Source organism: Pseudomonas boreofloridensis (assembly GCF_030580795.1).
GTDB classification, from domain to species: Bacteria; Pseudomonadota; Gammaproteobacteria; order Pseudomonadales; family Pseudomonadaceae; genus Aquipseudomonas; species Aquipseudomonas boreofloridensis.
Genome location: NZ_JAUQOQ010000023.1, coordinates 1 through 54,299 on the forward strand (window position 1 = coordinate 1; position 54,299 = coordinate 54,299).

Annotated in this window: 47 protein-coding genes and 1 pseudogene; 24 read left to right on the forward strand and 24 right to left on the reverse strand. The window is 62.5% G+C overall.

What is annotated here, in order from left to right:
• The 4 genes and pseudogenes from Q6A47_RS20610 to Q6A47_RS20625 form a co-directional block, all read left to right on the forward strand.
• Positions 1 to 550, forward strand: a 550-nt coding sequence (locus tag Q6A47_RS20610; protein ID WP_304485238.1) for a hypothetical protein, incomplete at its 5' end; no start/stop codon positions are given.
• 485 nt (positions 551 to 1,035) lie between these two features.
• Positions 1,036 to 1,509, forward strand: coding sequence for a hypothetical protein (locus Q6A47_RS20615; RefSeq protein WP_304485239.1), 474 nt, complete (start codon positions 1,036 to 1,038; stop codon positions 1,507 to 1,509).
• Between the two features lie 10 nt (positions 1,510 to 1,519).
• Positions 1,520 to 1,828 (forward strand): Imm45 family immunity protein, encoded by a 309-nt coding sequence (imm45, locus tag Q6A47_RS20620; protein ID WP_116887891.1) that lies wholly within the window; start codon positions 1,520 to 1,522, stop codon positions 1,826 to 1,828.
• Positions 1,829 to 1,859: 31 nt separating this feature from the next.
• A pseudogene (locus tag Q6A47_RS20625) lies at positions 1,860 to 2,384 on the forward strand (IS5 family transposase); the annotation flags it as partial.
• 867 nt (positions 2,385 to 3,251) lie between these two features.
• Here Q6A47_RS20625 and Q6A47_RS23220 read toward each other — a convergent pair.
• The 5 genes from Q6A47_RS23220 to Q6A47_RS20650 form a co-directional block, all read right to left on the reverse strand.
• Positions 3,252 to 3,389, reverse strand: coding sequence for a PA0050 family protein (locus tag Q6A47_RS23220; protein WP_240326970.1), 138 nt, complete (start codon positions 3,387 to 3,389; stop codon positions 3,252 to 3,254).
• A 218-nt stretch (positions 3,390 to 3,607) separates the two neighbouring features.
• The gene (locus Q6A47_RS20635) at positions 3,608 to 4,936 is read right to left on the reverse strand and encodes an MFS transporter (RefSeq protein WP_304485240.1); all 1,329 of its coding nucleotides are present in this window, start codon (positions 4,934 to 4,936) and stop codon (positions 3,608 to 3,610) included.
• Positions 4,937 to 4,979: 43 nt separating this feature from the next.
• Entirely contained in the window at positions 4,980 to 6,173 is a 1,194-nt protein-coding gene (gene lhgD / locus Q6A47_RS20640) for an L-2-hydroxyglutarate dehydrogenase (RefSeq protein WP_304485241.1), read from the reverse strand.
• A 101-nt stretch (positions 6,174 to 6,274) separates the two neighbouring features.
• Positions 6,275 to 6,985: a FadR/GntR family transcriptional regulator gene (locus tag Q6A47_RS20645; protein ID WP_304485242.1), complete on the reverse strand. Its 711-nt coding sequence runs from the start codon at positions 6,983 to 6,985 to the stop codon at positions 6,275 to 6,277.
• A 74-nt stretch (positions 6,986 to 7,059) separates the two neighbouring features.
• Entirely contained in the window at positions 7,060 to 7,413 is a 354-nt protein-coding gene (locus tag Q6A47_RS20650) for a hypothetical protein (RefSeq protein ID WP_029613994.1), read from the reverse strand.
• Positions 7,414 to 7,759: 346 nt separating this feature from the next.
• Here Q6A47_RS20650 and Q6A47_RS20655 point away from each other — a divergent pair, with 346 nt between their 5' ends.
• Positions 7,760 to 12,625, forward strand: a complete 4,866-nt coding sequence (locus Q6A47_RS20655; protein WP_304485243.1) for an NAD-glutamate dehydrogenase — start codon at positions 7,760 to 7,762, stop codon at positions 12,623 to 12,625.
• A gap of 86 nt (positions 12,626 to 12,711) precedes the next feature.
• On the opposite strand, the gene ppsR is transcribed toward Q6A47_RS20655, so the two are convergent.
• Positions 12,712 to 13,530 carry a posphoenolpyruvate synthetase regulatory kinase/phosphorylase PpsR gene (ppsR, locus tag Q6A47_RS20660; protein ID WP_029613993.1) on the reverse strand — a complete coding sequence of 273 codons (819 nt, stop codon included), beginning with the start codon at positions 13,528 to 13,530 and terminating at the stop codon, positions 12,712 to 12,714.
• Between the two features lie 181 nt (positions 13,531 to 13,711).
• Here ppsR and ppsA point away from each other — a divergent pair, with 181 nt between their 5' ends.
• The 9 genes from ppsA (at position 13,712) to Q6A47_RS20705 (ending at position 23,037) form a co-directional block, all read left to right on the forward strand.
• The gene (ppsA, locus tag Q6A47_RS20665; protein WP_304485244.1) at positions 13,712 to 16,087 is read left to right on the forward strand and encodes a phosphoenolpyruvate synthase; all 2,376 of its coding nucleotides are present in this window, start codon (positions 13,712 to 13,714) and stop codon (positions 16,085 to 16,087) included.
• A gap of 197 nt (positions 16,088 to 16,284) precedes the next feature.
• A complete protein-coding gene (locus Q6A47_RS20670) occupies positions 16,285 to 17,325 on the forward strand; it encodes an alpha/beta fold hydrolase (RefSeq protein WP_304485245.1) in 1,041 nt (346 codons plus the stop codon).
• A 12-nt stretch (positions 17,326 to 17,337) separates the two neighbouring features.
• Positions 17,338 to 17,829, forward strand: coding sequence for a ribonuclease E activity regulator RraA (gene rraA / locus Q6A47_RS20675; RefSeq protein WP_029613991.1), 492 nt, complete (start codon positions 17,338 to 17,340; stop codon positions 17,827 to 17,829).
• A gap of 27 nt (positions 17,830 to 17,856) precedes the next feature.
• Positions 17,857 to 18,852: a divalent cation transporter CmaX gene (gene cmaX, locus Q6A47_RS20680; protein ID WP_304485246.1), complete on the forward strand. Its 996-nt coding sequence runs from the start codon at positions 17,857 to 17,859 to the stop codon at positions 18,850 to 18,852.
• A 105-nt stretch (positions 18,853 to 18,957) separates the two neighbouring features.
• Entirely contained in the window at positions 18,958 to 19,212 is a 255-nt protein-coding gene (locus tag Q6A47_RS20685; RefSeq protein WP_029613989.1) for a hypothetical protein, read from the forward strand.
• Positions 19,213 to 19,214: 2 nt separating this feature from the next.
• Positions 19,215 to 20,039, forward strand: a complete 825-nt coding sequence (locus tag Q6A47_RS20690) for a mechanosensitive ion channel family protein (RefSeq protein WP_029613988.1) — start codon at positions 19,215 to 19,217, stop codon at positions 20,037 to 20,039.
• Positions 20,040 to 20,151: 112 nt separating this feature from the next.
• Positions 20,152 to 20,718: an RNA polymerase sigma factor SigX gene (gene sigX / locus Q6A47_RS20695; protein WP_037028127.1), complete on the forward strand. Its 567-nt coding sequence runs from the start codon at positions 20,152 to 20,154 to the stop codon at positions 20,716 to 20,718.
• A gap of 110 nt (positions 20,719 to 20,828) precedes the next feature.
• The gene (locus tag Q6A47_RS20700; RefSeq protein WP_039576502.1) at positions 20,829 to 21,866 is read left to right on the forward strand and encodes an OmpA family protein; all 1,038 of its coding nucleotides are present in this window, start codon (positions 20,829 to 20,831) and stop codon (positions 21,864 to 21,866) included.
• 148 nt (positions 21,867 to 22,014) lie between these two features.
• On the forward strand, positions 22,015 to 23,037 hold the full coding sequence (locus Q6A47_RS20705) for a quinone-dependent dihydroorotate dehydrogenase (RefSeq protein ID WP_116887895.1): 1,023 nt from the start codon (positions 22,015 to 22,017) through the stop codon (positions 23,035 to 23,037).
• A 99-nt stretch (positions 23,038 to 23,136) separates the two neighbouring features.
• On the opposite strand, the gene rmf is transcribed toward Q6A47_RS20705, so the two are convergent.
• Positions 23,137 to 23,352, reverse strand: coding sequence for a ribosome modulation factor (rmf, locus tag Q6A47_RS20710; RefSeq protein WP_080754714.1), 216 nt, complete (start codon positions 23,350 to 23,352; stop codon positions 23,137 to 23,139).
• Positions 23,353 to 23,897: 545 nt separating this feature from the next.
• Between rmf and rlmKL the strand changes: the two genes are divergently transcribed.
• On the forward strand, positions 23,898 to 26,090 hold the full coding sequence (rlmKL, locus tag Q6A47_RS20715) for a bifunctional 23S rRNA (guanine(2069)-N(7))-methyltransferase RlmK/23S rRNA (guanine(2445)-N(2))-methyltransferase RlmL (RefSeq protein ID WP_304485247.1): 2,193 nt from the start codon (positions 23,898 to 23,900) through the stop codon (positions 26,088 to 26,090).
• A gap of 75 nt (positions 26,091 to 26,165) precedes the next feature.
• Here rlmKL and dacB read toward each other — a convergent pair whose 3' ends face one another.
• Positions 26,166 to 27,596, reverse strand: coding sequence for a D-alanyl-D-alanine carboxypeptidase/D-alanyl-D-alanine endopeptidase (gene dacB, locus Q6A47_RS20720; RefSeq protein ID WP_037028091.1), 1,431 nt, complete (start codon positions 27,594 to 27,596; stop codon positions 26,166 to 26,168).
• Between the two features lie 180 nt (positions 27,597 to 27,776).
• Between dacB and Q6A47_RS20725 the strand changes: the two genes are divergently transcribed.
• A complete protein-coding gene (locus Q6A47_RS20725) occupies positions 27,777 to 28,121 on the forward strand; it encodes a YggL family protein (protein ID WP_029613883.1) in 345 nt (114 codons plus the stop codon).
• A gap of 12 nt (positions 28,122 to 28,133) precedes the next feature.
• Here the strand turns inward: Q6A47_RS20725 and Q6A47_RS20730 are convergent, their stop codons facing one another.
• The 6 genes from Q6A47_RS20730 to Q6A47_RS20755 all read right to left on the reverse strand — a co-directional run bounded on the left by Q6A47_RS20730 (position 28,134) and on the right by Q6A47_RS20755 (position 35,064).
• A complete protein-coding gene (locus Q6A47_RS20730; RefSeq protein ID WP_304485248.1) occupies positions 28,134 to 31,730 on the reverse strand; it encodes an ATP-binding protein in 3,597 nt (1,198 codons plus the stop codon).
• A 13-nt stretch (positions 31,731 to 31,743) separates the two neighbouring features.
• Positions 31,744 to 32,364 carry a response regulator transcription factor gene (locus Q6A47_RS20735; protein ID WP_304485249.1) on the reverse strand — a complete coding sequence of 207 codons (621 nt, stop codon included), beginning with the start codon at positions 32,362 to 32,364 and terminating at the stop codon, positions 31,744 to 31,746.
• A gap of 269 nt (positions 32,365 to 32,633) precedes the next feature.
• Positions 32,634 to 33,965, reverse strand: a complete 1,332-nt coding sequence (locus Q6A47_RS20740; protein WP_029613885.1) for a deoxyguanosinetriphosphate triphosphohydrolase — start codon at positions 33,963 to 33,965, stop codon at positions 32,634 to 32,636.
• A 74-nt stretch (positions 33,966 to 34,039) separates the two neighbouring features.
• A complete protein-coding gene (locus tag Q6A47_RS20745) occupies positions 34,040 to 34,369 on the reverse strand; it encodes a hypothetical protein (RefSeq protein WP_029613886.1) in 330 nt (109 codons plus the stop codon).
• Positions 34,366 to 34,740, reverse strand: a complete 375-nt coding sequence (locus Q6A47_RS20750; RefSeq protein WP_029613887.1) for a phage holin family protein — start codon at positions 34,738 to 34,740, stop codon at positions 34,366 to 34,368. Before Q6A47_RS20750 ends, Q6A47_RS20745 begins: the two co-directional genes overlap by 4 nt.
• A 9-nt stretch (positions 34,741 to 34,749) precedes the next feature.
• Complete coding sequence (locus Q6A47_RS20755) at positions 34,750 to 35,064, reverse strand: ElaB/YgaM/YqjD family protein (RefSeq protein ID WP_029613888.1); 315 nt, start codon at positions 35,062 to 35,064, stop codon at positions 34,750 to 34,752.
• A 196-nt stretch (positions 35,065 to 35,260) separates the two neighbouring features.
• Here Q6A47_RS20755 and Q6A47_RS20760 point away from each other — a divergent pair, with 196 nt between their 5' ends.
• The 3 genes from Q6A47_RS20760 (at position 35,261) to Q6A47_RS20770 (ending at position 36,861) form a co-directional block, all read left to right on the forward strand.
• Complete coding sequence (locus Q6A47_RS20760; protein ID WP_029613889.1) at positions 35,261 to 35,497, forward strand: glutaredoxin family protein; 237 nt, start codon at positions 35,261 to 35,263, stop codon at positions 35,495 to 35,497.
• Between the two features lie 121 nt (positions 35,498 to 35,618).
• A complete protein-coding gene (locus Q6A47_RS20765; RefSeq protein WP_029613890.1) occupies positions 35,619 to 35,927 on the forward strand; it encodes a hypothetical protein in 309 nt (102 codons plus the stop codon).
• Between the two features lie 49 nt (positions 35,928 to 35,976).
• Positions 35,977 to 36,861 (forward strand): pseudouridine synthase, encoded by an 885-nt coding sequence (locus Q6A47_RS20770; protein WP_304485250.1) that lies wholly within the window; start codon positions 35,977 to 35,979, stop codon positions 36,859 to 36,861.
• A gap of 46 nt (positions 36,862 to 36,907) precedes the next feature.
• Here Q6A47_RS20770 and Q6A47_RS20775 read toward each other — a convergent pair whose 3' ends face one another.
• Both Q6A47_RS20775 and acnA read right to left on the reverse strand, forming a co-directional pair.
• On the reverse strand, positions 36,908 to 38,473 hold the full coding sequence (locus Q6A47_RS20775; protein ID WP_295488080.1) for a methyl-accepting chemotaxis protein: 1,566 nt from the start codon (positions 38,471 to 38,473) through the stop codon (positions 36,908 to 36,910).
• Between the two features lie 273 nt (positions 38,474 to 38,746).
• A complete protein-coding gene (gene acnA / locus Q6A47_RS20780) occupies positions 38,747 to 41,488 on the reverse strand; it encodes an aconitate hydratase AcnA (RefSeq protein WP_304485251.1) in 2,742 nt (913 codons plus the stop codon).
• A gap of 214 nt (positions 41,489 to 41,702) precedes the next feature.
• On the opposite strand from acnA, the gene rlmM reads away from it, so the two are divergent.
• Genes rlmM through pdxB form a run of 3 tightly spaced genes read left to right on the forward strand, consistent with a single transcriptional unit; the run spans position 41,703 to position 44,254 of the window.
• Positions 41,703 to 42,767 carry a 23S rRNA (cytidine(2498)-2'-O)-methyltransferase RlmM gene (gene rlmM / locus Q6A47_RS20785; RefSeq protein WP_304485252.1) on the forward strand — a complete coding sequence of 355 codons (1,065 nt, stop codon included), beginning with the start codon at positions 41,703 to 41,705 and terminating at the stop codon, positions 42,765 to 42,767.
• 41 nt (positions 42,768 to 42,808) lie between these two features.
• The gene (tusA, locus tag Q6A47_RS20790) at positions 42,809 to 43,051 is read left to right on the forward strand and encodes a sulfurtransferase TusA (RefSeq protein WP_116887901.1); all 243 of its coding nucleotides are present in this window, start codon (positions 42,809 to 42,811) and stop codon (positions 43,049 to 43,051) included.
• Positions 43,052 to 43,111: 60 nt separating this feature from the next.
• A complete protein-coding gene (pdxB, locus tag Q6A47_RS20795) occupies positions 43,112 to 44,254 on the forward strand; it encodes a 4-phosphoerythronate dehydrogenase PdxB (RefSeq protein ID WP_304485253.1) in 1,143 nt (380 codons plus the stop codon).
• Positions 44,255 to 44,263: 9 nt separating this feature from the next.
• On the opposite strand, the gene ptaA is transcribed toward pdxB, so the two are convergent.
• Entirely contained in the window at positions 44,264 to 45,343 is a 1,080-nt protein-coding gene (gene ptaA / locus Q6A47_RS20800) for a pyoverdine biosynthesis transaminase PtaA (protein ID WP_304485254.1), read from the reverse strand.
• Positions 45,344 to 45,413: 70 nt separating this feature from the next.
• On the reverse strand, positions 45,414 to 46,034 hold the full coding sequence (locus Q6A47_RS20805) for a biliverdin-producing heme oxygenase (protein ID WP_304485255.1): 621 nt from the start codon (positions 46,032 to 46,034) through the stop codon (positions 45,414 to 45,416).
• 94 nt (positions 46,035 to 46,128) lie between these two features.
• On the opposite strand from Q6A47_RS20805, the gene Q6A47_RS20810 reads away from it, so the two are divergent.
• Entirely contained in the window at positions 46,129 to 46,674 is a 546-nt protein-coding gene (locus Q6A47_RS20810; RefSeq protein WP_304485256.1) for a histidine phosphatase family protein, read from the forward strand.
• Between the two features lie 8 nt (positions 46,675 to 46,682).
• Here the strand turns inward: Q6A47_RS20810 and Q6A47_RS20815 are convergent, their stop codons facing one another.
• From Q6A47_RS20815 to Q6A47_RS20825, 3 genes are all read right to left on the reverse strand, one after another.
• Complete coding sequence (locus tag Q6A47_RS20815) at positions 46,683 to 47,468, reverse strand: sulfite exporter TauE/SafE family protein (protein ID WP_116887906.1); 786 nt, start codon at positions 47,466 to 47,468, stop codon at positions 46,683 to 46,685.
• 154 nt (positions 47,469 to 47,622) lie between these two features.
• Positions 47,623 to 49,509 (reverse strand): methyl-accepting chemotaxis protein, encoded by a 1,887-nt coding sequence (locus Q6A47_RS23225; RefSeq protein ID WP_295488063.1) that lies wholly within the window; start codon positions 49,507 to 49,509, stop codon positions 47,623 to 47,625.
• Positions 49,510 to 49,646: 137 nt separating this feature from the next.
• Positions 49,647 to 50,525, reverse strand: coding sequence for a LysR family transcriptional regulator (locus tag Q6A47_RS20825; RefSeq protein ID WP_039576527.1), 879 nt, complete (start codon positions 50,523 to 50,525; stop codon positions 49,647 to 49,649).
• 101 nt (positions 50,526 to 50,626) lie between these two features.
• Between Q6A47_RS20825 and Q6A47_RS20830 the strand changes: the two genes are divergently transcribed.
• Positions 50,627 to 51,055 (forward strand): PACE efflux transporter, encoded by a 429-nt coding sequence (locus Q6A47_RS20830; protein WP_039576528.1) that lies wholly within the window; start codon positions 50,627 to 50,629, stop codon positions 51,053 to 51,055.
• 7 nt (positions 51,056 to 51,062) lie between these two features.
• Here Q6A47_RS20830 and Q6A47_RS20835 read toward each other — a convergent pair whose 3' ends face one another.
• The 3 genes from Q6A47_RS20835 to Q6A47_RS20845 form a co-directional block, all read right to left on the reverse strand.
• The gene (locus Q6A47_RS20835) at positions 51,063 to 51,749 is read right to left on the reverse strand and encodes a GntR family transcriptional regulator (protein ID WP_295488059.1); all 687 of its coding nucleotides are present in this window, start codon (positions 51,747 to 51,749) and stop codon (positions 51,063 to 51,065) included.
• A gap of 15 nt (positions 51,750 to 51,764) precedes the next feature.
• The gene (locus Q6A47_RS20840) at positions 51,765 to 52,472 is read right to left on the reverse strand and encodes a FadR/GntR family transcriptional regulator (RefSeq protein WP_039576530.1); all 708 of its coding nucleotides are present in this window, start codon (positions 52,470 to 52,472) and stop codon (positions 51,765 to 51,767) included.
• Between the two features lie 70 nt (positions 52,473 to 52,542).
• The gene (locus tag Q6A47_RS20845; RefSeq protein ID WP_029614702.1) at positions 52,543 to 53,853 is read right to left on the reverse strand and encodes a C4-dicarboxylate transporter DctA; all 1,311 of its coding nucleotides are present in this window, start codon (positions 53,851 to 53,853) and stop codon (positions 52,543 to 52,545) included.
• Positions 53,854 to 54,299 lie beyond the last annotated feature (446 nt).

Sequence of the window (54,299 nt, forward strand, 5' to 3'; positions counted from 1 at the left end):
CAAGGCGGTGACCGATGCAGCCCAAGAGGCTGCGGGACAGGTAGGCGTTGGGGTTGACGCAGAGGATGTCGGTAAGTTTGGGATGTGGTTGCGAACTGTCGTCAAGGCAGTCACGAATCGCAAGGGCTCAGTAGGTGGTGCTGTTGGACAGGCTGGAGGTAAGCCGGAGGCTTCTACCAGTGGCGGCACGTCACAAAATCCTAACTCGACAAGTTCGCAGACAGACGCTGAAGCCGGTACGCTGGTTCAGCGAAATGTCTTGGGAAGATCTCCGAATTCGACCTCGGGCGGCATGCGAATTGATTTCGATGGCGAGTTCTATTCTGTCGATGGATTGAAGTTCAGTAAATCCTACTATGAGCGGTTGTGGCGTCAGGGTCATCCTGCGGCGTTTCTCCAAGCGAGGGAAGTGCTAAATAGCAATCCAAAAATCATTCCTGATCCTCGCGGTGCCGCAGGTTACTTCAAGTACGAAGGAGCTGGGTTGGAAATGATATACAATCCATCGACTGGTCAAGTCGGACTTATTCAACCAATTAGAGTTAAATGATGCATATGAATGTTTGGGAAGATCTTGAAATGGAACTGGAGCGCTATCGTTCCACGGTGTGTATGATTCGTCAGCTTTTGGGTGTGTATGAAGAGCCCGACCGCCGAGAAGTTGCTGGATGAGTTGAAGGGCTGCAAAGCCAGCGGGGCGTGCGGCAGAGCACAAGTGGAAGGCATTGTCGGTCGCTATGAAAAGCTTTCTGCGGACCGGTCCCAGGCGATCCAAGGCTGCGAGTCCAGGGCCTGTGTAGAGGCTATCCAGGCCAATACTATCGCTATGAACGACCCCGTTGCGCAGGAACTGTTGGGTATGTTCAGGCGGACGGTGGCGTATGACGTCCCGGGCTTACTACAAGGTGATCCCAGCAACGTCGCAATGCCTTCTCTGGGGTCGATAAGTGGGGAGGCTTATTCGTTTCTGACAAAGATCTAATCCAAGCGAAATATATATCGGAGGGCTGGCTGACGCCTGCTGAGCAGGCTGGCTTGGAAAAGTGGGATAGGGAAACTGATTGGCTGAATCGATTGGCAGGCAAGCAATTGTCGGTCGAGGAGAAGGCGAGTAGGCTTTTTGAGCTTACGTCTATGGCTGGCATGGGTATCATTGCGGGCCGGGGAGGCGTAGGTGTACAAGGTACACTTCCAGCTGCGCAAACCGTCGCTCAATTTGAGAAGAGTCTATCGGGCCTGTCCGCCGGCGAACGAGTAGCGAGAATCAAGAGTGTCGTCGCGAGCGTTATTGCAGCTAATGGAATGGTAAAAGACACGAGACTAACTAAACTAGATGGCAGAGATGTTTATAGAGGTCAAGACGGTAACTTATATGCACTCGATACCTTGCATGGACGTTTCAAAGTTCTGAATCCCAAAAATGGTAAGCATATGGGTGAAGTTGATTTCGAGTTCAATCAAACAAAGCCTGCTGACACAACAGGTAGACACAATTTAAAAATAAAATAAGGAGTTCATCTTGAGACTTGTCGATTTTGAGGGCAGTGCTTTTTTTCGTGGAAATGTGTTTAGGGTTCGCGGAAGTTATCCCTACGAAGATAGGGTGGATTTTATGATATTCGAAACTCAGGTTGAATTGAGCCGCTATGGGTTAATCGTGACTTCAGGATATAAGGCAGGTTTGGTTGTGGTTCACTTGCCTGATGAATGCTTGTGTCTAAACGGTGGGGTGGACAAAGAGTGGTTGGTTTCTAATTGGGCGAATTGGGTTTATCCTGATTGTGATGTCTCGGAGGTTTTTTTTCTTGAGGGGTATGTTGCTGTTTGAATACGATCATGCTGTGGTTTTTCGCTTTTAGAACAAGGGCGGCAAGCGCGATCCTGAAATGCATCAGACGAAGAAAGGTAGTCAGTATTTATTCGGCATGAAAGCGCCTATCGGTGCCGATGCTGGGTCGGGCCTGGTGCACAACGGCCACGGTACAGCGGCGAATGCGGCCGATGTAACGGAGGTCGCCCACCTGCTGCATGGCGACGAAAATGTTATCTGTGCCGACGCGGGCTATACCGGCGTGGAGAAGCGGCTGGAGCATGAAGGAAGGCCGGTGATCTGGCAGATTGCGGCTCGTCGGAGCACCTGTAAACACTTGAGCAAACGAAGCGTGCTCTAAAAGGCCAGACGCAAGATCGAGAAGGTCAAAGCGCAGGTGCGAGCGAAAGTCGAATATCCATTCCGTGTGATCAAGCGTCAATTCGGCTATGTGAAAACCCGCTTCCGTGGTTTAGCCAGGAACACGGCGCAACTGACCACGCTGTTTGCCCTGTCGGATCTGTGGATGGTGCGCCGGCAGTTATTCCCGGCTGTGGGAGAGGTGCGCCCGTGAGGGCAAATAACCAAAGCTTAGCCTTTATCCACTAATCAGCGGCTGAAAATCGGGCTTTTCGGCATCCTCATGCCGTCAATTTTCGGCTGATGGAAACTTGTTCGGACTTTCCTTAAAGATGTTCCGTGGTGAATATCTGTTTTAACTGGCGATAATTTTCATGAGTATATTGCTAGTGCTGGCGCAGAAATTAAAGAGCTGTCCATGACGCAAGGTTTTTTCTTGGGGAACTCTCTGCGGAAAATGCGCGAGTATTTTATGGTGAGGTGGAAAAATTCTTGTCGCATGGCGGGGATATCGGCAAGTATAAGTGGAGTTTTTGCGAATGAAGTTGCCAAGCTTTTATGTGAACTTTGATCGTGGGATTTATCGTCATACTGACTACGGCGGGTGCATGAAGATCTAGCGTTGCCGAAAGATAAGTGGAACGCATCTTTTAGTGTTGATTTTGCCCTGTTGGTGCCGGATGATTTGCAGTATTGGATTGTCGATGGTAAGAATTTTTGGAAGCTTTATGGTTTCTGATTTTAATTTTTGAGTATTGCTTTTTAGGCACTAACGGCATGTAAAAATTAATTTTCTGTTCATTTCTTTGATTGCGAGAAGTGTCGGGTTTTTTGTGCTCTAGATCGCCAATCTCCAAGAGCTCTGATTCCGGCTGTCCTACATCAGGGCACCTATCGAACGAGTTCTTAGTAGAGTTTAAGAACCTCCGCTACCGTACGACTTCATTCCCCAAGTGCATTGCCGATACGCCGCCGCACCCTCAAATAAGTAATACTTAAACATCACCCGAGAAAACCCCATCCAATAACCACTCCCCCCATAGCGGGCCCAATCCCCCGAGCCCGCCACACCGCTCCTACCTCAAGGACACTGACACGTCGAAGGCCCAAACACCGGCCCGCTGCAAGGGTCTTTCGACGGGCCGAACACCGGGCACGCCGCTTGGGCAGTCAGGGAGAAACCGCAGAGCAGAAACACCGCCAACAGTACGTTCTTCATTCGCAAGCTCCTGAGTGGGTAAACCCACGCGTTCTATCCATAGTGAGGGTACGGTCGGTCATCCCGGACACTGGCGGGTACACCACACTCGCCCGGAAGGTCCGTTCGCCCGGTCGCGGCACATCGCCAGACAGGCCAGCGAGGGCCGGACCCGGAGCAGTAAAGATCAGCCCCGTCGAACGCGCCAGTGTGGCGTATCGTCGCAAATCCCCGCCGCCTCAGTTCTTGGCGCTGGAATACTTGCGTCCTTGGTCGAGCAGGGCGAACACCACCACCAACACCCCAGCCACCGCCAGGATGAGCGCGACGCCATCGGTGGAGTGCGTCGCCGAGCCTGCCACCAATGCCAGCCCGCCCAGCGGTGCCAGGCCGCCTGCCACCGCCGTGCCGATTTCGCGGCCGGTGCCGAAGCCCGAGGCGCGGGTCTGGGTGGGGAACTGTCGGCTCAGGAACGAGCCCTGTGGGGCGAACATCATGGGCGCCAGGATGCCGGTGCCGAGGGCGATCGCCACATAGATCAGCGTTGGCTCGCCGGTGCTCAGCAGGCGCAGGAAGGGGTAGGCGAACAGCACCGACAGCAGGCCGCCGAGCACCAGTACGGTCTTGCTGCTCCAGCGGTCGCACAGCCAGCCGAAGAAGGGCACAGCGAAGATCGCCACCAGGCTGGCGATGGTCACCGACAGGGAGGTGACATGGGCCTCGACGCCTTTGAACTGGGTCAGGTAGGCCAGAGAGAAGGTCTTGAAGATGTAGCTCAGGGCGTTGTAGCCGACCGCCACGAAGAACACCACGGCCAGGCCTTTGCGGTCATTGCGCAGCAGCAGCTTGAGTGGCGAGACCTTGGGGGTGTCCTCGGCCGTGTCCAGGGCTTTGAAGTCCGGGGTTTCCGGGATGCTCTTGCGCACCCACAGGCCCACCGCCACCAGTGCGATGCTGGCGATGAAGGGGATGCGCCAGCCACCGGCCAGCAGGAAGTCGTTGCCGTTCATGGTCAGCAGGTACACGGTCAGCGACGACAGCAGCAGGCCCAGGTTCAGGCCCAGCGCTGGCCAGGCGCCTTGACTGCCGCGCTTGCCTTCGCTGGCGTGCTCGTAAGAGGTGACCGCTGCGCCGGACAGTTCGGCGCCGGCGCCCAGGCCTTGGATGATACGGATCACCACCAGCAGGATCGGCGCCCAGATGCCGAGGGTGGCGTAGCCGGGGATCAGGCCGATCAACGTGGTGCACACGCCCATTAGGCAGAAGGTGATCACCAGCACGTGCTTGCGGCCGAAGCGGTCGCCCAGGTAGCCGAACAGGATGCCGCCGAACGGGCGGGCGATGAAGCCGATGGCGAAGGTGGAGAAGGCCAGCAGGGAGGCCACCGCCGGGTTGCTGGCGTCGAAGAAGATCTTCGAGAAAACGATCGCGGCCATGGTCGCGTAGAGGTAGAAGTCATACCACTCCAGCATCGAACCGAAGATGGTCGCCGCCGCGACCTTGCGCAGGCGCTTGCGTTGCTGGTCGGGGGTTTCCGTCGCGGACGGGGCCGTTTCATGTGCCGACATGGGTTATTCCTTATTGTCTTTGTAGTGGAAGGTGCAGCAGAAATCAGCGGGCCTTGAGGATGCGCTGGGCGATCATCTGGCCGATGGGAATGGCCGAGGTGGCGGCCGGCGAGGGGGCGTTGCAGACATGCACCATGCGCGGCGTCTCGGCGAACAGGAAGTCATGCACCAGGGTGCCGTCGCGCATCACCGCCTGGGCGCGGATGCCGGCTTCATACGGCAGCAGGTCGTCGATTTCCAGCGACGGGCAGTACTTGCGGCATTGCTCCAGGTAGCCGCGCTTGAACAGCGAGTTCTTCATTTCCGTGGTGCCGGAACCCAGGTTGTTCCAGAGGGTTTTCCAGAACCCGGGAAAGCGGGCGTACTCGGCTACGTCGCGCCAGTTCACCGAACCTTTGCGGTAGTTTTCGCGGCCCAGGCCGAGCACGGCATTCGGGCCGACGGTCACGCTGCCGTCGATCATCCGCGTCAGGTGCACGCCGAGAAAGGGCAGGTCGGGGTCGGGGATGGGGTAGATCAGGTGGTTGACGATGCCGTTCTTGCTCGGCGGCAGGCGGTAGTACTCGCCGCGGAATGGGATGATCTGGTGATCGATGCTGACCCCGGCCAAGCGCGCCAGGCGGTCGGATTGCAGGCCGGCGCACGCCACCAGTTGCCGTGCACGCCAGGTGTTGGCGTCGCTGGTGATGGTGACGTGGTCGGTGTGCTCCTGGATCGCGCGCACTGTGGTACACAGGCGCACCTCGCCGCCGGCGCGCTCGATCACCCGGGCCATGGCCTTGCACACTTCCTTGTAGTCGACGATGCCGGTGGCATCGAGGAACAGCGCGCCCTGGCCGACGATGTTCGGCTCGCGATGGCGCAGGGCGTCCGCGTCCAGTCGCTCGACCTTGAGGCCGTTCTGCTGCGAGCGCTGGTACAGCGCCTGCATGCGCTGCATCTCCAGGTCGTTGGAGGCCACCAGCAGCTTGCCGCACACCTCGAAGGCGATGCCGTGCTCGTGGCAGAAGTCCTTGGTGGCCTGGGCGCCGCGTTTGCACAGTTCGGCCTTGAGGCTGCCGGGTGCGTAATAGATGCCGGCGTGGATCACGCCGCTGTTGTGGCCGGTCTGGTGGCGACCCAATTGGTCTTCCTTGTCCAGGAGCAACAGCGAGGCGCCGGGGCGCTGTTCCAGCAGGGCCATCGCGGTGGCAAGGCCGACGATGCCGCCGCCGATGATGCAATAGTCGTGGGTCATGCGGGTTACCTTGAGTGCGTGTCTTTGAATCTGATTATCAGGTTGTCAGACAAAGTAGTGCGTTAAAAATCCGGGGCTTCAGCCCCGGAGCGTCATGGGCTTCAGTCGAGTGCGGGCAGGTCGATCTTCAGGCGTTTGGCCGAGGCGCGCAGGTGCGCTTCAGCGCACCCGGCGGCGGCGTGGCGGTCGCCGTCGGCAATGGCTTGGTACAGCGCCTGGTGCTCGCGGCTGGCGTCGGCCGAGCCGCCGATCGCTCGGCGGGCGGAGTTTTCCCAGGCGGTACGGCGGGCGCTGGCCAGTTGGCCGCCGAGGAAATCGTGGAAGGCGACGAAGTAATCGTTCTTGCTGGCTTCGGCGATGGCGCGGTGAAAGGCCACGTCGGCGGCTGCGGCGCGAGTCAGGTCGCTGCCGGGGTCGAGCATGATCTGCAGGGCATCGGCCATGCGCGTCAGGTCGGCGGCATCACGCCTGCGCGCAGCGATGGCGGCGGCCTGGGTTTCGATCCACAGGCGCATTTCGAACATCTGCACCAGGTCGGGCGCGCGTCCGCTGCTGCCGGGGAAGCGGAACACGGTGCCGCCGGGGGTCTGGGAAATGTAGGAGCCCAGCCCGCGTCGGGCTATAAGCACGCCATCGGCCTTGAGCTGCGCCACCGCCTCGCGCACCACGGAGCGGCTGACGTTGAGCTGCTCGGCCAGTTGCTGTTCAGTGGGCAGGCGCGATTCGGCGGCCAGTCGGCCGGCGTCGATCTCGGCGCGGATGGCGCTGACCACTCGGTCGACGAGGGTGTCGGGGCGCTGAAGCTCAAGCATGGAGGGATTGCCTAGTGGTCAGGTTGTCAGACAATGCCTAGGGCCTGGCGATCTGTCAATCGTGCCTGCGGCCGTCAGAGCTCGGAGACGAAGGTGCCGGTGCCGTCGAGAATATTGCGCAAGGTCAGCGCCACTTCGTCCAGGTCGCTACCGGCCGAGGTCAGGAGGATTTCCAGGTGCGCGTCGCCCTTGAGGGCATCGCGATCACCGGGGGCCACCTCGATCAGCAGGCGCTCGGCGCTCAACGTCACGGTCAGCCCATCCAGCGTCGAAGGCTCGTCGTCCAGGGTCAGGTCGACGGTGTCTTCGTCGGGGTAGCGGGTGAGCAGGAACATCTGGCCCTTGTCGCTGTGGCAGCACAGGGTCGCCATGTCGTCTTCTTCGTCGTCGCACGGGGTGGCGAAGAGCAGGGCGGTTTTCAGTTGCATGGGCGGCTCGGTTCAAGGAAGTGAAACGCGATTGTGCCAGCCTTGGCACCGCGCATAAATGCACAGTTACCGCCGCTTGACCGAATATGTCGCAGCGCTGCAAGCCGCGGTGACCGCTCAGTCGTTAAGCTGCCCAGTCGATGGGCAGCCGTAAGGCCACCGCCCCGGCAGTCGTCTTTGCAGGTGCTCATCCTTGGCGGGTGGCCCGGAACGCCGACGCGCGGGACCTGTCCGACGCCTTGATTCCATCGTTCTGTCGCCATGGGTTGGCTATGGTTGATCCTGAACGGCGGACGTACACGTACACGACGCTTCACCAAAAAAAAGCCCAAGCGGAGTACCACAGATGGCGTTTTTCACCGCAGCCAGCAAGGCCGACTTCCAGCATCAACTGCAAGCGGCCCTGGCGCAGCACATCAGCGAACAGTCCCTGCCACAAGTGGCGCTGTTCGCTGAGCAGTTCTTCGGCATCATCTCTCTGGACGAACTCACCCAGCGTCGGCTGTCCGACCTGGCCGGCTGCACCCTTTCTGCCTGGCGCACCATCGAGCGCTTCGACTCGGCCACCCCGCTGGTGCGGGTCTACAACCCGGACTACGAGCGCCATGGCTGGCAGTCCACGCACACCGTGGTCGAAGTCCTGCATGACGACCTGCCATTTCTGGTCGACTCGGTGCGTACCGAACTGAACCGCCGCGGCTACAGCATCCACACCCTGCAGACCACCGTGCTCAGCACCCGGCGTGGGGCCAAGGGCGAACTGCTCGAACTGCTGCCCAAGGGTACCCAGGGTGAAGGCGTCAATCACGAATCGCTGATGTACCTGGAAATCGACCGCTGCGCCAACGCTGCCGAGCTGACCAGCCTGACCCGCGAGCTGGAGCTGGTGCTGGCCGATGTGCGCGTGGTGGTGGCTGACTTCGAGCCGATGAAGGCCAAGGTCCGCGACCTGCTGGCGCTGGTGGGCGAGAACGCCTTCGGGCCGGCGCAGCATGACAAGGCCGAGGTGCAGAGCTTCCTCACCTGGCTGCTGGACAACCACTTCACCTTCCTCGGCTATGAGGAATTCGTAGTCGAGACCGACGCCGCCGGCGGCAGCCTGGCGTATGACGAATCCTCGTTCCTCGGCCTGCCGCGCGTGCTGCGCACTGGCCTGAGCAGCGACGACCTGCGCATCGAGGACTACGCCGTCAGCTACCTGCGCGAGCCGCGCCTGCTGTCGTTCGCCAAGGCCTCGCAGCCGAGCCGCGTACACCGCCCGGCCTACCCGGACTATGTGTCGATCCGTCAGATCGATGCCGACGGCAAGGTCCTCAAGGAATGCCGCTTCATGGGCCTGTACACCTCCACGGTGTACGGCGAGAGCGTCTATACCATTCCGTACATTCGCGAAAAGGTCGCCGAAGTGGAGCGTCGCTCGCACTTCGACCCCAAGGCGCACCTGGGCAAGGAGCTGACCCAGGTCCTGGAAGTGCTGCCGCGCGACGACCTGTTCCAGACCCCGATCGACGAGCTGTTCAGCACCGCGATGTCGATCGTGCAGATCCAGGAGCGCAACAAGATCCGCGTGTTCCTGCGCAAAGACCCCTACGGCCGCTTCTGCTACTGCCTGGCCTACGTGCCGCGTGAGGTCTATTCCACCGAAGTGCGACAGAAGATCCAGCAGGTGCTGATGGAGCGCCTGAAGGCCTCGGACTGCGAGTTCTGGACCTTCTTCTCCGAATCGGTGCTGGCGCGGGTGCAACTGATTCTGCGGGTCGATCCGAAGAACCGCATCGACATCGATCCGCAGCAACTGGAAAACGAAGTGATCCAGGCCTGCCGCTCGTGGCAGGACGACTATTCGGCGCTGGTGGTGGACAACTTCGGCGAAGCCCAGGGCACCAACATCCTGGCCGATTTCCCCAAAGGCTTCCCGGCCGGTTACCGCGAGCGCTTCGCCGCGCACTCGGCGGTGGTCGACATGCAGCATGTGCTGGCGTTGTCCGAGGCCAAGCCCCTGGCCATGAGCTTCTACCAGCCGCTCACCCAGATCGGCGAGCGTCAGTTGCACTGCAAGCTGTACCACGCCGACACGCCGCTGGCGCTGTCCGATGTGCTGCCGATCCTGGAGAACCTGGGCCTGCGCGTGCTCGGCGAGTTCCCGTATCGGCTGCGTCATGCCAATGGCCGCGAGTTCTGGATTCACGACTTCGCCTTCACCTACAGCGAAGGGCTGAGCCTGGACTTGCAGCAGCTCAACGACACCCTGCAGGACGCCTTCATCCATATCGTCCAGGGCGAAGCCGAGAACGACGCGTTCAATCGCCTGGTGCTCACCGCTGGCCTGCCGTGGCGCGACGTGGCGCTGCTGCGCGCGTATGCCCGCTATATGAAGCAGATCCGTCTGGGCTTCGACCTGGGCTACATCGCCAGCACCTTGAACAACCACACCGACATTGCCCGCGAGCTCACCCGGCTGTTCAAGACCCGCTTCTACCTGGCGCGCAAGCTCGGCCAGGATGACCTGGACGACAAACAGCAGCGTCTGGAACAGGCGATTCTCAGCGCGCTGGACGACGTTCAGGTGCTCAACGAAGACCGCATCCTGCGTCGCTACCTGGACCTGATCAAGGCCACCTTGCGCACCAACTTCTACCAGACCGACAGCAGCGGTCAGAGCAAGGGCTACTTCAGCTTCAAGTTCAACCCACGGCTGATCCCCGAGCTGCCCAAGCCCGTACCCAAGTTCGAGATCTTCGTGTACTCGCCACGGGTCGAAGGCGTGCACCTGCGCTTCGGCAACGTCGCCCGCGGTGGCCTGCGCTGGTCGGACCGCGAGGAAGACTACCGCACCGAGGTGCTCGGCCTGGTCAAGGCCCAGCAGGTGAAGAACTCGGTGATCGTGCCGGTCGGCGCCAAGGGCGGCTTCCTGCCGCGTCGCCTGCCCTTGGGCGGCGGGCGCGACGAGATCGCCGCCGAGGGCATCGCCTGCTACCGCATCTTCATCAGCGGCCTGCTCGACATCACCGACAACCTCAAGGACGGCGGCGTGGTGCCGCCGGTCAACGTGGTGCGTCACGATGAGGACGACCCTTACTTGGTGGTGGCGGCGGACAAAGGCACCGCAACCTTCTCCGACATCGCCAACGGCATCGCCAACGACTATGGCTTCTGGCTCGGCGATGCCTTCGCCTCCGGAGGCTCGGCCGGCTACGACCACAAAGGCATGGGCATCACCGCACGTGGCGCCTGGGTCGGCGTGCAGCGCCACTTCCGCGAGCGTGGCATCAATGTGCAGGAAGACCCGATCACCGTGGTTGGCATCGGCGACATGGCCGGCGACGTGTTCGGCAACGGCCTGCTGATGTCGGACAAGCTGCAACTGGTGGCCGCGTTCAACCACCTGCACATCTTCGTCGATCCGAATCCGGATCCGGCCAGCAGCTTCGTCGAGCGCAAGCGCCTGTTCGAACTGCCGCGTTCGGCCTGGACTGACTACGACACCACGCTGATGTCCGAAGGCGGCGGTATCTTCCCGCGTAGTGCCAAGAGCATCGCCATCAGCCCACAGATGAAGGCCCGCTTCGCCATCGAAGCCGACCGCCTGACCCCGACCGAACTGCTGCACGCGCTGCTGCAGGCCCCGGTCGATCTGCTGTGGAACGGGGGTATCGGCACCTACGTCAAGGCCAGCAGCGAAAGCCACGCCGACGTCGGCGACAAGGCCAACGATGCCCTGCGGGTGAACGGCAACGAGCTGCGCTGCAAGGTGGTGGGCGAGGGCGGCAACCTGGGCATGACCCAGCTCGGCCGCGTCGAATTCGGCCTGCACGGCGGCGCCACCAACACCGACTTCATCGACAACGCCGGTGGCGTGGACTGCTCCGACCACGAGGTCAACATCAAGATCCTGCTCAACGAAGTGGTGCAGGCCGGCGACATGACCGAGAAGCAGCGCAACCAGCTGCTGGGCAGCATGACCGAGGAAGTCTCGGCCCTGGTGCTGGGCAACAACTACAAGCAGACCCAGGCGCTGTCGCTCGCCGCCCGTCGCGCCCGCGAGCGGATCGCCGAGTACAAACGCCTGATGGCCGATCTGGAATCGCGCGGCAAGCTCGATCGCGCCATCGAGTTCCTGCCCAGCGAAGACCTGCTGGCCGAGCGTCTGGCCGCTGGCCACGGCCTGACCCGTGCCGAGCTGTCGGTGCTGATCTCCTACAGCAAGATCGACCTCAAGGAGCAACTGCTCAAGTCCGAGGTGCCGGACGACGAGTACCTGACCCGCGACATGGAAACCGCGTTCCCGCCGTCGCTGGTCAGCAAATTCGCCGAGGCCATGCGCCGTCACCGCCTCAAGCGCGAGATCGTCAGCAACCAGATCGCCAACGACCTGGTCAACAACATGGGCATCACCTTCGTGCAGCGCCTGAAGGAGTCCACTGGCATGAGCCCGGCCAATGTCGCCGGTGCCTACGTGATCGTGCGCGACATCTTCCACCTGCCGCACTGGTTCCGTCAGATCGAGGCACTGGATTACCAGGTCCCGGCCGACATCCAGCTGACCCTGATGGATGAGCTGATGCGTCTGGGCCGTCGCGCCACCCGCTGGTTCCTGCGCAGCCGCCGCAACGAACAAGACGCTGGCCGCGACACGGCGCATTTCGGGCCGAAGATCGCGCAGTTGGGACTCAAGCTCGACGAACTGCTGGAAGGTCCGACCCGCGAGCGCTGGCAGACGCGCTACCAGAGCTTCGTCGAAGCGGGTGTGCCGGAGTTGCTGGCGCGCATGGTGGCCGGCACCACGCACCTGTACACCTTGCTGCCGATCATCGAGGCCTCGGACGTCACCGGCCACGATCCGGCCCAGGTGGCCAAGGCGTTCTTCGCCGTGGGCAGCGCGCTGGACCTGACCTGGTACTTGCAGGAGATCAGCAACCTGCCGGTGGAGAACAACTGGCAGGCCCTGGCCCGCGAGGCGTTCCGCGACGACATCGACCTGCAGCAGCGCGCGATCACCATTTCCGTGCTGCAGATGGCCGATGCCCCGGACGACATGGATGCCCGCGTGGCCCTGTGGGCCGAGCAGCACCGGGTGATGGTCGAGCGCTGGCGCGCCATGCTCGACGACCTGCGCAACGCCAGCGGCACCGACTATGCGATGTACGCGGTGGCCAACCGCGAGCTGGTCGACCTGGCGCTGAGCGGGCAGGCGGTGGTGATTCCGTCCTGAGTCTTGCGCTGAAATGAAAAGCCCCGGCAGCGATGCCGGGGCTTTTTTATCTGTCTTCGACGGCCTGGTGGTGGGCCGCTACGGTGTTACTTGAACCGTCTTTCCACCCCTTTCTCCACCAGGATCTTCGCCGAAATCTCTTCCACCGAGAAATGCGTGGAATTGATGTGGGGGATGTTCTCGCGGCGGAACAGGTTCTCAACTTCGCGCACCTCGAACTCGCACTGGGCAAAGCTCGAATAACGGCTGTTGGGTTTGCGCTCGTGGCGGATGGCGGTGAGGCGGTCGGCGTCGATGGTCAGGCCGAACAGCTTGTTATGGTGCTTTTTCAGCACCGGCGGCAGTTGCAGGCGTTCCATGTCGTCTTCGGTCAACGGGTAGTTGGCGGCGCGAATGCCGAACTGCATGGCCATGTATAAACACGTCGGCGTTTTGCCACATCGCGACACGCCCACCAATATCAGGTCGGCTTTGTCGTAATAATGGGTGCGCGCGCCGTCGTCGTTGTCCAGGGCGAAGTTCACCGCCTCGATCCGCTCCATGTAGTTGGAGTTGCCGCCAATGGAATGCGACTTGCCCACCGAATAAGACGAGTGGGCGGTCAACTCCTGTTCCAGCGGCGACAGGAAGGTGGAGAAGATGTCGATCATGAAGCCATTGGAAGTGGCCATGACTTCGCGGATGTCCTGATTGACGATGGTGTCGAAGATGATCGGACGGACGCCGTCGCGCTCGGCCGCTGCATTGATCTGCTGGACCATGGCGTGGGCCTTGTCGAGCGTATCGATGTAGGGACGGGTGAATTTGGCGAAGGGGATGGTATCGAACTGCGCCAGCAGACTTTGGCCCAGAGTTTCGGCCGTGATGCCGGTACCGTCGGAGATGAAGAACGCGGATCGTTTCATTTGCGCCAAGGGCCTTAAGCTGCCGAATGTTTCTGGATATGATAGGTTCGGTTTGCCGAACGCGGACGTTCGGCATTCTCACTTATTTTCCAGGTCCAGGCCACAAGCGTCCCGGCCCAGCCGCAACCCCGACAGGCGGGCGCCCTTGAGCTTTTCCAACACAGTCAGTGGAGAGATCACCTTGGTAGAGTACGTAGTTTCCCTCGATAAGCTCGGCGTCCATGATGTGGAGCATGTGGGGGGCAAGAACGCATCCCTGGGCGAGATGATCAGTAATCTTGCAGGTGCCGGCGTTTCGGTGCCGGGCGGCTTTGCCACTACGGCTCAGGCGTACCGTGATTTTCTCGAGCAAAGTGGCCTGAACGAGCGCATCCATGCCGCGCTCGATGCCTTGGACGTGGACGACGTCAACGCCCTGGCCAAGACCGGTGCGCAGATCCGTCAGTGGGTGATGGACGCGCAGTTCCCGGCGCGCCTGGATGCCGAAATTCGTAAGGCCTTCGCCGAAATGGCTGCCGGCAACGACAACATGGCCGTCGCCGTGCGGTCCTCGGCCACGGCCGAAGACCTCCCGGACGCTTCGTTCGCCGGTCAGCAGGAAACCTTCCTCAACATTCGTGGCGTCGACAACGTGATCCGCGCGGCCAAGGAAGTGTTCGCCTCGCTGTTCAACGACCGCGCCATCGCCTATCGCGTACACCAGGGCTTCGACCACAAGCTGGTGGCCCTGTCGGCCGGCGTGCAGCGCATGGTGCGTTCGGAAACCGGCACCGCTGGCGTGATGTTCACCCTGGACACCGAATCGGGCTTCCGCGACGTGGTGTTCATCACCGGCGCCTACGGCCTGGGCGAAACCGTGGTGCAGGGCGCGGTCAACCCTGACGAATTCTACGTGCACAAGAACACCTTGCAGGCTGGCCGCCCGGCCATCCTGCGCCGCAACCTGGGCAGCAAGGCGATCAAGATGGTCTATGGCGACGAAGCCAAGGCCGGTCGCTCGGTCAAGACGGTCGAGGTCGATCGCGCCGAGCGTGCGCGCTTCTGCCTGAGCGACGACGAAGTCGTTGAGCTGGCCAAGCAGGCCATGATCATCGAGCAGCACTACCAGCGCCCGATGGACATCGAGTGGGCCAAGGACGGTGACGACGGCAAGCTGTACATCGTCCAGGCCCGCCCGGAAACGGTGAAGAGCCGCGCCAGCGCCAATGTCATGGAACGCTACCTGCTCAAGGAAAAGGGCACGGTGTTGGTCGAAGGCCGCGCCATCGGCCAGCGCATCGGCGCCGGCAAGGTGCGCGTGATCCGTGATGTGTCGGAGATGGACAAGGTTCAGCCCGGCGATGTGCTGGTCTCGGACATGACCGACCCGGATTGGGAGCCGGTGATGAAGCGCGCCAGCGCCATCGTCACCAACCGTGGCGGTCGTACCTGCCACGCCGCGATCATCGCCCGTGAGCTGGGCATTCCGGCCGTGGTCGGTTGCGGCAATGCGACGCAACTGCTCAAGGACGGTCAGGGCGTGACCGTGTCCTGCGCCGAGGGCGACACCGGCTTCATTTTCGAAGGCGAACTGGGCTTCGACGTCAAGCAGAACTCTGTGGACGCCATGCCGGAACTGCCGTTCAAGATCATGATGAACGTCGGCAACCCTGACCGTGCCTTCGACTTCGCCCAGTTGCCCAACGCCGGTGTCGGCCTGGCGCGCCTGGAGTTCATCATCAACCGCATGATCGGCGTGCACCCCAAGGCGCTGCTGAACTATGCCGGCTTGCCGCCGGAGCTCAAGGACAGCGTCGACAAGCGCATCGCCGGCTACAACGACCCGGTCGAGTTCTATGTCGAGAAGCTGGTCGAAGGCATCAGCACTCTGGCGGCAGCCTTCTCGCCGAAAAAGGTCATCGTGCGTCTGTCGGACTTCAAGTCCAACGAATACGCCAACCTGATCGGCGGCAAGCTGTACGAGCCGGAAGAAGAGAACCCGATGCTGGGCTTCCGCGGGGCGTCGCGCTACATCAGCGAGTCGTTCCGTGACTGCTTCGAGCTCGAGTGCCGTGCGCTCAAGCGTGTGCGCAACGAGATGGGGCTGACCAACGTCGAGATCATGGTGCCGTTCGTGCGTACCTTGGGCGAAGCCAGCCAAGTGGTCGACCTGCTGGCCGAGAATGGCCTGGCCCGTGGCGACAATGGCCTGCGCGTGATCATGATGTGCGAGCTGCCGTCCAACGCCATTCTCGCCGAGGAGTTCCTCGAGTACTTCGACGGCTTCTCGATTGGCTCCAACGACCTGACCCAGCTCACCTTGGGCCTGGACCGCGACTCCGGCATCATCGCCCACCTGTTCGACGAGCGTAATCCGGCGGTCAAGAAGCTGCTGGCCAATGCCATTGCCGCCTGCAACAAGGCCGGCAAGTACATCGGCATCTGCGGCCAGGGCCCTTCGGACCACCCGGATCTGGCCAAGTGGCTCATGCAGCAAGGCATCGAAAGCGTGTCGCTGAACCCGGACTCGGTGCTCGAAACCTGGTTCTTCCTGGCCGAGGGCCAGGGCGCAGCCTGATGCGTTCAATGCGGGGCGCACGTCGATGCGCCCCGCGTTCGTATTTTCTTCGCGGGTAAATCGCTGCGGCGAGCCGCCGCTTCTTCGAGTGAGAGCGGCCGTTCGCCGCAGCGATTTACCCGCGAATACGCTGGAGCCGACGTTCAGCGTGGCCAGCGCCCGCCCATTCCGTATTCCTTTCTCATTGCCGTGAATTCATGCAAAGCAGCAGTACTCTTTTTCCCGTGGCCCTGCTCAGTGCCGAGCGCCGTGGCGACCTCAGCGAAGACGTCTACCGAATAAAAGCCGGCAACAGCCCGGACCCCAGCGTGGAGCTGGCCGTGACCCGTCTGGGGCTGGCCGATCAGCCCACTGAGCGAGCGGTGCCGGTGATCCTCCTGCATGGCAGCTTTTCCAACCGCCGTTTCTGGTATTCCCCCAAAGGCATTGGCCTGGGGGCGTTCCTGGCGCGGGCGGGCTTCGACGTGTGGATCCCGGAGATGCGCGGCCATGGCCTGTCGCCGCGCAATCGTCAATGGCGCGCCAACTGCGTGGCCGACTACGCGCGTTTCGATCTCCCGGTGATCGGCACGTTCGTACAGGAGATGACGGGGCAGGCGCCGCACTGGGTCGGGCATTCCCTGGGCGGCACCACGCTGGTTGCCGCCCTGGGCGGTGGCTACTTGGACCCGAACAACGTGGCCAGCGTGGCGCTGTTCGGGACCCAGGTCACTCGCCGCTACTGGCCTCTGAAGTTGCCGCCGGTGGTATGGGGCGCGCGCCTGCTGCTCAAGCGCTTTGCCCAACTGTCCGGGCCCAGGCTCAAGCGTGGCCCGGAGGACGAGCCGATCGGCCTGGCCTTGGAGTGGTTGCGCTGGCAGGGGCTGTTCGGCCGCTTCGGGGTCAAGGACCGTGACTGGTGGGCAGGGCTGGCCGAGGTGCGAGTACCGCTATTGGCCGTGGCAGCGGTGGCCGATACCCAGGATCCGCTGTGGGCCTGCCGCGCGCTGTTCGAACAGTGGGGCGATGCGCGCAAGCGATTCCTGCGCCTGGGACGCGAGGACGGCTTCGAGGCGTTCGGGCATGTGGACATGCTGGTGAGCAAAGCCGCTCAGGACCAGGTGTGGCCGCAGGTCGAGCGCTGGCTGGCGCAGGCGCAGAGCACGCCACATGCCGCGGCGACTGACTACCCAGTCCCGGATGACTGCACGGCCTCGGAGGGTGTAGCCTTGCCCGACACCCGCCTTCGTTGTGACTGACAGGAGTTTCCCATGCAGCATTACGTAACCCCCGACCTGTGCGATGCCTATGCAGACCGGGTCCAAGTGCTCGAGCCGATGTTCAGCAACTTCGGTGGCCGCGACTCGTTCGGTGGGCAGATCGTCACCATCAAGTGCTTCGAGGACAATTCCCTGGTCCGCGAGCAGGTCGAGCTCGACGGCACAGGCAAAGTGCTGGTGGTCGACGGCGGTGGTTCGCTGCGCCGCGCCTTGCTCGGCGACATGCTCGCCGAAAAAGCCGCCAAGCACGGTTGGGAAGGGCTGGTGATCTACGGATGCGTGCGTGACGTCGATGTTTTGGCGCAGACCAACGTCGGCGTGCAGGCCCTGGCCAGCCATCCGATGAAGACCGACAAGCGCGGTATCGGCGATCTGAACGTCCCGGTCACCTTCGCCGGTGTCACCTTCCGTCCCGGCGAATACGTCTACGCCGACAATAATGGCGTGATCGTCTCGCCCAGCCCGCTGAGCCAACCGCAGTGACGCGCCGCGGGCGCTGATGGAGCATCGATGTTCGAGGAAGACAACGCTCAGTGGGGCCTGGTGCATGCCCTGGTGCTCGACGGCAAGGGCGGCGCCCGTGCGATCGCCCGTACCGAGTTGGACAGCCTGCAGTTGCAGGATCATGAAAGCCTTTGGTTGCACTGGGATCGTAGTCACCCGCAGACCCGCACCTGGCTGCTGCACGACAGCGGCCTGAGCGAGTTTGCCTGCGAGCTGCTGCTGGAGGAAAACACCCGTCCGCGCCTGTTGCCGCTGGCCAATGAGCAGATGTTGTTGTTTCTGCGCGGGGTCAATCTCAATCCGGGGGCCGAGCCGGAAGACATGGTGTCGGTGCGTATCTTCGCCGAAGCCCGGCGCATCATTTCGCTGCGCCTGCGGCCGCTGCGGGCCAGCGACGAGATCCTGCAGCAACTGGGCGAGGGCCGAGGACCGAAGTCGGCATCGGAGCTGCTGCTGCTGATGGGCGAGTTGCTGACGGAAAAGGTCCAGGCGCTGGTCAGCGACTTGTCGGAAGCAGTCGATCTCGAAGAAGAGAAGGTGGAATTCGACGAGCGGTATAGCCCAGCCCAAGGCAGTCTCCAGCAGATCCGCCGCCGTGCCGCTGGCCTGCGGCGTTTTCTCGCGCCCCAGCGAGACATCTATGCCCAGCTGTCGCGGCATAAGTGGAGTTGGTTCGCCGAAGTCGATTCCGACTATTGGAACGAGCTCAACAACAGCCTGATTCGGTACCTGGAGGAACTGGAACTGGCCCGCGAGCGCGCGGCGCTGGTGCTTGAGGGCGAGGACCGGCGGCGCAGCGAACTGATGAACCGGACCATGTACCGCTTCGGCATCATCACCTGCATCTTCCTGCCCATGAGCTTCATCACCGGTCTGCTCGGTATCAACGTCGGCGGCATCCCCGGGGCAAGCAACCCCTATGGATTCCTGGTGGCCTGCCTGGTGGTGCTGGCGCTGGCCGTGGGGCAGTGGTGGTTGTTCAGGCGCTTGCGCTGGGTGTGAGGCGATCCATGCTACTGCTCTCTCATTTTGAAACAGTCGTACCACCTTTCGGTGTGACCTGCGCAGCAGAGCCCTCGTCTTTGACTGACATCACGCGAGGTGCCCATGCACGATCCGTTTGAAGAATCCCTGCGCCACCTGCTCAAGGCGTCGCCGTCCGGCCAAGATCGCGACGACGATGCCTGCCTGGGTCGGGTGCTCAAGACCGCCAACCGCCAGGTGGGCGCGGGCGATCTGTTCAGCTTGCTGGGCCGTTGGAGCCAGGCGCTGCTGATCGCTGTCAACAATGGCTCGGCGCATGTGGCGCCGGTGCGCCGTACCTCTGCCGCTGGCAGACCGCAAGCTGATAAGGCCGAATGAATATGGAACTCGATCTCTGGACCCAGAGCCTGGTTACCGCCATGACTGCACTATGGACCAAGGTGGCGAACTTCATCCCCAACTTGTTCGGTGCGCTGGTGGTGGTGCTGCTGGGCTTCGTGGTAGCCAAGCTGCTCGACACCTTGCTGTCCAAACTGCTCGCCAAGTTCGGTCTGGACCGCCTGATGAGCGGCACTGGCCTGACCAAGATGCTCAGCCGAGTCGGTATTCAGGTGCCGATCTCGACCCTCATCGGCAAGATCGTCTATTGGTTCATCCTGCTGATTTTCCTGGTGTCGGCCGCCGAATCGCTCGGCCTCGAGCGGGTATCGGCCACCCTCGACATGCTCGCCCTCTACCTGCCGAAGGTCTTCGGCGCGGCGCTGGTGCTACTGGCCGGGGTGCTGCTGGCGCAACTGGTCAATGGCCTGGTCCGCGGCGCGGCCGAAGGCATTGGGCTGGAGTATGCGGCGGGCGTCGGACGCATTGCCCAGGGACTGGTCATCATCATCTCGATTTCGGTGGCTATCAGCCAGTTGGAGGTCAAGACCGACCTGCTCAACCACGTGATCGTGATCGGCTTGATTACCGTTGGTCTGGCCGTTGCACTGGCAATGGGCCTGGGTAGCCGCGAAATCGCCGGGCAGATTCTGGCTGGCATTTATGTACGCGAACTCTACCAAGTGGGCCAGCACGTGCGTGTTGGCGAGGTCGAAGGCCACATCGAGGCCATCGGAACAGTCAAGACCACACTGATGACCGATGAGGGTGAATGGGTGTCGCTGTCGAACCGAGAACTGCTCGAGCAGCGCGTCAGTAGCCGCTAACGGCACAAAAGCTGTTAATGTATGCCGCCGCTGAAATCCGCCTCCGGGCCTTGCGGCGACATTGACCTGACTGTCGGCCAGATCCGTTTTGAATACAGTGCACACGCCGCCCATGCGTTACGACCCCCGCGACCTCACTGACGAGGAACTGGTAGCGCGTTCGCATGAAGAATTGTTCCACGTTACCCGCGCCTATGAGGAACTCATGCGGCGCTACCAGCGGACCCTGTTCAACGTCTGTTCGCGTTATCTGGGGAACGACCGCGATGCCGACGATGTCTGTCAGGAAGTCATGCTGAAGGTGCTGTACGGCCTGAAGAATTTCGAGGGCAAGTCCAAGTTCAAGACTTGGCTGTACAGCATCACGTACAACGAATGCATCACCCAGTACCGCAAGGAGCGACGCAAGCGCCGATTGATGGATGCCTTGAGCCTGGACCCCATTGAAGAGGCGTCCGAGGACAAGGCACCGAAAGCGGAAGAAAAGGGTGGTTTGGATAAGTGGCTGGTGCATGTGAACCCGATTGATCGGGAGATTCTGGTGCTGCGCTTCGTGGCTGAACTGGAGTTCCAGGAGATCGCAGACATCATGCACATGGGCCTGAGCGCCACGAAAATGCGCTATAAGCGTGCGCTCGACAAGCTTCGTGAGAAATTTGCTGACTCAACTGAAACTTAGTCCTACGCAAATGGCTCAAACGAATCGGCAAGGTCTGCTAGACTTGCCGTCGAGTTGTCCCGCGGCTATTGGTGGGACGGCTTAACTATCACTAGATGGGGATTTAACGGATGAAATTGAAAAACACCTTGGGCTTGGCCATTGGTTCGCTCGTAGCCGCCACCTCGATTGGCGCTATGGCACAAGGCCAAGGCGCCGTCGAAACCGAGATCTTCTATAAGAAGGAGTTCTTCGACAGCCAGCGCGACTACAAAAACGACGGCAACCTGTTCGGCGGTTCGATCGGTTACTTCCTGACCGACGACGTTGAGCTGCGTCTGGGCTACGACGAAGTTCACAACGCTCGTGGCGACGACGGCAAGAACATCAAGGGCTCGAACACCGCTCTTGACGCCGTTTACCACTTCAACAACCCGTACGACGCCATCCGTCCGTACGTGTCGGCCGGTTTCTCCCACCAGTCGATCGGCCAGAGCTTCCGTGGCGGTCGTGACCACTCCACCTTCGCCAACATCGGCGCCGGTGCCAAGTGGTACATCACCGACATGTTCTACGCCCGTGCTGGCGTTGAAGCCCAGTACAACATCGACAAAGGTGACACCGAGTGGGCACCAAGCGTTGGTGTTGGCCTGAACTTCGGCGGTAGCCCGAAGCAGACCGCAGCGCCTGCACCTGCTCCGGTTGCTGAAGTCTGCACCGACAGCGACAACGACGGCGTCTGCGACAACGTCGACAAGTGCCCAGACACCCCGGCCAACGTCACCGTTGACGCCGACGGCTGCCCGGCTGCCGCTGAAAACGTCCGCGTTGAGCTGGACGTGAAGTTCGACTTCGACAAGTCGGTCGTCAAGCCTAACAGCTACGGCGACATCAAGAACCTGGCTGACTTCATGAAGCAGTACCCACAAACCACCACCGTGGTTGAAGGTCACACTGACTCCGTAGGTCCAGACGCTTACAACCAGAAGCTGTCCGAGCGTCGCGCCAATGCTGTCAAGCAAGTTCTGACCCAGCAGTACGGCATCGAATCCAACCGTGTTGACTCGGTTGGCTACGGTGAGACCCGTCCGGTTGCCGACAACGCCACCGAAGCTGGTCGCGCTATCAACCGTCGCGTTGAAGCTCAAGTAGAAGCCCAAGCCAAGTAATTGGTCTGACGCTTCCTGAAAAACCCGGCTTCGGCCGGGTTTTTCTTTGCCTGTGATTCTTGGTCCGCGCAGCGTTGCAAAGGCCTGTTGCACAGGCGACCCGGTAGCTATAATTGCCGACTCACTCATCCCCGAGTTTTGCCCGCCCATGTATACCCTGGCCCGCCAGTTGCTGTTCAAGCTCTCCCCGGAATCCTCCCATGACCTGTCTCTGGACCTGATCGGTGCAGGAGGGCGTCTTGGCCTCAACGGTGTGCTGTGCAAGCGTCCGGCATCGCTGCCGGTGACCGTCATGGGCTTGAACTTCGCCAACCCGGTGGGGTTGGCAGCAGGGCTGGACAAGAACGGCACAGCTATCGATGGTTTTGCGCAGTTGGGCTTCGGCTTCGTCGAAATCGGTACCGTAACCCCGCGTCCTCAGCCAGGTAACCCAAAGCCGCGTTTGTTCCGTCTGCCCGAAGCCACAGCCATTATCAATCGCATGGGTTTCAACAACCTGGGGGTAGATCATCTGCTATCGCGGGTGCGTGCAGCGCGCTATGAGGGTGTTTTGGGTATCAACATCGGCAAGAACTTTGACACGCCAGTCGAGCGCGCCCAGGACGACTACCTGATCTGCCTGGAGAAGGTCTACTCACACGCCAGCTACATCACCGTCAACGTCAGCTCACCCAACACCCCAGGCCTGCGCACCCTGCAGTTCGGCGACTCACTCAAGCAGCTGCTCGATGCATTGGCTGAGCGTCGTGAGCGACTGGCGGCCGAGCAGGGCAAGCGTGTGCCGTTGGCGATCAAGATCGCACCAGACATGAGCGATGAAGAAACCGCACTGGTGGCCGCTGCGCTGATCGAGTCGGGCATGGATGCGGTGATTGCCACCAACACCACGCTCAGCCGGGAAGGGGTGGAGGGGTTGCCGTTCGGGGGGGAGGCCGGAGGGTTGTCCGGTGCACCCGTGCTGGAAAAGAGCACACATATCGTCAAGGTGCTGGCTGGCGAATTGGGCGGCAAGTTGCCAATCATTGCTGCGGGTGGCATCACCGAGGGCCGTCATGCAGCGCAGAAAATAGCCGCTGGAGCCAGCTTGGTGCAGATCTATTCGGGCTTCATCTATAAAGGCCCTGCGCTGATTCGCGAGGCGGTCGATGCCATTGCGGCAATGCCCCGCTAAGCGCCTTTCCATGAAAGATGGGCCCCGTGAAGGGGCCCTTGGGCACTAGCCCGTCGTCCGAGTGGGACGTTCATGGTGAATCGAATTCAGTAACCTCGTTCAGCCAACGGCGTGATTTTCGTTGAGTCTGTGGATACCAGCAGTGCCGGTCATGCCGTCCCAGTTGTCGCCGCGACCCTCACGCCAGCCGTTGATCCAGGCCTGGCGAACCGAAGGCAGGCTGAAGGGGCAAAGTTCGCGGGATTTTCCGGTGACTCCATACTGGTAGCCACGTGAATATGCTCTTTCCAACGGATCACGCTTAAGTCTTCTCATAGGGTGTTGCCCTCACTTGTTGACTGTAATGTCCCGTCGGCCTCTCTGAGGCCGGGCAGAGTCTTTCTGCCGGTTTGCGCTCGCTGCCGGCGTGGCGAGCTGGAAGTGTCACCCCGTTGCAAGGCGACCTGTGGTCAGTTCTAACCAATGCGAGTCACACTGTGAATGATCGATTTGTCATAAGGACGTAACCTTTCAGCCGATGAAAGGATAAGTAAGTAAATGCGACTCAACCTTGTTTCAGGAAAGACCCGCATTGGTCGGGGTTTGCCAGGGGTTGAAATCATTTGGCCATTGGCGCCAGCGATCTGACGTAATATTCAGCAATGCGACGAAGGGTCACGCGTGGCCTGAGTCCTACGAAATTTTCATACTGCCCGACGATCAAATTTCCTCTCGCGCTTTGGCGGATGGGAACGAACGGGCGGCCCGGCGTCTCGTTATCGAGGCGCCACCTGGATATCTGATGAAAAGGTATTCGGGCAAACAGAGGCAATGACGATGCGTCGTCTTGCCAGCACACAGCCAGAGGCACTGCACTGCACATGTCGGACTCAATCGAACTCTATCTCACCTGTCCCAAAGGCCTGGAAGGCCTGCTAGCCGAAGAAGCCCGCGGGCTGGGCCTGGCCGAGGTGCGGGAGCACACCTCGGCGATCCGGGGCGCGGCCGATATGGAAACTGCCTATCGTCTATGTCTTTGGTCGCGCCTGGCCAACCGGGTGCTCTTGGTGGTCAAGCGCTTCGCCATGAAGAACGCTGACGATCTGTACGATGGTGTCAATGCCGTTGACTGGCAGGAGCATCTGGCCGCTGACGGCACACTGGCCGTCGAGTTCAGCGGCCACGGCTCCGGCATCGACAACACCCACTTCGGCGCACTCAAGGTCAAGGACGCCATCGTCGACAAACTGCGCAACCGCGACGGGCAGCGTCCTTCGGTGGACAAGATCGACCCGGATCTGCGGGTGCACCTGCGCCTGGATCGCGGCGAGGCCATCCTTTCGATCGACCTTTCCGGTCACAGCCTGCACCAGCGTGGCTATCGCTTGCAGCAAGGCGCAGCGCCGCTCAAGGAGAACCTGGCGGCGGCCGTGCTGATCCGCGCCGGCTGGCCACGTATTGCCGCTGAGGGTGGTGCGCTGGCCGACCCCATGTGCGGTGTCGGTACCTTCCTGGTCGAGGCGGCGATGATCGCCGCCGACATCGCGCCGAACCTCAAGCGTGAGCGCTGGGGTTTCAGCGCCTGGCAGAGCCATGTACCGGCACTGTGGCGCAAAGTGCATGACGAGGCCCAGGCCCGCGCCGAGGCCGGGCTCGGCAAGCCACCGCTGTGGATTCGCGGCTATGAAGCCGATCCGCGGCTTATTCAGCCTGGGCGCAACAACGTCGAGCGAGCCGGACTGGGCGACTGGGTGAAGATCTATCAGGGTGAGGTGGCCAGCTTCGAGCCTCGGCCGGATCAGAACCAGAAAGGCCTGGTGATCAGTAACCCGCCGTATGGCGAGCGCCTGGGCGACGAAGCGAGCCTGCTGTATCTCTATCAGAATCTGGGTGAGCGCCTGCGCCAGGCCTGTCTGGGCTGGGAGGCTGCCGTATTCACCGGCGCGCCTGAGCTGGGCAAGCGCATGGGTATTCGCAGCCACAAGCAATACGCATTCTGGAACGGCGCGCTGCCGTGCAAGCTGCTGCTGTTCAGGGTCCAGCCCGACCAGTTCGTCACCTCCGAGCGCCGCCCGGCCGAACAATCGGGCGACGCCGCGCGCACCTCGCCAGCGCTGAGCTCCGAAACGGCGCGTCTGTCCGAAGGCGCGCAGATGTTCGCCAATCGCCTGCAGAAGAATCTCAAGCAACTGGGCAAGTGGGCCCGGCGCGAGCAAGTCGACTGCTACCGTCTGTACGATGCCGACATGCCTGAGTACGCGCTGGCGGTCGACCTGTATCAAGACTGGGTGCATGTGCAGGAATATGCAGCGCCACGTTCGGTCGATCCGGAAAAAGCCCAGGGCCGTCTGCTCGACGCGTTGGCAGCGATTCCCCAGGCGTTGGGCATCGATCCGCAGCGGGTCGTACTCAAGCGCCGCGAGCGCCAGGGCGGGACCCGTCAGTACGAGCGCCAGGCGACGGAGGGGCGCTTCCAGGAGGTTAATGAGGGCGGCGTGAAGTTGCTGGTCAACCTCACCGACTACCTCGATACAGGCCTGTTTCTCGATCACCGGCCCATTCGTCTGCGCATTCAGCGTGAGGCAGCCGGCAAGCGCTTCCTCAACCTGTTTTGCTACACCGCGACCGCGACCGTGCATGCGGCCAAGGGCGGCGCGCGCAGCACCACCAGCGTCGACCTGTCGAAGACCTATCTGGATTGGGCGCGGCGCAACCTTTCGCTCAATGGCTTTTCCGAGCGCAACCGTCTGGAGCAGAGCGATGTCATGGCCTGGCTGGAAAGTGCGCAGGACAGCTACGACCTGATCTTCATCGACCCACCGACTTTCTCCAACTCCAAGCGTATGGAAGGGGTGTTCGACGTGCAGCGCGACCATGTGCGCCTGCTAGACTTGGCAATGGCCCGGCTGGCGCCGGGTGGTGTGCTGTACTTCTCCAACAACTTCCGCAAGTTCCAGCTCGACGAGCACCTGCTGGAGCGTTATGCGGTGGAGGAAATCAGCACCCAGACCCTGGATCCTGACTTCGCTCGCAACAACCGCATCCACCGGGCCTGGCGCCTGCAGTTGCGCTGAAGCGCCACGGGGCGGGGTGCCGACCTGTTCGGCGCACCGCCCCGTCTGCGTTTCTCGCCTGACGTCGGCCCTTCCCTAGGGCTGGCGGTACAGGTCCAGCAGCACCTGGTCCAGTACCTGCGAGGCGCCCCACGGTTTAGGGTCGTTGAGGATGGCCGAGACGGCCCAGGTGTGGCCATTGCTGTCGCGGCTGAAACCGGCGATGGCACGAACCGTATTCAGCGTACCGGTCTTGATGTGGCCTTCCCCGGTCATGGCGGTGCGTTTCAGGCGTTTACGCATGGTGCCGTCCATACCCACCAGCGGCATGGAGCTGATGAATTCGGCGGCGTAGGGGCTTTTCCAGGCTGCTTGCAGCATCGCCGCCATCTCGCGGGTGCTGACCCGCTCGGCGCGCGACAAGCCGGAGCCATTTTCCATCACCAAATGCGGCGCCGTGATACCTTTCTTGGCCAGCCATTGGCGCACCACGCGCTGCGCGGCGCGGGCGTCGTCACCGTCGGCATCGGTGCGGAACTGTGCGCCGAGGCTGAGGAACAACTGCTGGGCCATGGTGTTGTTGCTGTACTTGTTGATGTCACGGATCACTTCGACCAGGTCTGGCGAGAAGGCCCTGGCCAGCAGACGAGCACTCTTGGGAACGTTTTCTATGCGATCGCGGCCCTGGATGCTGCCGCCCAGCTCGTTCCAGATGGCGCGCACCGCACCGGCGGCGTAGGCGGGGTGGTCGAGCAGAGCGAGGTAAGTCTGTGAGTTGCAGCCGTCGCCGAGTTGGCCGCTGACCGTGACACTGACACCGTCTGGCTGCACCACCGGGTTGTAGCGCACATCGCCGGTGCACTGCTTGGACGCCACCGGCTTGACCTGATTGTCGATGCGGATGCTGGCGATCGGTGGCTCGACCGACACCACGACCTTGCCACCGTCGTTGCGTGCCACGAAGCGCAGGGCCTTGAGGTTGACCAGCAGCGAGTCGGGTTTGACCAGGAACGGCTTGTTCACATCGCCGCCGTCATCGTCGAAATGTGGCAGGTTGGGCTGGACGAAGTGGCTGCGGTCGAGTACCAGGTCGCCGGTGACGGTGCGCACGCCATTGGCACGCAGGTCGCGCATCAGCAGCCAGAGTTTTTCCATGTTCAGCTTGGGATCGCCGCCACCTTTAAGGTACAGGTTGCCGTTGAGCACGCCGTTGCTCAACGTGCCATCGGTATAGAACTCGGTCTTCCACTGGAAGGTGGGGCCGAGCAATTCCAGGGCTGCGTAGGTGGTCACCAGCTTCATGGTCGAGGCCGGATTCACCGAAACGTCGGCATTGAAGATGGTCGGGTTACCGGGGCCGTCGAGGGGGAGCATCACCAGCGACAAGGCGTTGTCCTGCAGCTTGTTGGCCTTGAGGGCCTGCTGCACCTTGGGCGGCAGGGTGGTGTTGACAGCGGCGGCCGAGACGGGAAGGGCGATGGGGAGCAGCAGGCCGGCCAGAAACAGTGGGCGAAGCGTCTTGATCATAGGTGACCCTGCGGACGAGGGAAAAGAAAACGGGGCTGTAAAAGATGATGGCCCCTTGACGAAATCAAGACGGCATTATGCCCCAAGCGTACAGTTTGTGGGCATGTTCAAGACAAAAGCGCCTTTGCGTGACGGAAACTGGTAAAGTGCCGCGCGTAATTACTCAAGAGGATTGTTTCAATGGCTACCAACCGTTCCCGTCGTCTGCGCAAGAAGCTGTGCGTGGATGAATTCCAGGAGCTGGGTTTCGAACTGAACCTGGATTTCAAGGAAGACCTGTCCGACGAAGCCATCGACGCTTTCCTCGACGCCTTCCTGGCAGAGGCCATGGATGCCAATGGTCTGGACTATGTCGGCGGCGATGATTTCGGTCTGGTCTGCCTGGCCAAGCGTGGCTCGGTCAGCGAAGAGCAGCGCGCCACCGTCGAATCCTGGCTCAAAGGTCGCAGCGAACTGACCAAAATCGAAGTCAGTCCGCTGCTGGACGCTTGGTATCCTGACAAGCCGATCAACTCGGCGTCCTGATCCCGCGCCCCTTCAAGGAGTCCTGATCGGCCGCTCACGCTGGCCGGACAGGGCTCTCTGCACCCGTCGCAGGTGGCGCGCCAACGCCTGGCGACGCAGTTTCAGCTGGGACAGCGACACGCCTTTCTCCTCCAGCGCCTCGCAACTGTTCATCAACGCCCTCGCGTCCAGCATGCGTGCGACGCCCAGTATCTTGTGCGCCTGATCGATGATGGCCTGCTGTTCGTGTTCCGCATCCAGGGACATCAGCAGTGTCAGGTCGTCTGCCAGGCTCATCTGCAGGGTGGTGAGCATTCGCACGCGATCTTCGCTGCGATGGCCAATCAGCTTGTCGAGTCCGATCAGGTCGAATGGCGTCCGGGCAGAACGTTCGCGCATGGGCTGCACGGTGCAAAGATGCCTGCTCAGTGTATGCAGGCTGATAGGCTTGAGTAGGCAGTCATCCATGCCAGCATCCAGACAACGCTGGCGCACCTCAGGCTGGGCATTGGCGGTGTAGCCCAGGATGGTGCAGGGCGACAGGCCCTGGCGGTGTTCTTCGCTGCGAACGGCCTCGGCCAGTTGGTAGCCATTCATGCGTGGCATGTTGCAGTCGAGTATCAGCACGTCGAAGTGACCCGTGCGCCACTTCTCCAGACCTTCCCGGCCGTCGCGGGCGCTTTCAGGTTGAAGTCCCAGGAAGGCCAACTGTTGGGCCATGAGCAACAGGTTGGCGGGGTGGTCGTCGATCACCAGTACGCGCAGGTCTAAGTTCGGCGTGTAGAGGCGCGGCTCCTGCTCGATGCTGACCGGAAACGGCTCGATACACTGCAAGGGCATCATCAGTCGTACCTGTGTGCCGACGCCCTGCAAGCTCTTGATCGCCAGATGCCCTCCCATCATGTCGCACAGCGTTCGGCAGATCGCCAGGCCCAGGCCAGTACCGGTACGGGCGTTTTCGCTTTGCGGGTTGATCTGAACGAAGGGGTTGAACAGCCGTCGTAGGTCATCGTCATGGATGCCGATGCCACTGTCGCGCACCTCGAGTTCGAGCCGGGGGCGTTCACCACTTTGCACCGAGGCTTTGATCCGTACATGGCCTTCATGGGTGAATTTGATGGCGTTGCTCACCAGATTGGACAGGATCTGCTTGAAACGCAGCGGGTCGAGCAAGGCGTGGCAGCGAGCGGACGGCTCGATGCACACTTCCAGCATCAAACCTTTTTCCCGCGCCTGTCCTTCGAACACGCGTCTGACCGACTCGATCAGCGCTGCCAGCTCCACAGGCTCCGGCGCGAGGGACACATGGCCGGACTCAATACGGACGATATCGAGGATGTCGCCGATCAAGCCAAGCAGATCCTTGGCTGAGTGGTAGGCGACTTCGATCGAGGATTTGTCCAGTTGGCCATGATCGGCGCGTTTGACCGCCAGTTCCAACATGCCAATCACAGCGTTCATCGGCGTGCGTATTTCGTGGCTGATGGTAGCCAGGAACGTGCTTTTGGCTCGGTTGGCATCGTCCGCCTGCTGCTTGGCCAGGCGCAGGTCCTGGATCAGTTCGCGGCGCTCGCTGATGTCGATCCAGCCGCCAATGATGCCTTGGACCTCACCGAGCGAGTCGCGATAGGGCAGGATCCAGTGGTAGATGGTCAGCTCGCGATCCTTCAGGCGCAGCGGACGGTCGATGATCAGCGGCGTGCCTGCCGCCATCACCTGCAGGTAATCGGCGTGAATCTGTCGGGTGTAGTCGCAGTTGCTGAACAGGCTTTCCTGCAGGCGCTTGCCCATGACCTCTTCGGCGCTGGCATCCACCGCTTCCAGGTAGCTGTCGTTGCAGCTTTGCAGACGTCCTTCGCGGTCGCGTACATACATCGGGTGGGGCGTGCCGTTGAGTAGTGCGCGCATGAATTCGAGCTGATCGTTCAAGGCCCGTTCGGCCTGGCGGCGTTGTCCGATCTGGTGTCTCAGGTAGGCATTCCATGCCAGTGCCATGAGTAGCAGGATGCCGATGCCGAGCACCACTTGGATCACCAGTCGTTGATACTCGCGCCACTGGCCGCCGTCGTGCAGGGCGTAGCCGCGCCAGCGGCTGTTGATGACGCCGAGCTCTTCCGGAGTGATGCTCAGCAGCGCCTTGTCCAGAATAGAGGCCAGAACGGCCTGCTCCTTGGCACTGGCCATGGAAAATGAAGCCGGCTCGCTACCGAAGCTGGCACGGATCACCAGGTTGCTGTTGGCGGCAATGGCATGGTTGGCATCGAGCAGGGTGGTAATGGTCGCATCCACCGCCCCGCTGCTCAGCAGGGCCAGTGAGTAGAAGGTACTCTCGGTTTCGATGCGGCGTATCTGCGCGTGACGCGCGGCCAGAATGGCAGCCGCCGGGGTGTGGCGAGTCACTGCCACACGGCGGCCCTTCAACTGATCGAGCGAGGCGAATGGCCTACCGCTGCGAGTGACGATGACGTACGGACTTTCCAAGTAAGCGCGGCTGGTCTTGAGCCCCGTGCCGTCGGCGCCGCCGAGGGTGATCGCGGCGATCAGGTCGGCGTTGCCTGCCTGGACCTGTTCGATCATTTCACCAATGCCGCTGGCGCGCTGGATCTTGAACTTCAGCCCCGTGCGCAGACGAATCAGCTCAAGTAGATCGGCGGTGATACCGCGAAAATGGCCGCTGCTGTCGAAGAACGACAGTGGCGCAGAGGTATCGGTCACCACGACTCTCATGCTGGGGTGCTCTGCCAGCCAGTGTTCTTCACGCGGGGTCAGTTGTAGTCGTCGGTCGGTCAGCAGCAGGTCGCTGCCTGCGCTCCAGCGCTTGAAAATCGAGCTGGTTACGTTGGCAGGTTGGGTGTCCAGGATGACGTTGATCAGGCTCATCAGCACGTTGTCTTCGCGGCGCAGGGCGAAGCTGAAGCCGGTGGCTTCATGCTTGCCGAAATTAGCCATGCGCAGGCTCGGCAGATGGCCGCGGTTGAGCTGGAAGTGGGTCGAGATGGTATCGCCGAGAAACACGTCAGCTTGACCGAACGCTACGGCGTTGAGTGCTTCAGTGGTGGAGGCGAACGTCTGCAGCCTGGCCTGCGGGTAGAGTGCGCGCACTTCCTTCAAAGGTAGATAGTGGTAAAGCATGCTCAGCCGCAGGCCCGCCAGCCCCGTGTCCAGCGGGCGCGTGTCGTCTTCTCGGGTCACCAGCACGGGTTGGTCGACTGCGTAGGGGCGTGACAGCGCGATGTCGGCGACTGCGGCCTCATAGCCATTGGCGCTGCCGAACATGTCGATTCGCCCGGACTTCAAGGCCTGTACGGCCTCCTGGCGGCTGGTAAAGCGCAGCACCTGCACCGATACGCCCAGAGCGCGTCCGATCAGGGAAGCATACTCGGCGGTAATGCCCTGATATTCGCTGTTGCTGGCCACGTCGAAGGGCGGGTTGTCCGGCGCAGAGGTTCCCAGAAGCAAATGCTTGCGGCCCCGCAGCCATTGGCGCTGCGCCGGGGAAAACGACGGTTTGACGGCTTCGGCGCTCGAACGCGCGAGCAGGTTCAAAGGCTTGGGGGCGCTTGGCTGCGCATGGGCTTGAACCCCCAGGCCCATCAGGATCAGCAGCAGACAGGTGAAGTACCTTGGCATGACGTGCCTCACCTCACACCAACGCGTTGCGCTTGGCCGCTTCTATCAACTCGACCAGTGTTGAAACCTGCAGTTTCTGCATCAGACGTTTCTTGTAGGTGCTGACCGTTTTGTTGCTGGGAAACATGCCTTTGGCGATGTCCTTGTTGCTACGCCCCATGGCAAACAGCTGAAGGACCATCAACTCTCTGTCGTTGATCTGTCGGAACATTTCCAATTCCTGAGCGGATGACTCAGTTCCGTTTTTTATTGCCTGACTGGGGAAGTAGTTGTATCCGCAGAGCACGGCCTTGACGGCACTGAGCAGCTCGCTCAGATCTTCCTGTTTGCACACGAAGCCAGCGGCGCCTGAATGCATGCACCGGATGGCGAACAAGGCTGGCGATTGTGCGGTGAGCACTAGCACTTTAGGTGGAAGTCCGATGGCCTGGAAACGCGACAGTACCTCCAAGCCGTCGAGACGGGGGATGCTGATGTCCAGGATAACCAGGTCCGGCAGGGTTTCACGGATCATCTGCATGGCATCGACGCCATTGTCGGATTCGCCGATGACCGTGTAATCCTGGTTTTCCAGCAACAGGCGTATGGCCAAACGAATGACAGGGTGGTCATCAACGATGAAGATCGTGCTCATATCAACTTCCCGGGCGATGAGTGGCAAAGGCGAGCGAGACCTTATCGCAGTTGACAGACATCGGGCGTATGAGCGTGCAGTACAGTGTAACTATGGGAAAAAACCTACAGCGATGTACTACAGTTGTTTCGAATATTTACAACTCACGGGTAGAAATCGGTAGGCAGCCTGCATCCGTCACTATTTGTTTGTAGTCGTTTAGACGGGGGATGCTTGTGTAGGAACTTGCCTTCAACAGGCGCGAGGCCTTCACCTCGCGCCTATCGAGATCAGTGGGGGATGGACCGTCCGGTCATTTCGCCAGCCATTTCACTGGCGTAGCTGTCGGTCATGCCGGCGATGAAGTCGATCATCCGCAAGAACGCATTGTGCAGCGAGCCGTGCGGATCCGGTGCGTGATTACCGATCAGGTCCAGTACGCGTCGGCTCTTGAACGATGGCGTACGACCGCCGTGTTGTTCCAGTGCGGCGCCGCAGAAGGCGTTCAGCAGGATTTCCAGCGTGGTGTAGGCACCGATCTCGTGAAGGGTCTTGCGCTTGTCCTGGAAAATTTTCTTGCGGGCGATTTCCTTGGCCTGGAGCACGCAGTGTTTGGCCGGACCATGCATGTGCTCGACCAGATCGCCACTGAGCACGCCGGCGAGCAGGGCCGGTTGCTGTTCGACGAATGCCTGGGCTGCGGCATTGGTCAGATGTTCGATGGCCTTGCCGCGCAGGATGGCCAGCTTGCGCCGTCGTGAATCGTCGGGTCCCAACTGGCGATAAGTGTCCGGTAGGTCGTCACCCACCAGGTCCAGCAGCAGCGCCTCCACTTCCGCGTATTGCAGCAGCTCCATCTCCACGCCGTCTTCCAGATCGATCAGGGCATAGCAGATGTCGTCCGCCGCCTCCATCAGATACACCAAGGGATGACGCGCCCAGCGCTGCTCTTCCAATTGCGGCAGGCCGAGTTTCTGAGTGATCTGCTGCAGGAGCGGCAGTTCGCTCTGGTAGCAACCGAACTTGTGTTTCTTGTACCCGAGCGCATCGGCGTGTCGAGCGCTCCAGGGGTACTTCAGGTAGGTGCCTAGGGTGGCATAGGTAAGCCGGGTGCCGCCGTCGAACTGATGGTATTCCAGTTGCGTGAGTACGCGAAAACCTTGGGCGTTGCCTTCGAAATTGAGAAAGTCGGCGCGCTGATCGTCGTTCATGTCATCCAGCCAGCCGCGCCCGGCAGCTTGCTGGAACCAGTGGCGGATCGCATCTTCACCGGAGTGGCCGAAGGGCGGATTGCCAATGTCGTGGGCCAGGCAGGCCGACTGCACGATCATGCCCAGGTCGCTGGGATCGCACCATTCGGGCAATGCCTCGCGCAGGGTCTGGCCGACCCGCATCGCGAGCGAGCGGCCGACGCAACTGACTTCCAGTGAGTGGGTCAGGCGGGTATGGATATGGTCGTTGCTGGACACCGGATGAACCTGAGTCTTGCGGCCCAGGCGGCGGAAGGCGCCGGAGAAGATGATGCGGTCGTGATCTTTGTGAAACGGGCTACGCCCGAGTTCCTCGGGGCTGTACAGGGCCTTGCCGAGGCGTTCGCGGTTGAGCAGGGTGTGCCAGTCCAAGGCGTGATCTCCGTCAGGGGGTGGCCATAGCTTCCCGATTAGCAGGCGCCCGCGCAAGCGTCGGGCGCCGGGCTTCAGCCGCGACGACCGTTCTTCAGGTAGAGGCGCACCAGCGGCGCCAGGCTGCCGCCCAGACGCAGCAGGCGTGCCAGCGTGCCGTTGCGCACGCCTTTACCGGTCAGAAAGCCCATTGCGACGACGGCGCCAATGCCCCAGAGCGGCGCGTGCTTGATGCCGAGTCCGTCCTGAACCGAAGCGCCCATGCCACGCAGGCGTCGGACCGGTTCGAGCAGTTGCCCGGATTCGTGGCGAATTTCCTGGCGATGCATTTCCATGCGCAGACGCAGCAAGGCCTTGCGCAGTTCGCGCGGGTTACGGCTGGTGGGCAGTTCAGGCAGGCTCATGGCAACAGGCGCTCCCGGTCCTTGGCAAGTTCTTCGAGGGTGCTGTGGAACGGTGAAGACTCATCGAATACTGCCGCTTTCAGACGCACGCCACAGAACACTGCGGCAAGGCCGTAGAACACGCAGAGGCCGATGATACCGGCCAGCCGATAGCTGTCCCACAGCAGCACGAGCAACAGCCCCGAGAGTGCGGTCAGCAACAGCAGTGCGAACACCAGTGCCAGGCCCGCGAACAGCAGCAGACGCAGCGTACGACCCTTTTGCTCCTGCAACTCGATGCCGAACAGTTCGATATGACTGTGCAGCAGGCCCAGTATGGCCGCGCCGAGGCGTCTGCCGGTGGCGCCGGTGCCGATGGCGTCGTTGTCCATGCGTCCTCCTCAGCGGCGGCTGGCAAGCAGGCCGATCAGCAGGCCGACACCCGCTGCGATGCCGATGGCCTGCCAAGGATTTTCCTGCACGTATTCTTCGGCAGTCCCCAGAGCGGCCTGGCCGCGCTCGCGCACCGATTCCTGGGTTTCCTGCAAGCTGTCACGGGCCTGCTGCAGGCGTTCGTGGATCTGGCCGCGCAGTTCGTCAGCCTGATCGCCGGCCAGGTTAGCGGTGTCGGCGAGCAGTTTCTCGGTGTCGCGCACCAGTGCTTGGAAGTCAGCCATCAAGATGTCTTGTGCAGTCTTTGCCGATTTGCTGGCCATGGGCCTCTCCCTGTTGATGTCTGTGGGTCTTTCGAGTGATGAGTGTGGCCGAAGGTTCAGCCGCTGTCGTCGCTGCGCCCCTTTGCGCGCAGCGCCAATGGGTTGGCACCCGCACAGGCGAGGACTGCTGGGCAGATGCAGCGCGCGACCAACGGGCCTAGAATAGCTTTCTTTTCACCACGCTCGGGAACTGACCATGCTGCCTGAATGCCAATTGCTCGGCACCTTGGGGTGCCATCTGTGCGAAGTGGCCGAAGCGGTGCTCATGCCGTTCGTCGAGCACGGGCTGCTGGTGGAGTTGGTGGACATCGCCGATGACCCAGCGCTGTTCGAGCAATACGGGCTGGTCATTCCGTTGTTGCGGCGTTGTGACAGCGGTGCCGAATTGCTCTGGCCGTTCGAAGCTGAGCAGGTCGTCGCGTTTCTACGCTGACCGCCTTTGTGGTCGCCCGCGAGTGCCGTCCATCGGAGAAGGCGAGGGCGGCCTTGGGTGAATTGACGGGACGGTGCAGGGTTCGTATGCTGTATAAAGATACAGTATCCGGGATAAGGTCATGCATAACGTCGAGCAACTGAAGTACAGCGTCAATCGCATGTCTCCCGACACCGTCTGCGATGCCGTGCTCGAACTGCGCATGGAAGGCGTGGTCACCGACGATCGCACGCCGTTCGGCAAGGTGCATTTCAACACCTGTTTCGCTGAAATCGAGGCGCTTTTTCAGCGCGCTGGTTTCCACCGGCCGTTGGATGTGGTGGGCTACGAAGGCATGGTTTATGCCCTCTACGACGCCGGGCGCTGGGAAGCCGTGCAGGTGTTGCGTTGGCTCAAGTCGCGTTGCGAACTGGCCCACGAAGCTGGTTGATCATGTGGCCATTGGCGATAATGCCTGCCCCCTGACTGCCGAGCACGCCATGTCCACCCCGTTCGACCCTGCACGTCAGCAAGCCAGCACGGTTTGCCTTCCTCCTGGGCATTGGGCCACCGTGCTCGACTGTCTCTGCGATCACTTCAAGGCGATCGCCCGCGAGCAGTGGCTCGATCGCTTCGCCCGTGGCCGTGTACTCGATGCCAACGGTCAGCCTGTCGCTGCCGATCTGCCTTACCGCCGTGGCTTGCGCCTGCATTACTTTCGTGAAGTGCCTAACGAGCGCCCCATCCCGTTTCAGGAAACCCTCCTGCATTGCGACGAGCATCTGGTGGTGGCCGACAAGCCGCATTTCCTGCCAGTCACGCCCAGCGGCGAGTATGTCGAGCAGACCTTGCTGCGTCGCCTGATCCGCCGTCTGGACAATCCGCACCTGGTGCCCTTGCACCGTATCGATCGACACACGGCAGGGCTGGTGCTGTTTTCGGCCAACCCGCAGTCGCGCACCGCGTATCAGCAGTTGTTCCCACAGCGCCGCATCGAGAAGCGCTATCAGGCCATCGCCGCCCCTCTGCCGCAGCGCAGCTTTCCCTTGGTGCATCGCAGCCGTCTCGAGCATGGTCAGCCGTTTTTTCGCATGCAGGAAGTGCCGGGTGTGGCGAATAGCGAGACCCTGGCCGAGGTGTTGAAGCGTGACGCAGAGCGTTGGCTGTATGGCTTGTCGCCGGTCACCGGCAAGACCCACCAACTGCGGGTGCATATGGCCGCGTTGGGTGCGGCGATCTGTAACGATCCGTTCTATCCCGATCTGCAGCCGGACGCCGACGACTACCAGCGACCCTTGCAGTTGCTGGCCCACAGCCTTCGCTTCGAAGACCCGCTGACCGGAGAGACGCGCGAGTTCGAGAGTCGCCTGACCCTGGCCTGGTGATCAGGCATGGGCTAGGGCGACCAGCTCGCCCTGGCCCATGGCCGGTTCAGCGGTTGAAGCGCTCCACCAGCGAGTACTGGGTACCTGCCGTGCTGGTCAGTTCCTCGCTGAGCGATGCCGAATGCTGGGCCTGTTCGGCGGTCTGGTCGGCCAGGTCGGCGATGGTGCTGATGTTGCGACTGATCTCCTCGGCCACCGCCGATTGCTCTTCGGTGGCCGCCGCGATCTGGGTCGCCATATCGGTGATATTGGCCACCGCCTCGCTGATGCCCACCAGCGCCTGATCGGCCTGCAGCACGCGTTCGACCCCTTCTTCGGCCTGGCGATGGCCGGTCTCCATGGTCTGCACCGCATTGCTGGCGGTTTGTTGCAGCTTGGCGATCAAGCCATGGATCTGCCCGGTGGATTCGGCGGTACGCTGCGCCAACTGACGGACCTCGTCAGCCACCACGGCGAAGCCGCGACCCATTTCTCCTGCCCGCGCCGCTTCGATGGCCGCGTTGAGTGCCAGCAGGTTGGTCTGGTCGGCGATACCTTTGATCACGTCCACCACGCCGCCGATTTCGTCACTGTCCTTGGCCAGTTGGGTAACGGTCTGACCTGTTTCGCCGACGGCTACCGACAGGCGCTGGATGGCGTCGCGGGTTTCTCCGGCGATCTGCCGACCTTCGCTGGTCAGGCGGTTGGCTTGCTGGGTAGCGTCGGCCGCACGTTGCACGTGGGTCGCCACTTCCTGGGTGGTGGCCGCCATCTGGTTGACGGCAGCCGCGACCTGCTCGGTCTCTACCCGCTGGCGCTCCAGGCCCGACGAGCTCTTGTGCGCCAGTTCATCGGACTGTCGGGCCTGCTCGCTGAGGTGCTCGGCGCTGTCCTGAAGGCGGGTCAGGCACGTCTTCAGGCGCGATTCCTGACTGAGCATGGCCATTTCCAAACGTGCCTGAACGCCGCGGCTATCGGTATACATTTGGGCGATCAGCGGATCGGAGGTGGTCTGCTCGGCCAAGCGCAACAGGCGCTTGAGGCCTCGTTGCTGCCAGCTCAGTCCGAGCAGGCCCAATGGCACGGAAACCGCCGCAGCCAGTGCGAAGCCCCAGGAATGGCCGAACCAGTTGCCGATCAGGAAGCCGATCTGGCTGATGAGGATGAATGGCACCCAGTCCTGCAGCACCGGCAGCCATTTGTCGCGGCGCGGTATCGCCGTCTTGCCTTGGTTGATGCGCTGATACAGCGCCTCGGCCCTGCGGATCTGTTCGGCACTGGGCTTGACCCGCACCGACTCGAAACCGACCACCTGGTCGTTGTCGAAGATCGGCGTAACGTAGGCGTTGACCCAATAATGGTCGCCGGACTTGCAGCGGTTCTTAACGATTCCCATCCAGGGCTGCCCTTGCTTGAGGGTCTGCCACATATGGGCGAAGACTGCTGCTGGGACATCCGGGTGGCGCACCAGATTGTGCGGCGCGCCCATCAATTCCTCGCGCGAAAAACCACTGATCTCGATGAAAGCATCGTTACAGTAGGTAATCACGCCCTTGGCGTTGGTGGTGGAAATCAACCGCTGCTGAGCAGGGAAAGTCCGTTCTCTCTGTGTAATCGGCTGGTTGTTGCGCATGGGTTGCTCGATCCGCGTGGCTTTCCCCAAGTATCGGCACGTCAGGGAATTTATTGAGCCGATATTTGTCCCGCTTGATCCAGAGCAAAGAGCCAGCGTCCGCTATCGGTTACGGGAGGCGGATTTTAGCGGGAATTAGCGGCATGATTACATTTTTTAGGCGGTTTTGTGACGGATTGGTCACAGGTGTCATTGGCTGACTTGTAGGATGATCTGTGCAGAAGCGGCGTTTGTAACCGGCCGCCTCTGCACAGTGTGTTCACCCGATCTGACTCAACCTGCGATCAGTTGACGCAGCACGTAGTGCAGGATGCCGCCGGACTTGAAGTACTCCACTTCGTTGAGGGTGTCGATGCGGCATAGCACTTCGATGTCCCGCTGCTGACCGTCCTCAGCGGTGATACGCAGGGGCAGACTCATGCCGGGGCGAATCTGCGTACCCTCCAGGCCCATCACATCAATTCGCTCCTTGCCGGTAAGACCCAGGCGCTTGCGATCCTCGCCGACCTTGAATTGCAACGGCAGTACGCCCATGCCTACCAGGTTGGAGCGGTGGATGCGCTCGAAGCTCTCGGCCAGCACGGCCTTGACCCCCAGCAGATTGGTGCCCTTGGCCGCCCAGTCACGGCTGGACCCTGTGCCGTACTCCTGACCGGCGATCACCACCAGAGGTGTGCCTTCCTGCTGATAGCGCATGGCCGCATCGTAGATCGACAGTTTCTCGCCGCTGGGCACGTACAGGGTGTTGCCGCCTTCTTCGCCGCCGAGCATCTCGTTGCGGATACGGATGTTGGCGAACGTACCGCGCATCATCACTTCGTGGTTACCCCGGCGAGAGCCGTAGGAATTGAAGTCGCGTGGTTCGACACCTTTGCTGCGCAGGTAGCGACCGGCGGGGCTGTCGGTCTTGATGTTGCCAGCGGGTGAGATGTGGTCGGTGGTCACCGAATCGCCAAGCAACGCCAGGATTCTTGCGCCGCGGATGTCGGTAATTTCCGGCAGAGGTCCGGCAATGTCCTCGAAGAAGGGTGGGTGCTGAATGTAGGTGGAATCGTCCTGCCACACGTAGGTCGCAGCCTGTGGCACTTCGATGGCCTGCCACTGGGCATCGCCGGCGAAGACCTCGGCGTATTCCTTGTGGAACATCGCGGTATCCACCTTGGCCACGGCGTCGGCAATTTCCCGTTGGCTCGGCCAGATGTCCTGCAGGTATACCGGTTTGCCATCTTTGCCCGTGCCCAGTGCATCGCGGGTCAGATCGATGCGCACGCTGCCGGCCAGGGCATAGGCCACCACCAATGGGGGCGAGGCCAGCCAGTTGGTCTTGACCAGTGGATGCACGCGGCCCTCGAAGTTGCGGTTGCCCGAGAGCACCGAAGCGACGGTGAGGTCGGCGCGGGTGATGGCTTTTTCGATGGCCTCGTCCAGTGGCCCGGAGTTGCCGATGCAGGTGGTGCAGCCATAGCCCACCAGGTCGAAGCCCAGTTCGTCCAAGTACTGCGTCAGGCCTGCGGCCTGGAAGTAGTCGGTCACCACCTTCGACCCTGGAGCCAATGAGCTCTTGACCCAAGGTTTGCGCGTCAGACCCTTCTCAACGGCTTTCTTGGCCACCAGCCCGGCAGCCATCATCACGCTGGGGTTGGACGTGTTGGTGCAAGAGGTGATGGCGGCGATCACCACCGCGCCGTCACGCAGCGTGTGGGTTTGGCCGTCGTGCGTGTAGGCGATCTCGCCGGCCTGGTCGGCATTGCCGACCGCCACGCCGCCGCCGCCCTCGCTTTCCAGCCGACCAACCTCCTTGGCCGGCGGCTTGGGCTGCAATTCGACGAAGCCGTCGAACGCCTGGCTGACATCGGGCAGCGCCACCCGGTCCTGAGGCCGCTTCGGTCCGGCTAGGCTGGCTTGAACCTCATGCATGTCCAGCGCCAGGCTGTCGCTGAACAACGGCTCTTGACCCGGATTTCGCCACAGGCCCTGGGCCTTGCAGTAGGCTTCGACGAGTTCGACCGTCTCATCCGGACGGCCAGACAAGCGCAGGTAGTCGAGGGTCACCTCATCGACCGGGAAGAAACCACAGGTGGCCCCGTATTCGGGGGCCATGTTGGCCAAGGTGGCGCGGTCGGCCAAAGGCAGCTCGGCCAGGCCGTCGCCGTAGAACTCGACGAACTTACCCACCACGCCTTTCTTGCGCAGCATCTGCGTGACGGTCAGCACCAGGTCGGTGGCGGTGATGCCTTCGCGCAGCTTGCCGGTCAGCTTGAAACCGATGACCTCTGGAATCAGCATCGATACCGGTTGACCGAGCATGGCGGCCTCGGCTTCGATGCCGCCGACGCCCCAGCCGAGTACGCCCAGGCCGTTGATCATGGTGGTGTGCGAGTCGGTGCCGACCAAGGTGTCGGGGAAGGCGTAGGTGCGGCCGTCTTCTTCCCGGGTCCAGACGGTGCGACCCAGGTACTCCAGGTTCACCTGGTGGCAGATGCCGGTGCCCGGCGGCACCACGCGGAAATTGTCGAAGGCGCTCTGGCCCCAGCGCAGGAAGGCGTAGCGCTCGCCATTGCGCTGCATCTCGATGTCGACGTTCTCGGCAAAGGCGGCCTGGCTGGCATAGTGGTCGACCATCACCGAATGGTCGATCACCAGATCCACCGGCGACAGCGGGTTGATCCGCTGCGGGTCGCCGCCGGCCTTGGCCATGGCGGCGCGCATGGCCGCCAGGTCGACCACGGCGGGTACGCCGGTGAAGTCCTGCATCAGCACCCGCGCCGGGCGGTACTGAATCTCTCGGTTGGAACGGCGATCCTTGAGCCAGTCGGCCAGGGCGTGCAGGTCCTCGCCGCTGACGGTCTTGCCGTCCTCCCAGCGCAGCAGGTTCTCCAGCAGCACCTTGAGCGACATGGGCAGTTGATCGAGGTCGCCCAACTGGCGGGCGGCTTCTGGGAGGCTGAAATAGTGGTAGGCACGTTGGCCCACCTGGAGGGTCTTGAGGGTGTTCAGGCTATCGAGCGAGGGCATTGCCAACTCCTTCTGCGCCGGTGCCCGGCACTCGTCGATGCCGGTGTCACCGCTCTGTGTCGGCCCGCACGGCACGGGCCTGGCTGATCGATCAGGGTAGACCGCTTTGGCGGTACTGACCCTGTTCTGGACCTGCGGGGCGTGTCGCAGGTTCCGAACTTCCTTTATCATTCGCCGCCCTGGCGCTGTCTGCGCCAGTGATGTGGAGTGAGAGATGACTACCCTGTTCATGCATTGCCGCCCCGGCTTCGAGGGCGAAGTCTGCGCCGAAATCAGCGAGCATGCCGCACGCCTGGGCGTTGCCGGCTACGCCAAGGGCAAGCCGCACAGCGCCAGCGCCGAGTTCGTCTGCCTGGATGAGGGCGGCGCCGAACGGCTGATGCGTGAGCGCCGCTTCGATCGGCTGATTTTTCCGCGTCAGTGGGCGCGTGGCGACTACCTCGATCTGCCGGAAACCGACCGCATCAGCGTATTGCTGGCGCACCTGGCACAACTGCCGGTGTGCGGCAGCCTGTGGCTGGAGGTGCTCGACAGCAACGATGGCAAAGAATTGTCGACCTTCTGCCGCAAGTTCGAAGGCCCACTGCGCAAAGCGCTGGAGAAGGCGGGCCGTTTGATTGACGATCCCACCGCGCCGCGTCTGCTGCTGACGTTCATCAGCGGTCGGCGGGTATTCGTCGGCGTGGCTGAAGCCGACAACTCGGCGCTTTGGCCCATGGGCATCCCGCGCCTGAAGTTCCCGCGCGAGGCGCCGAGCCGCTCGACGCTCAAGCTCGAAGAAGCCTGGCATCAGTTCATCCCGCGCGAGCAGTGGGAGCAGCGCCTGAACGACGACATGACCGGGGTCGATCTCGGCGCTTCGCCAGGCGGCTGGACCTATCAGCTGGTCAAGCGCGGCATGCTGGTCACCGCCATCGACAACGGCCCCATGGCCGAGAGCCTGATGGACACGGGTCTGGTGCAGCACCTGATGGCCGACGGCTTCACCTGGAAGCCCCGGCAGACCGTGGACTGGATGGTCTGCGACATCGTCGAGAAGCCGGCGCGTACCGCCTCGCTGATCGAAACCTGGCTGGGCGAGGGCCTGTGCCGCGAAGCGGTGGTCAACCTCAAGCTGCCGATGAAGCAGCGGTACGCCGAGGTGCACAAGCTGCTCGAACGTATGGAGGCGGCGTTCAAGGCGCGCAAGATCAAGGTGTCGATCGCCTGCAAGCAGCTCTACCACGACCGCGAGGAAGTGACTTGCCACCTGCGCAGGCTCGACCTGAAGCCGCGCTGAGCCCGTCCGGCGCGATATCCACCCCATTTGCGGAGCCCAGCATGACCGACCTGACCCCAGACGCGACCCTCGATGCCACCGGCCTCAACTGCCCGGAACCGGTGATGATGTTGCACCAGCACGTGCGCAACCTGAGCGCCGGCGGCTTGCTGAAGGTCATCGCCACCGACCCCTCGACCCGGCGTGACATCCCCAAGTTCTGCACCTTCCTCGGCCACGAACTGGTGCAGCAGCACGAAGAGGCCGGCACCTACCTGTACTGGATCCGCAAGAAAGCCGACTGACCCAGGCTGGATCGCCCGGCGTGCAGCGCCTACACTGCGCTCCCCCACAGGAGAGCGCCCATGCTGATCGTTGCCGACGAAAATATCCCGCTGCTCGATGCCTTCTTCGCCGGGTTCGGTGAAATCCGCCGCTACCCAGGGCGGGCCATCGACGCGGCCTGCGTCAAGGACGCCGATGTGTTGCTGGTGCGCTCGGTGACCCGCGTCGATCGACAACTGCTCGAGGGCAGTCGGGTGCGCTTCGTCGGCACCTGCACCATCGGCACCGATCACCTGGACCTGGAGCACTTCGCCCAGGCCGGTATCCAGTGGAGCAGCGCCCCAGGCTGCAATGCCCGGGGCGTGGTGGACTATGTGCTGGGCAGCCTGTTGACGCTGGCCGAACTCGACGGCGTGGCGCTCGGCGAACGGGTCTACGGTGTGGTCGGCGCCGGCGAAGTCGGTGGCCGCCTGGTGCGGGTACTGCGGGGGCTGGGCTGGCAGGTACTGGTGTGCGATCCGCTGCGCGCGGCGTGCGAGGAGGGCGAGTTCGTCAGCCTGGAGACGGTGCTGGAGCGCTGCGATGCCATCAGCCTGCATACGCCGCTGCAACGCGACGGCGAGCACCCCACTTGGCATCTGCTCGACGCCTCCGCGCTCGCCCGCCTGCGCCCTGGCGCCTGGTTGATCAACGCCAGCCGTGGCCCGGTGGTGGACAACGCCGCCCTGCGTGCGCTGCTGCTCGAGCGTGACGACGTGCACGCGGTGCTCGACGTCTGGGAGGGCGAGCCGCAGGTCGACCTGGCGCTGGCCGACCTGTGCACCCTGGCCACCCCGCACATCGCCGGCTATAGCCTGGACGGCAAACAGCGCGGCACAGCGCAGGTCTATCAAGCCTTCTGCCGTGCCCAGGGCCTGCCTGAAACGGTGCGTCTGGCCGACCTGCTGCCGTCGCAGCCGCTGGCGAGCGTGGAGCTCGATGCCAGTGCCGATCCGACCTGGGCCTTGGCGACCCTGTGCCGGGCGGTCTACGACCCGCGCCGCGACGATGCGGACTTGCGACGCAGCCTGAGCGATGACGCAGAGGCCCAACGCGCGGCCTTCGACCTGCTGCGCAAGCACTACCCGGCGCGTCGCGAGATCGAAGGGCTGCGGGTGCGGGTGCCGGAAGGGGCGCCGCGGCTGGCGCAACTGGTCAATGCGCTGGGGGCGGCACTGGCCTGACGGCAGCGTTCAATCCTGCATCACTTGGGCAAAGGCCTGGCGAAAACGCTGCATGTCGCTTTCGCTGCCCACGCTGACCCGCATCCAGTTCGGCCAGCTTTGCCACACGCGCCCGACCAGCACCCCGTGCTCGGCCAGGCGCTCTATCACCGGCTGCGCGGCTGTGCGCAGGTCGATCATGAAGCAATTGGTCTGGCTCGCGGTGCAGCGCCAGCCGCGCTCGGTGAGCCAGGCCAGCGTGGTGTCGCGCAGGCGCGCGTTGGCGGCCTTGCGGCTGGGCACCAACCGCGCATCGTTCAAACTGGCGAGTCCGCCCAGCAAGGTAGGAGCAGCGGCCACATTCTCGCCGTCGTACACCTCCAGGCGTTGCAGCAGTGGTGCTTGGCCGATCGCCAGGCCCAGGCGCGCCCCGGCCATGCCGTAGAGCTTGGAAAAGGTCTGCAAGACCAGCAACTGCGGGTAGTCACGCACCAGGTCGATGCAGCTCGGTGCGTCGCTGAAGTGGATATAGGCTTCGTCGACCACCACGGTGGTGTTCGCCGCCGAGCGGGCCAGCAGCCGTTCGATGGACCGGCGCGGTGTGAGCGTGCCCGTGGGGTTGTTGGGGTTGCACAGGTAGATCATGCCGGGCGCCGGGTCGGCGGCGAGCATGGCATCGACGTCATGCGCGTGGTCCGCGTCCAACGCCACTGCGTGCACCGCCGTGCCGCGTGCTCGGGCAGCTTCCACGGGGGCCTCGTACGAAGGGTCGGCCAGCACCAGGCTGCCGCGCTGGGTGAAGGCCATCACCGCATGTTGCAGGGCCAGCTTGGAGCCGCAGAACACCTGGACCTGGTCGGCTTGCAGGCCGTGCTGCGAGGCGAACAGGTCGACCAATCGATACTGGGCCTTGTAGGGATAGCGCCCACAAGCGCCGATGCCCTCGGCCATCGCCTGGCGCGCCGCTGCGCTCGGACCCCAGGGGCTTTCGTTGTAATTGAGTGGCACCTGCCCGGAATCGACCGGTGCCGCCTGCGTCATGCGCAGGGCACCCAGGGCGGGTAGAGCCAGGCCGAGGCCGACCAGGGAACGACGTGACAGCTCGAACATGCTTCGACTTCCTTGTGCTGATGGGCTACCTGGGAAGACGAAGCGCGCGCCGGCAAATGAATGGTGGCAATTAGACGCTGATGGGCGCGCGCTCATCGGACGGTAGCAGCACTTGGCAGGTATCGAGCCATTGCGCGAAGCATTCGAACGTCGCTACGGCGCAGGCCACGCTATCGGCAAGGGCGGCAGGCGACGTTGGCGCCTGCTCCAGCCGTTGCAGGAAGCTACGCCAACGGCTGGCGGTGGCGCTGCCATACACATCGAGAAAACCGCCGCCGCTGTCGGCATCGATACCCAGGCGTTGAGCCATGGCACGCTTGAGCACCTGACCGCCCAAGGTCGAGCCTTCCAGTACGTACATCACCCCCAGCGCATGGGCGTGGTCAGTGATGATCGGCAGCTCGCGGCACAGCGGCAGGGCGTCGATCTGTGCCACAGTCAGGCCGAGCGCCTGCAGATCGCGGCGCAGCGTGGGCGCCTTGTGTCGCTCGTCGTCCTGGTAATCCGACAGTCGCGCCTCCAGCGGCGCATGAAAGCCATGGTAGGCGGCAACCAAGCGGCGATAGGCGTGCAGATCGAAGGCGTCGCTGAAAAATGGCAGGCGTGTTTCCAGCGTCTTGTGACACGCATGGGTGCCCTGGCGCAGGGCGAGCAGCAAGGGGCTGGAGGGCGGGCGTGGGGTGTCTGGCATTGAATCGACTCGGATGGATATTGCCTGGGTTAGACTGGCCATCCTATCGCAGCGTTCATTGATGCCCTAATTCCACCGGCCCGAGATTCCAACGGTGAAACCCGTCCGCCTGACCCTGATCTGCCATGCCCAGACCCGTTCCCAGCAGACTGGCTGCTTTTCGCATCCTGAAGAGCCTGTCTTGGCGCAAACGCCGCTTCTTGCCAGCGCACCTCCCGGTACGCATCTGATCAGCGCGCCCGAGCGGCGCGCGCGGCAGACGGCGGCCTGGTTGGGCGCCGACGTGCAGCTCGAACCCGCCTTGGCCGATTGCCACATGGGCCGTTGGCAAGGCCTGAGCCTCAAGCAGGTTCAGCGAGAGGAAACGGACGCGCTGGCGTGGTGGGGGGTGGATGTACAGGCGACGCCCCATGGCGGCGAGTCGTTCGCGGCGCTGCATAGGCGGGTCGCCGCTTGGCTGGAGTCCTTCGCTGCGCCAGGGGACTGGCTGGTGGTCACTCACCCGCTGGTGATACGCGCTGCACTGGCTGAGGTCCTGGACGCGCCGCTGGGCACGTGCCAGGCGATCGACGTGCTGCCGTGCGCGCGGATCGAGTTGAGCCGTACCGAGCGCTGGCGCCTGCGACTACTGCCGGGCTGAGTGGAGCGTCAGAACGCCAGTTTGTAGCCGATCAGCAGCAGCATCCCCGCCAGGCACGGGCGCAGCACGCGGTCGGAAATGCGCCCGGTGAGGTGGCTGCCCAGGTAGATGCCGGGCAGCGAGCCCAGCAGCAGGTAGCCGAGCAGCGACCAGTCCATGTTGCCCATACCGGCATGGCCCAGGCCAGCCACCAGTGTCAGCGGCACGGCGTGGGCGATCTCGGTGCCGACCAGGCGTCGGGTGACCAGGAACGGATAGAGCAGGAACAGCGCCACCGTCCCCAGTGCCCCGGCGCCGATGGAGGTCAGGGTGACCATGACCCCCAGCACGATGCCGGTGGTCACCGTGAGCACGTTCAGGCTGCGGGCACTGAGGTGGTAATGGTCGCCCGCATGGCGGCTGGCGAAGGCCTGCAGACGGGATTTGAACAGGATGGCCAGTGCGGTGAGGATCAACACCACGGCCAGGCCCTGCTTGATGATGGCGTTGAGCGCCGAGGTGTCGGTGTGCAGCGTGCTGAGGAACCACAGGGTCAGGGCCGCTGCCGGTACGCTGCCCAGGCTCAGCCAGCCCGTGATCTTCCAGTCGATGTTCTTGTTGCGCGCGTGCACCCAGACACCACTGGCCTTGGTGATGGCGGCATAGAGCAGGTCGGTGCCCACGGCAGTGGCAGGGTTGATACCGAACCAGAGCAGAATGGGTGTCATCAGCGAACCGCCGCCAACGCCGGTCATGCCGACAATGAAACCCACTACCAGCCCGGCAATGGTGAAACCGAAAGAACCTACATCCATACGCTACTCAATCTGCCTGCTAGCCCGTGGTCGGATGCTGGGCAGCATATAGATTGTTCGTTATAGCCAAATAGAATTCTTCGTTATGAGGTTATAACGCGCCGCAGCCATCCCCGCTGACCAGTCGGCGGGGGTGACTGCGTGCTCGGCAACTTCAGATCCTGAAGCTGCCCACCAGTTGCTTCAGACGACCCGCCTGCTGAGTCAGGGCGTCGCAGTGGCGCAAGGTCTCGTTGAGGTTCTGCACGCCTTGCTGGTTGAGTGCGTTGATCTGGGTGATGTCCAGGTTCAGGCTTTCGACCACCGCGCTCTGTTCCTCGGTGGCCGTGGCCACCGACTGGTTCATGCCATCGATCTCGCCGATGCGCGACGTCACGCTGGCCAGCCGTTCGCCCGCGCGGTTGGCCACCTGCACGGTCTGTTCGCTGGACACCTGGCTGGCGTTCATGGTGTGCACGGCTTCGCGCGAGCCGACCTGCAGGCCGGTGATCATGCGGTGAATCTCTTCGGCCGACTCCTGGGTGCGGTGCGCCAGGTTGCGCACCTCGTCGGCCACCACGGCGAAGCCGCGCCCAGCCTCGCCGGCACGAGCGGCCTCGATGGCGGCGTTGAGCGCCAGCAAGTTGGTCTGCTGGGAAATGCCTTTGATCACATCGAGGATCTTGCCGATTTCGTCGGTGCTGGCGTTGAGCGTTTCGATCTGCTGGCACGACTCGCTGATCTTCTGCGACAGCGCAGTCATGGCGCTGATCGCATCATCGACCACCTGGCGCCCATCATTGGCCTGGTCGCTGGCGCCACTGGCGTGCTGCGAGGCATCGGCGGCATTGCGGGCGATTTCCTGGGTGGCGGCGCCCAACTGGTTGATCGCCGCCGCCACGCTGTTGGTCCGCAGGCTCTGCTCCTCCGAGCCGTTGATCGAGGCATTGGATGCGCTCATGACCTGCTCGGACAGGTCATGCACCAGTCGCGTGGCCGAGGCCACTTCGCTGATCGAGGCATGGATGCGCTCGACGAAGCGGTTGAAAGCGGCTGCCAGCTCGCCGAACTCGTCCTTGTTCTGCACCTGCAGGCGGCGGGTGAGGTCGCCTTCACCTTCGGCGATATCGTGCATGGCGCGGCCCATGGTGGTCAGCGGACGCATCAGCACGGGAATCAACAGACCCAGCACAGCGGCGATGGCGACCACGGCGATGAGCATGGCGATGATGGCCGAGCTGCGGAACTGGCCCAGAGCGGCGTAGGCTTTGTCTTTATCAATCGACAGGCCGATGTACCACTGCGCCGAAGGCAGACCTTTGACCGGCGTGAAGGAGACGATGCGCTCGGAGCCCGCGAGGGTCACGTCCTGCATGCCGGGTTCGACGCGCAGGCCGCTGTTGGGGTAGAGGTCCTTGAGATTCTTCATCAGCTGGTCCTTGTCGGGGCTGACGATCACCTGGCCTTCACGGTCGACCAGGAACGCGTGGCCGATGCCGCCGAAGTCCACGGCGTTGATGATGTCGACCAGGCTGTCCAGGCTCAGGTCGCCACCGACCACACCGAGCAGTTCGCCGTTGCCGCGTGCCTTGACCGGGATGGCGATGGTCACCACCAGACCGCCCACCGAGGCTTGGTAAGGCGGGGTCAGCAGGGTCTGGTTGGCGCTGACGGCGGCGCTGTACCACGGACGCTTGCGCGGATCGTAGCCGTCGGGCATCTGCGCGTCAGGGCGCTGGGTGAAGGCGCCATTGTTCTGGCCGAAGTAGGTGAACTGGAAGTTGCTGGTGTAGGAGGGCTGATCCACCAGACCGGCCACTTGATTGCCGGTGCCTTGCTGGGCGATGTCCTGGGCCAGATTCTCCAGTACCAGGATGCGCCCGCTCATCCAGTTCTGCACGCTGCTGGCGGTCAGGGCGCCCGCCTGCTGCACAGACGACTCGATGTTCTGGGCGATGGTCTTGCGCTGCAGGTAGTCGTTGTAGAGGGTGAACAGTGCGAATGCCAGTACCACGACACCGCAGGCACTGAGGAGGATCTTGTGGCGAAACTTCAGGTTCATGTTTCGAGACCTTGAGCCGAAATCGGAGATGGCGGCCGCCCGCTCGTGGCGGGCTGGCGGTGCCTGTCGGAGTCGATATCGGCGTGCTCGACGAAAGGTTGAGGGCGTTGCTGTAGCGTCCGACGGATGGTGAAGGCTCAGCGGCTGGTCAGCATGCCCACCAGCGCTCGCGCCGCCTGACCCAGCGGTTGGCTTTTGCGCCACAGCGCATGCACCGGCAACTGCAGTTCATTGCGCGTGTTGCGAAACGCCAGTCGCACCAAGCGTCCAGCCTGCACCCGCGGGGCGATACGCGCGCAGGGTAGATCGCCCCAACCCAGACCCGCTTCGACCATCTGCACGGCCAGGTCGACGCTGTCGGTACGCCAATGGGCGGTTCCGATCAGCGAGCGGGTATCGCCCAGCGGCAGGTGGCGGCTGTGCACCAGAATCTGGCGGATGTTCACCAGGTCTTCGAGGTCGCGAATACGCCCTTCGCGAAAGGCCGGGTGATGCGGCGACAGCACCGCCACCAGCGCCTCGCTGCCCAGGTGCTGGAAGCTGCGCTGCGGATCCACCTGCAGTTCGGCGAAGGCCAGGCACAGCCCGACGCGGCCGCTGTCGAGCAACTGCAGGGCATCGTCCTGGGGCGCGCTGAGCAATTCGATGTCGAGCAATGGGTAGCGCTCGCCCAGTCGGGCGATGGCCGCCAGCAACGCAGCTGGATCGATATCGGTCACTACGGCGATGGACAGACTGCTCTCCAGGCCGCGCGACAGCTCCAGTGCATGCACCTGCAGCAACCCCAGTTGTTCGGCGATCAGCCGGGCATGGGGTTCCAGGGCGCGAGCGCGATCGGTGGCGCGCACCTCGCGCGAGCCCCGCTCGAACAGCGGGTAGCCCAGTTCGGCTTCAAGATTGCCCACGGCCATGCTCACCGCCGAGGGTACGCGGCCGAGCAGTCGTGCCGCCGCGGAGAACGAACCGCCATCGAGCACGGCGAGAAACAGCTGGATGTTGTCACTGGAAAAGTTCATCGCGCCTCCTGTCAGTAAATCTGAAAGTAGCTGACTTTTTCTGTCAACAGAATTGATTCAGTCTTGGCGCCCTCATCAACGGCTATGGAGCGACAACAACTGTGCAAGGCGCCAAACGCAAACTGGTCTACGTGACCTTCTATGAACTGATTGGGTTGTGCATGTCGACCCTGGGACTGGCGTACCTGTCAGACACCCAAGCCACGCACACCGGCCCGCTGGCGGTGATGATCACCACCATCGCCATGGTCTGGAACCTGATCTACAACACCCTGTTCGAGCGCTGGGAAAGTCGCCAGGCCAAGCGCGGGCGCGGCTTGGCCAGGCGGGTAGGGCACGCGGTGGGCTTTCAGTTGACCCTGGTGGTGTACCTCATCCCGCTGATCGCCTGGTGGCTGGACATGAGCCTGTGGGAGGCGTTCGTGGTGGACCTGGCGTTCATCGTGTTGGTGCCGTGCTACACCTTCGTCTACAACTGGGCGTTCGATCGGATCTTCGGGTTGCCGACCTCGGCGTTGGCGACGGCGTGAGCCGCGCTCAGTCAGCGTCATCGAGGTCGAGCTTGGCTTCCAGCCGATCCAGATGCTGATGCATCAGCAGGAGTGCCGATGTGGCATCGCCACCTTCCACTGCGTCGATGATGGCCGCGTGCTCTTCCCAGGCGCAGTGCTCGCAGCAGGGCGCTTCATAGCGAGCGATGATCAGTGAGGTCATCGGTACCAGGCCATTGAGAAACCGCGCCAGCGGGGCGTTGTTGGCCATTTGCGCGAGCTTTAGGTGGAATTCGCCGCCCAGACGGATGGCCGTGCAGCGCTCGCCGCGTTCATGGTGCAGCCGTTCACGTTCCACCAACTGACGCAACTGACGGATCTGGTTGGGGCGAGCACGCTGGGTGGCCAGGCCGATCAAGGTGGTTTCGGCCAGGCGCCGGGCGCTGAGCACCTGGCGCGCCTGCTGCGGATCGGGCGCGGCCAGGTGCGCGGTGTGACTGGGCCGTTGGACCACCACCTGCTGGTCGGCCAGGCGACCTAGGACGCGGCGGATGACGGTGCGACTGACGCCGAACGCATTGCCCAGGGCCTGTTCGGGCAAAGCGCTGCCCGGCGGCAGGCGCTGTTCGAGGATGGCGTCGAACAGTCGCGGATAGATCTGTTCGGCACCCAGTCGGCCTTCGCCGGTCTTGATCAACTGGGGCAAGCGCGATGGATGGGCCAAGGCAGTCATGGTCGCTCTCCTGGGTCAATGGTCCGGGGCCGGATGCTCGTCCGGAATGTTCAGCTCGATGCCCATGCGCAGGCCTTCGGCGAGGATGTGCCGGCGCATCTGGGCGCTGGCCTCGGCGCTGTTGCGCGCACGGATCGCACGCACCACCGCCTCGTTTTCTTCCAGCCGCGCGGCGAAGTGTTCGGGCGAGTCGCGCAGCATCGCCGCGCTCTGCTTGAGGGCATTGCTGGTCTGCTGCACCACGCTCTGGAAGATTGGGTTGGTGGTCAGCGCGAACAGCGCTTCGTGCAACGCGATGTAGGCCACTACGCCGGCCTCGCTATCGCTGGCGTCCACGGCCTCGCGCAGGTCCATCAGGGTCAAACGCAACTGGCCGATGTCCTGGCTGCCGGCCGCTTGCGCAACCAGCCCGGCGATGAAGGGCTCGAGGGTGTAGCGCAGCTCCAGCACGTCGGCCAGGCTGGCGGCGCCGACGCTGTCGCTGACCGAGACCAGAGCAAGGTCGGCGTCTAGCACCAGCACGCCCTTGCCCGGCATGGCCCGCACCAGCCCGAGGGTTTCCAGCACAGTCAGAGCTTCACGCAGGCTCGGGCGGCTGATACCCAATTGCTCGGCCAGCTCGCGCTGACCGGGCAGCATTTGACCGCTGCGCCATTGGCCACGGGCCAGGGCGCTGCGCAGTTTTTCCACCACGGCGGTGACGACGGTCGATGAACTGATCACGGTGCTTTCCCCGATTTAGGCTTGAGTCTTGCTGCCTGCGGGCCGACGTCGGGCGTCGGCCCTGGCCTGCTCAGAACTCCTGCTGATGGGCCTGGCCTGGTTTACGGGGCAGCGGCGCGAAACCCGGCTTGCCGGACAGCACGTTGTTGGCCCGCTCCATGTCGATGTCCTTCTCCCAGCGGGCGATGGCCACGGTGGCGACGCAGTTGCCGACCAGGTTGGTCAGCGCGCGGCCAATGCCCATGAACCAGTCCACCGCCAGTACCAGCACCAGGCCCACCACTGGGATCGCCGGTACGGCGGTGAGGGTCGCCGCCAGGATCACCAGCGCGGAGCCGGGAATGCCGTGGGCGCCTTTGGAGGTCACCAGTGACACCAGCAGGATGGTCAGCAGGTCGGTCATGGCCAGCGGCGTACCGGTGGCGTTGGCAATGAAGACGATGGCCAGGGTCAGGTAGATCGAGAAGCCGTCGAGGTTGAACGAATAGCCGGTGGGGATCACCAGTCCGACGGTGGAGCTGCCGATACCCAGGTGCTCGAGCTTGCGCATGACCTGGGGCAGCACGGCATCGGAGGAAGCGGTTCCCAGCACGATGGTCAGCTCTTCGCGCAGGTACTTGAGGAAGGGAATCATCTTCAGGCCCGACACGCGCATCACGGTGCCCAGCACCAGCAGGACGAAGCCTGCGCAGGTGATGTAGAACAGCGCGACCAGCCCGCCCAAATGCTGCAGCGATTCCAGGCCGTATTTGCTGGTGGTGAAGGCGATGGCGCCGAACACGCCGATCGGCGCCAGGCGCACGATCATGCCCATGATGCGGAAGATCACGTGGCTGAGTTCGTTGATCAGTCGGGAAATGCCCGAGGCGGATTCACCGACCAGGTTCAGGGCGCTGCCGAACAGCACGGCGAACAGCAGGACTTGGAGGATGTTGTTGTCGGCGAAGGCGCCGATCACTGACGTGGGGATCAGGTCCATGAAGAACGCTGTGGCCCCATGCAGGTGTGCGCCGCGGTCAGCGAGGGCTCCGGCATCGGCGCTGGAGAGCTGGTCGAGGTGGATGTTGGCGCCTTGGCCGATGCCGGTGGAGAAGGCCAGCACCAGCCCGATGACCAAGGCGATGGTGGTGAGGATCTCGAAATAGATCACCGACTTCAGGCCGATGCGGCCGACCTTCTTCAGGTCGCCTGCGCCTGAGATGCCTGTCACCACCACGCAGAACACGATGATGCCGATGAGCATCTTGATCAGCTTGATGAAGCCGTCACCGAGGGGTTTGAGTTGCAGGGAGAGGTCAGGGAAGCTCAGACCGCAGACAATGCCGAGGGCCAGGCCCAGGACAACTTGGAGGAAGATCGAACGCGAGCACCATTTGAGCATGGGAGGGATCTCTGATTCGGTGTCCCTGCTTCGATGCCCCCAGGGGAGTGCGGGCGAAAGAGCGCGGGACTTAATTATTGTGGTCTTACCGGTTTGTCCAGTGCGGGGTCGAATGTAAGCGCTGGTGGGTGGGGGTGGCAAGAGGTTTTGGTTTGACCGGTCTGACCAGTTGCGGGATGTTTCTTGGGTAGGGCTCTAGTGCGGGGTGTTGGCTGATGAATTTTTTGATGGGGCTTTTTGGGGGGGGCTAGTTCTTTTGGGGGGAATATCCGGATTTTTTGGTGAGGCTGATTCACCTTTTCGCCCTTACGGCGACCCCCTTAATGAGATGGTCACCCCGGCACCCTACGAGGCGTACGCTTTCGTAGGGTGTTTTTACTTCGGAGACCGTCATCATGAGCAACGTGACCCTGATCGGCATCGACATCGGCAAACATACCTTCCAC

Bases quoted from the DNA above. Each gene is read 5' to 3' on its own strand.
- Q6A47_RS23220 (WP_240326970.1), bottom strand. From the start codon at position 3,389: ATGAAGAACGTACTGTTGGCGGTGTTTCTGCTCTGCGGTTTCTCCCTG.
- Q6A47_RS20635 (WP_304485240.1), bottom strand. From the start codon at position 4,936: ATGTCGGCACATGAAACGGCCCCGTCCGCGACGGAAACCCCCGACCAG.
- lhgD (WP_304485241.1), bottom strand. From the start codon at position 6,173: ATGACCCACGACTATTGCATCATCGGCGGCGGCATCGTCGGCCTTGCC.
- Q6A47_RS20645 (WP_304485242.1), bottom strand. From the start codon at position 6,985: ATGCTTGAGCTTCAGCGCCCCGACACCCTCGTCGACCGAGTGGTCAGC.
- Q6A47_RS20650 (WP_029613994.1), bottom strand. From the start codon at position 7,413: ATGCAACTGAAAACCGCCCTGCTCTTCGCCACCCCGTGCGACGACGAA.
- Q6A47_RS20655 (WP_304485243.1), top strand. From the start codon at position 7,760: ATGGCGTTTTTCACCGCAGCCAGCAAGGCCGACTTCCAGCATCAACTG.
- ppsR (WP_029613993.1), bottom strand. From the start codon at position 13,530: ATGAAACGATCCGCGTTCTTCATCTCCGACGGTACCGGCATCACGGCC.
- Q6A47_RS20670 (WP_304485245.1), top strand. From the start codon at position 16,285: ATGCAAAGCAGCAGTACTCTTTTTCCCGTGGCCCTGCTCAGTGCCGAG.
- rraA (WP_029613991.1), top strand. From the start codon at position 17,338: ATGCAGCATTACGTAACCCCCGACCTGTGCGATGCCTATGCAGACCGG.
- cmaX (WP_304485246.1), top strand. From the start codon at position 17,857: ATGTTCGAGGAAGACAACGCTCAGTGGGGCCTGGTGCATGCCCTGGTG.
- Q6A47_RS20685 (WP_029613989.1), top strand. From the start codon at position 18,958: ATGCACGATCCGTTTGAAGAATCCCTGCGCCACCTGCTCAAGGCGTCG.
- Q6A47_RS20690 (WP_029613988.1), top strand. From the start codon at position 19,215: ATGGAACTCGATCTCTGGACCCAGAGCCTGGTTACCGCCATGACTGCA.
- sigX (WP_037028127.1), top strand. From the start codon at position 20,152: ATGCGTTACGACCCCCGCGACCTCACTGACGAGGAACTGGTAGCGCGT.
- Q6A47_RS20700 (WP_039576502.1), top strand. From the start codon at position 20,829: ATGAAATTGAAAAACACCTTGGGCTTGGCCATTGGTTCGCTCGTAGCC.
- Q6A47_RS20705 (WP_116887895.1), top strand. From the start codon at position 22,015: ATGTATACCCTGGCCCGCCAGTTGCTGTTCAAGCTCTCCCCGGAATCC.
- rmf (WP_080754714.1), bottom strand. From the start codon at position 23,352: ATGAGAAGACTTAAGCGTGATCCGTTGGAAAGAGCATATTCACGTGGC.
- rlmKL (WP_304485247.1), top strand. From the start codon at position 23,898: ATGTCGGACTCAATCGAACTCTATCTCACCTGTCCCAAAGGCCTGGAA.
- dacB (WP_037028091.1), bottom strand. From the start codon at position 27,596: ATGATCAAGACGCTTCGCCCACTGTTTCTGGCCGGCCTGCTGCTCCCC.
- Q6A47_RS20725 (WP_029613883.1), top strand. From the start codon at position 27,777: ATGGCTACCAACCGTTCCCGTCGTCTGCGCAAGAAGCTGTGCGTGGAT.
- Q6A47_RS20730 (WP_304485248.1), bottom strand. From the start codon at position 31,730: ATGCCAAGGTACTTCACCTGTCTGCTGCTGATCCTGATGGGCCTGGGG.
- Q6A47_RS20735 (WP_304485249.1), bottom strand. From the start codon at position 32,364: ATGAGCACGATCTTCATCGTTGATGACCACCCTGTCATTCGTTTGGCC.
- Q6A47_RS20745 (WP_029613886.1), bottom strand. From the start codon at position 34,369: ATGAGCCTGCCTGAACTGCCCACCAGCCGTAACCCGCGCGAACTGCGC.
- Q6A47_RS20750 (WP_029613887.1), bottom strand. From the start codon at position 34,740: ATGGACAACGACGCCATCGGCACCGGCGCCACCGGCAGACGCCTCGGC.
- Q6A47_RS20755 (WP_029613888.1), bottom strand. From the start codon at position 35,064: ATGGCCAGCAAATCGGCAAAGACTGCACAAGACATCTTGATGGCTGAC.
- Q6A47_RS20760 (WP_029613889.1), top strand. From the start codon at position 35,261: ATGCTGCCTGAATGCCAATTGCTCGGCACCTTGGGGTGCCATCTGTGC.
- Q6A47_RS20765 (WP_029613890.1), top strand. From the start codon at position 35,619: ATGCATAACGTCGAGCAACTGAAGTACAGCGTCAATCGCATGTCTCCC.
- Q6A47_RS20770 (WP_304485250.1), top strand. From the start codon at position 35,977: ATGTCCACCCCGTTCGACCCTGCACGTCAGCAAGCCAGCACGGTTTGC.
- Q6A47_RS20775 (WP_295488080.1), bottom strand. From the start codon at position 38,473: ATGCGCAACAACCAGCCGATTACACAGAGAGAACGGACTTTCCCTGCT.
- acnA (WP_304485251.1), bottom strand. From the start codon at position 41,488: ATGCCCTCGCTCGATAGCCTGAACACCCTCAAGACCCTCCAGGTGGGC.
- rlmM (WP_304485252.1), top strand. From the start codon at position 41,703: ATGACTACCCTGTTCATGCATTGCCGCCCCGGCTTCGAGGGCGAAGTC.
- tusA (WP_116887901.1), top strand. From the start codon at position 42,809: ATGACCGACCTGACCCCAGACGCGACCCTCGATGCCACCGGCCTCAAC.
- pdxB (WP_304485253.1), top strand. From the start codon at position 43,112: ATGCTGATCGTTGCCGACGAAAATATCCCGCTGCTCGATGCCTTCTTC.
- ptaA (WP_304485254.1), bottom strand. From the start codon at position 45,343: ATGTTCGAGCTGTCACGTCGTTCCCTGGTCGGCCTCGGCCTGGCTCTA.
- Q6A47_RS20805 (WP_304485255.1), bottom strand. From the start codon at position 46,034: ATGCCAGACACCCCACGCCCGCCCTCCAGCCCCTTGCTGCTCGCCCTG.
- Q6A47_RS20815 (WP_116887906.1), bottom strand. From the start codon at position 47,468: ATGGATGTAGGTTCTTTCGGTTTCACCATTGCCGGGCTGGTAGTGGGT.
- Q6A47_RS23225 (WP_295488063.1), bottom strand. From the start codon at position 49,509: ATGAACCTGAAGTTTCGCCACAAGATCCTCCTCAGTGCCTGCGGTGTC.
- Q6A47_RS20825 (WP_039576527.1), bottom strand. From the start codon at position 50,525: ATGAACTTTTCCAGTGACAACATCCAGCTGTTTCTCGCCGTGCTCGAT.
- Q6A47_RS20835 (WP_295488059.1), bottom strand. From the start codon at position 51,749: ATGACTGCCTTGGCCCATCCATCGCGCTTGCCCCAGTTGATCAAGACC.
- Q6A47_RS20845 (WP_029614702.1), bottom strand. From the start codon at position 53,853: ATGCTCAAATGGTGCTCGCGTTCGATCTTCCTCCAAGTTGTCCTGGGC.